The sequence below is a fragment of the Halalkalibacter nanhaiisediminis genome, from assembly GCF_007830185.1.
In the GTDB taxonomy this organism is placed as follows: Bacteria; Bacillota; Bacilli; order Bacillales; family Bacillaceae_D; genus Halalkalibacter; species Halalkalibacter nanhaiisediminis.
In genome coordinates, this window is sequence record NZ_VLKZ01000002.1 from 459447 (window position 1) to 514396 (window position 54950).

Below are 54950 nucleotides of genomic sequence, written 5' to 3' on the forward strand. Positions count from 1 at the left end.
CCATATTGTTTCCATCCGCACAAGCACTTAATAGGGTAAAGGCTATTACTGTTATTAGGAATAGTGATATAGATTTCTTCATAAAATGACACACCTCCATTAAATTCTTAATAAGTATTCATTATATTAGACGTAATCCCTCCTTTAAAGTTTCAGGAGGATATTTCCAATAACTCTAATTGCTTGATTTTCGTCCTCTATATCAAATTTCAATAATTGGATAATTTTATTATTTAGTGTCTGATAAAATAGTTAAATATTTACCTTTAAAATGGAAGAGTCGCTACGAGCGAATGGCTAGTTCTTACTCGACGAGAATCCCATCCGCTATATGATACGACCCAGGCTCGGCCGCACAAGTACCCTATAGTTTAAGTTGAGATCTTTACAATCTTTTTTTTACCCTACTAGATCTCCTTAAATGTGTTGGGGCATTACAAAAAGACGCCTCTTTATTAAAGAAAAGCGCCCGATTGTTGCATACCTACCTCCGAAAAATAACCTCTTTAATAAAGTCATTCTTTCATAAACGAAATTATTTGCTGCACAGTATGTGTCTACTATGCATTAAAGAATGACAATGTTTATTCCACATTACTGCCTCTATTAGTAGAATAACAACAGAGCTGCATCAGCAATTTTATTAAATTCTAGCACCCGTTACTTCAATAAGACATTCGCTAACGAATAAACGCCAATTCTTTATTAGCAAGCGCATCTTTTAACCATTGAGGATGGATTTTCAATAAGTCTTGCGGTAGGTTTTGTTGTTTAAAAAACTTAATTTCTAGCGAATCAGAAGAATGACATCGTAGTTCACCACCAATCATTTCTGCAAGAAAACAAGTTGTTATAAAATGTACTATCTTACCATTTGGATAGGCAAACACCTGTGAATTAGGGTCAGAGTACACACCAATAAGTTTTTTAATTCTTATATTTAAATTAGTTTCCTCTTTTACTTCTCTGATAGCTGCCTCAGAGACTGTTTCCCCTATTTCTACATGTCCTGAAGGAATACCCCAAAGTCCTACATCTGACCTTTTCTGTAACAAAACTTGTTTTTCCTCATTCAAAATAATAACTGCAATCCCAGCTTTTAAGTCATCAATTCTTTTCATACATTAAACCTCCCTTAAAGTAATAAAAAAGGTCCGAAGAGAAAGATGTCAACGCATAACAAATACGCTGAACCTTTCCCCTCGGACCTCAACTCATAATTAATTCTTTAATTTCTATACCAGAAATAGATTAATATAAAAAAGACCTTTCCTCACAATTTCATCTTATTACTACTCTTCCTCCCTGCAACCCGAACCAACCCAAACTCATACTCATTATTGAACTCCACTTCATCTACGCATAACATTCCCTTAACAGAAACATCACTGTCTAACAAATAATTCCCCTTACGACCCTTTACCAAATATATATAGTTTAGAAGCTCATCCAATCCGGTAATGGCATAGTCAACTCTTGAAGTATTCTTAACTTCACCGATTGTTAGATCGATTAATTTATTTGTACCTTTTTCATAGACTTCTATTAGAAAATCAGGCCTTCCTCGACATAGATGGCTAGTTAAATTTCGACCAAATAGATCATGTGCTAGTTTTTTCGTTGATATTAATGATTTATATTTTTGCTGAAGATATGGATGGTTACTATTTTGAATTTCGCTCAAAGGTATAGCAAAATTAACTAAATTTGAACCAGTAGAATCATGATAAAGGTGATAGGTATAGGAATCATCTCCCCATGTTGCAACCTTATTCTGTTGGCCATCCATTAAGTGTAATTGGCTGTTAGTCGTATTCTGTTTAATAATTTGTACGATCCAGTATAACTCAAATAAAACATCTATTTTTTCTGGTGCGATAAAGGTTTCACGAAGTAGGCTTTTAATATCTTCCTCGTGATACTGACCGTTTATGATTTTACGATAAGACATTAATAACCTTGCTGCTTCCCGGTAAAGCCTTTTTCTATTATTTAAGGTTTTCTGAATAACACGATTAGTAACATGCATCTGACTTACTCGTTGCAAATAGATGTTGTTTTTAAATGCTTGTTCTATGTTTACCTTTAATTGTTGCCATTCAGAGAACCATTCTGCTTTTTCAAATCCCTTAATATAGGAGTCTCGAAAAAGAACTCTATAGAGGATGCCGAGCAGTTGTTTAAGAACTATATTTTCTGGAGTACTATAAGTACGAATACTTTCATTAGTTGAAAATATCGTGCTATCTTTATGGTTTCTTACTAGACGCTCTTTAGTTGTTTGCCCCCAATCTATTTGCCCTCTTATCTCTCCAATATTGATTTCATTTTGAGTAACCGTAGTCGTCTTAAAACGTTTTAATAACATCGGTAGATTTTTAACAAAGTCTTTCGTTTCTTCCTTTAAAAGAAAGCGTATCGTTAACAACTGCTCCAGATTTGATATGTTCACGTTTATTTTAGAAAAAAAGGAATTAATTCTTACTTTTCCCGCTTTTAAGTACCCGTGAATAAATCCAGAAATTTCTTCAAGTATTTCCTCTTCTTTTAAACTCATTCCAAACCACCTGCATCAAAGAAATCATACACAAAATCATGCAAAAAACCTTCATTAAAAATAATATCGGTTTGTTCCTCAAGCTGAGTAATAAATTCATTAATTCGATAAACAGGTAGCCCTTCAAACTGAGGTAGGACATACAAAATGATTGCCGAAGTAAAGTCATCATTAAACTGTGTATGCTTGGCTATGTCGGCTACGATTGCAGGACCGATTTTTCGATAGTTATTAATTAACTTCCATATACTCGTTAGTGTCTCAACACTTGGATAAGTCTCCATATTCCAAACGTTTAAATATTGTTGAACTAAGTCATTCGTAATATCCTTTGGTAATCCAACAGGAATAAAGGCAAAGCGACGCATAAATGCATAGCTCATTTCATACAACGAGGCTTTATCTACCGTATTCATCGTTGCAATGATTCTCCAATCATTTGGAATTACATAAGTATAGTCATTGGGTTCAATCTTATTAGCTTCCCCTTGTGGCTTTACGATAATAGACTCCCCACTTTTTGATTCAAATGGCAGCGTTACCTCATCTCCAGTTAATACAGAAAATAGCGAGCCGAATGCCTTATCAATATTGGCACGGTTTATTTCATCAATAATTAACCATTTATTTTCAGATTGGTTCGTCTTCTTATTTTTCACACAGCTCAAGAAGATCCCATCATTAAAGTACAAATTACCATCCTTGTCAGGACGGTATCCACCAATCGTTTCATAGGTTGACCAATTCGACGCTGCCGTTACCATCATTGAGTCCACTCCATACAACTCACAAATCTTACTAGCTAGCTTGGATTTCCCTGTGCCTGGAGGTCCTGTTAAAATAATATGCTTACCGTTTTGAATTGCAGTTATCACTTGATTGAATAGTAACTCAATGTTCTCAAATACCAAATCCACCTGTAAAAGTTTAACATCTTCAAACTTTACACGAGGAATTATATATCCCTCATAAGTAGGTTCTGGTTCGAGATCAGTTAATTTTCTCCCAGCTGACTCATCTTCCTCTCTCCATACCTTTGCAATTTCAGGTGTTTCATAGAAATCTATTTGCTCGTCCGGATAATCCCTTTGAAGCTTATCTCTAATCATCAAAAGCTTTTCATCGGTATCTTTTACGGAAGATTCTGTTACATATTCAGAATAAGCCTTTACAATCTTCCTCTTATGTCCCCAACTAGCAATTCGCTCAAAGTAATCAGGTAAAAGCAAATGTAAAAAGATATGAAGCATTTGCACTCGCTTACCTACTTTTTGGCGTATATCATCCGCAACTCGTTTTAGCAGTTTATAATCATTTATGATCGTTTTACGCTTTTCTAAAGGATACCCTTTTAAATTCTCCACCACTAAGAATAAAAAGGAAATCTCAAAATATTTGCTAGTATTATAGAATGTTCCAGTAGCTCCAAGACCTGTCTTTAGCCCGTTAAACACTTCTAACGAGTGATCTAGTTCAATTCCCTTCCATGATGCTATCATGTCTAGCTTGTCCATTTTGGTTTTAAAGCTAATTGAGCCCTTATACGGGAACATATAGTAGATAAACATAATTTCTATAGCGAGCTTGTACACACTATCAGATTCATTTTCCAACTGCTTTTTAAACTTACTATCGAAACTATCCCCTGATTCATCAGGATTTTCAACAAAAATAGCTCGAAATCTATCCAAATTCGCATTCGTCCATATAGACTCTTCATCCCAAATTAAGGATTTGTTATCTAGTAAACATTCATTCTTCCATTTTTCTGCTGCATCATAGATTGCCTTTCTGTCATTTACTTTGTTTTCATAAAATAATGCCATCTTAACCACCTACTCTGCTTGGTTTTTAGTCAATAATATAGAACGAATATTTTTAAATACATATCAGGATATAATCAGATACAAATGGTTATTTCATCTAGCTCTCTTTATTTACAATATATTTCTCCATACTAATCTTTATCAGCAATAGGAACTATTGTATATCTATTTTTTCATGAAAATTTCTAAAATTGTAATATTTAACTGTTATTATATGTTTATTTAGGATACAAGTAAATGGAGCAGGGTAAAGTCACTGAAATCAACAATCGAGAAAAGTCCCAATAAAGTACATTCAATCGCGACTTTTCTCACTATATAACACATTATTTTGATTAGAAACAATAACTGTATGCTAACATGAAAATAATTTCCTGAAATTCAACAAAAGGTAATATTTAATTACTTTTTCAATTACAAAATGATGTGGATTTGATGTCGTTATGTTCTATCCCCTATTTTGTAGGAAAAGATAAATAAGCCATACTATGATATAGATAATGGAAAAGGATGAGTAAACATGTGTGGTCGATTTACACTGTTTGCATCCAAAGATAGTATACAGAACGAATATGACATCACAAACAAATTCCTCCAATACGAATTGCGATAAACATCTCCCCTTCTCAATACGTACTTGCTGCTATTAAACCAACAATGAACGGCTTATTGATCAGTTACATTGGGGGGTTGTCCCTAGCTGGGCTTCAGACAAAAAGATTGCGTATAATCTTATTAATGCCAGGTTGGAAACCACTCATATTAAACCGTTTTTCAAGCGAGCTTTTGAGTCACGTCGTTGCATTATCCCGAGTTTAGGTTTCTACAAAAGCTTGATGGAAGGAAACAACCGTATTTGATCAGGCCGAGCAATGGACCACTTTTCTCCTTTGCGGCACTTTGGGAGAGATCCGTTTTGAAAGCAATAGTTGGTGGAGATCAGCTCGTGTCTCGCGTGCTGGATATTACAAGTGGAGACAAAACGAACCGCTTCGAGCCAAAAAGGCCAAGATGAATGCACTCTTTCAGGAACACCTTCTTGCAATTCATCGTGCTCATCCATACTACGGGTACCCACGAATAGTTACGGCGCTAAAAGAAGAAGGCATTCACGCCAATCAAAAACGTGTTTTTAAGCAAATGAAGATTCTAGGAATCGCTTCGGTGATTCGGAAGAAACGACGCTATTTTGGACGAAAAGGATCGGTCGTGTTCCCAAATATTCTCCAAACGAGATTTTTCTGCGGATCTCCCCAATCAAAAGTATGTCACCGATATGACGTTTGTACGAGTGGGGACGGTGCTTCTCTACTTGTCAGTGATTCTTGACTTATATAACAATGAGATCGTGGCTTGGAAGATCTCAACACGAAATGACCTTCGTTTAATCATGGAGACGATTGAAGAATGGACATAAAAAAGAGACGTACGAGGAACCACTCTCCATTCGGATCAAGGATTCCAATATACATCTCCAGCATACAACAAACGATTAGAAGGGTTGGGCGTTCAAGGTAGCCACTCTAGCAAAGGAAACTGCCTTGATAACGCGTGCATCGAATCATTCTTTTTTGCATCTCAAAACTGAGAAGTTGTATCTCTATCAGTGTAAAACAGAATAAGAACTTCATCAAGCTCTACAAGAATATGTCTACTTCTATAACTACGAACGATTCCAGAAAAAAGCTCAACCAGCGTGCCCCGATTGAGTATCGAGTCACACTGGCTGCATAATCTTTTTCTAGCTGTCTACTTGACAGGGGTAGGATCAATGTCTAATATGTGCGGTCCTTTTATTATCAGGATTTTTGACTCTTAACCTAAATATAACATTAGTAAATGCCCAATATTCACGGTCCCCATAACCAATGTCAACAATGACGTTAGGTTCACATTATCCAGATAAATCACCACCATCGACTTCAATAAGTTTGTATCCTGAGAACCGTTCATGATTTGGTTGGGGCGGTGTTTCCTCTACTACCGGTTCATCAACAATTGTAGCGATCGTTTCTTCTTTTTCACTATTTTTATTTGTTTTACCGAGAATGTACCTATAGTTTTGAAAGGTATATCCTTTTTGTTTTTAACCCCACTCGATTCTGCTCTCTAGTAATTAATCCTTCTTATAGTAGGTTCACCTTGTTATTTTGCTAGTCCTTGACTCGTAATTGTTTCTGTCATTGCTTCTAATGCTTCATTCTCATCTTGACCTGATGTTGTAATCTTTATCTCAGCACCTTCTGGTATGCCTAGAGACATAACACCCATAATCGATTTAAGATTTACACTTTTTTCGTTATACTCTAATTCAACTGATGACTCAAAATTCCCCGCTTCTTTGACTAAAACGGTTGCTGGGCGCGCATGGATTCCTGTTTTATCAATTACGATAAATGTTTTTTCTTGCATTTAATTCTCTCCTCTATTTTATAAATTTGGACCAATCTTAAACTTGTTATTGTGTTAATGCCTTATATCTCGCAACTACATTCTCTACTGTAAATCCATATTCCTCAAAAAGTTTACTAGCTGGCGCGGAGGCCCCAAAATGATCAATTGTAAGTTTGTCACCATGATCCCCAATGTACTCTCTCCACCCAAGCGAAGCTCCTAATTCAATTGCTAAACGATTGATCAAATGACTTGGGAGAACGCTTCTGCGGTACTCAACTGATTGCTGTTCAAACCGATCCCAACTTGGCATACTTACAACAGAAACAAAAATCTTTTCCTTTTCTAATTCCTTTTGTGCGGCAATGGCTAGAGACACTTCAGAACCAGTTGCTAGAAGCAAACCTGTCGCTTCTTCTTTTGCTTGAGATACTACATAAGCTCCCTTTTTAACACCTTCATATACCGTTTCCTGATCGACGTCTAATGTTGGTAAGTCTTGACGCGTTAACACTAATGCTGTTGGGGTGTCCGTACTTTTAAGGGCTAACCTCCATGCAGCAACCGTTTCTTTCGCATCAGCTGGACGAATAACTGATAAGCCTGGCATAGCACGTAATGAAGCCAATTGTTCAATCGGTTCATGAGTTGGGCCATCTTCTCCAACCGCAACACTATCATGAGTAAATACATACGTTACAGGAAGCTTCATAAGAGCAGCGAGCCTTATAGCAGGTCGCAGGTAGTCAGAAAAGACAAAGAATGTAGCTCCGAAAACTTTCACTCCACCATGTAAGGCCATTCCATTTAAAGCTGATCCCATGGCAAATTCGCGAACACCAAACCAAATATTTCTCGCTGAGTAACTATCAATTCCGTAATTTTGTTCAGATGAAATAAGAGTCTTATTTGAACCAGCTAAGTCAGCTGAACCACCAATTAACTGAGGAATGGCATTAGCTGCTGCATTTAACGTTTTTCCAGATGAAGCTCTTGTCGCTAAACCTTCAGCAGTTGAAAATTCTGGCAAGCTTTCTTCCCACTCTTTAGGAAGAACTCCATTTATAGCTTCCTCAAACATTCTTGCTAACTCTGGATGTGCTGTTTTATATTGTTCAAACAACTGATTCCATTCTGCCTCTTTTTTTGCTCCTTGTTCAGCTAGTTCATTAAAATGATTGGCTACTTCTTCTGGCACGTAAAAATCTTCTTCATAAGTCCAACCATATGCTTCTTTTGTTAGTTTTGTTTCTTTTAGGCCAAGTGGGGCACCATGTGAAGCTGATTTCCCAGATTTGCTTGGTGATCCAAAACCAATGGTCGTCTTAACTTCAATTAGTGTTGGTCGCTCTGTATCTAGTTTTGCTGCTTGAATAGCTTTATGCAACTCATCAAAATCATTTCCGTCTTCGACACGGATTACGTGCCAACCATATGCTTCAAAACGCTTTTCAACACTTTCTGAAAAGGATAAGTGTAAGTCTCCATCTAGTGATATATCATTGGAGTCGTACATGACAACTAAACGTCCTAATTTCAAGTGACCTGCTAAAGAGGCTGCTTCTGCAGAGATCCCTTCCATCAGATCTCCATCCCCACAAATGCTGTAAGTGAAATGATCGACAAGATTGAATTGATCTTTATTATACGTTTCTGCCAAATGACGTTCAGCCATTGCCATTCCAACCGCCATAGCAACACCTTGTCCCAGTGGTCCTGTTGTGGCTTCCACTCCAGGGGTATGACCATATTCAGGATGTCCAGGTGTTTTGCTCTCCCACTGGCGGAAGTTTTTCAAGTCATCAATGGACACATCATACCTAAATAAATGCAAAAGAGTATATAGAAGCATTGAACCATGACCAGCAGATAACACAAAACGATCACGATTAAACCAATTCGGATTGAAAGGATTATGATTCATTTCTTTTGCCCACAACGTATAAGCCATCGGGGCTGCCCCCATCGGCATACCTGGATGACCAGAGTTTGCTTTTTCAATTGCATCTATTGATAGTGTTCGAATCGTATTCACAGCTAATTGAGATACATTTTGATTGACTAAAGTACTCATGAATACCGCCCCTTTATTATTTTATTCATATAGACGATTCTTTTATTTGTTATAAGCAAACAGAGGATTAAACTAGTAGATTAATCCCCCTTGCTATTGCTATCTTCTTTAATTCTCAAAAGAAAAAATAGAACTAGTGTAAACATATGCTTAAATTTTAGAATAGTAGTATCCGCATATTTAATTATCAAAGGTTAATTGGTTCCCGCTTCTTTTTTTCTTTTTCCAGAAAACAATTTATATACAGCAACTGCCACTACTAACGTATTAATGGGAAATTGGTACTGTAAATAAAAATCGCTCAAAAACCTTCCATGTGGACCTAACGCATAATCTACAAATTGCTCTACCATATGATCACCCTATTTTCATATTTTTCTTATTGAAAAGTTTAGCTCACTATAATACAGTTTTAGTATGTGTATCGAGTAAGAAAGAGAATAACTTCTTGGCAGAGGATCATTTTTCTTTTTTACTCGTTTTTTTATTAGTTAAAAATCGCAAACACTTTCCAAATTACCCAGTTAATTAAGTTTCCACCTTGGTCAAGACTAGATACTAGATTTGTACCTTCTGGTAAATTAAATTGACCATTTACTGCCATTTCAGTATGAATAACTGCAATATCCGTTGCCATATATAACGTTAATGCAATTAGAATAGATCCTACAATTACAGAATGAACAATATTTCCTCTTGCAGCTCCAACGATAAAAGCTACGATAAATGGAATGGTTGCTAAATCACCAAATGGTAATACATTGTTTCCTGGTAAAATAACAGCTAATAAAACTGTAATTGGTACTAAGATTAAAGCTGTTGAAATAACAGATGGATGTCCTATAGCTACAGCTGCATCTAACCCAATATAAATATCTTTTTGACCAAATTTTTTCTTTAAAAATTCACGAGCAGATTCAGAAACTGGTGTTAGTCCTTCCATAAGAATCTTAACCATACGTGGCATTAGAACCATTACCCCAGCCATTGCCATCCCAATTTGAATTGTCTCTCCAAACGGATAGCCTGCTAATAAACCTAAACCAATACCTAAGAATAGTCCCATAAAAATGGATTCTCCGAACACTCCGAATCGTCTTTGAATCGAGTCAGGATCAGCGTTCCAATTTTTAATTACTGGTGTTTTTTGTAATAGTTTTACTAATGGAATGCCTAGCGGTGCATAAGATACTGTACTACCCGTTGCAACGGATACGCCAGGTAAATCAAAATAATCTCGTAACATCGGTGCAGTCCAGTCAGCAATTTTCAAACATGCAATTTGGAAAAGAACGGCTGCAATTAAACCTTGAATCATACTGCCTGAAATTGTGTACACGATCGCACCTGTAAACGTAAAATGCCAGAAGTTCCAAATATCAACGTTCATCGTTCTTGTCGTATTCGTTGCTAGCATGATTACGTTCACTAATAATCCTAATGGAATAATGAATGCAGCAATTGGTGAAGCCCATGACATGGATGCAGCGCCTGGCCACCCAACATCAATGACGTTTAACTCAATCCCAAATCGATCAACCATTCCATTAGCTGCAGGTCCTAAATTACTAACTAGTAAATCTACAACAAGGAAAATCCCGACGAAGGCAACTCCAATTGTGATACCTGATCGGAAAGCCTTTCCAATTTTTTGTCCGAATGCTATACCTATTAAGAAGATTGCAACTGGCAAAATAACCGTTGGTCCTAGTGCCAAAAATGATTGTAAAAATTCAACCATACGATCCATAACCGGATTCCCCTTTACTTCCATTTTTTCTCGATTCCTCATTTTAAAGAGAAACTTTCAAACTCAGAACCGAGAATGTTGTTTTACATTTGAAGATTCTTTATCTATTCATCTTCTTTATTATTTTTTTAGTTGCTCTAGAATTTCAGCTTTTGCTTCATCTAGACCAATTCCTGTTAAAAATGCTCTTGCATTGATCACTGGGAATGGATACTCTTTTTGAACAATCGTAGTGCTGATAAGTAAATCAGCTGTATCAACATAACCACCAACTTCAGTGATTTTGATTTGTATTAAATTTGCTGCGATGCCATTTTCTTTACACATCGTTTCAATTGCATCATTTACAACTGTAGAAGTTGCAATTCCAGCTCCACAAGCGATTAAAATTTGTTTCTTTTTCATCTTACTCACCTCCTTTCAATTGAAAGTTTAATAATTGTAATAGAGAATCTTTTATCTTTGTTTTTGATTCCTCATGAGCCAATGAGTTCAAAACTTCATCATCTTGGAAGATTTGCATCAACCTTTGTAACAGCTCTAACTGTGAATGACTTTCATTCATGGCTAGCATAAAGATCAGCTTAACTGGTGTCGTTTCACTATCTTCACCCATAATGACAAAATCAACTGGTTCTTTTAAAATCGCTACACTAATTGCCTTTTCAATAACATGCTCTTTGTCTGTATGAGGAATTGCGACGGAATATCCTTTCGTTGGCAACCCTGTAGCAAAGTTCCGTTCACGTTCTACAATCGCTTCGATGTAACTTTCTTTAACAATTCCTTTTTCAAATAAATTTCCTGCCATTAAGCGTATTGCTTCTTCAGCACTTGTTGCTTCTACATCTTTCAAGATTAAATTTTCATCAAGTAACATTTTGTAAGTCCTCCTAAGTTCTCCTAGCCTTTTATCTAATTCGTTCATATCAATTTAAAATGGAAAGAATGAGTGATAAAAATTGCTTCGATAATCGTCTCGTGATTATTGCCAGTCGTAGATGAAATCAACAATCCTTTTTTGATTATCTAGCAGAGTTTTTATCTCTTTTCTATAAATTAATAGTACCATCGAAAACTGCCAAAATGTATCCGTTTTCATCCCCATTCATTGATTCCCCTTTGTACAACATTGTGATGATCATTTTCTCACTATATCTCTTAAACACCTTTAGAAAAAAGGACGGCCTCAACATTATGCTGCTAAGGCCGTCCTTTCACTTACTAAACTTCCATTGTCATTCCCTCGAAACATACATTTCGTGTAAATATATTCAAACTGCCCGTTTGCCAGTTGCTATGAATCCAATTGACAACTTGACCTGCAAACTTCATAGCCAATATTCGATCAAGAGCTGTGGGATTTTGTCCCATACATATCGCTTCGTCTATTTTTATTACTTTCCAGTCAAAAGCTAAAGTAGGCAGGATCGTATTTGGTAGCTGCTTGGGATCAATACGCTCATCAATAAACAAAAATGAAAACGTCTGACCAATAGAGAAGTCAGTCCTTAACGCTTGTTCAAGTTGGATTTGATGTAACCTATTCCAGTTATAAGGAAGAAAAAATCCTTCAACAGCTAGAGAAAGTTCTTCTAGCATTTCCCGTGGTACTTCCCCGGGGAGTTGAACACCAAATAATCTTGGACTATCATTTTTTAAGGATTGTATCGTATCTCTGACTTTCAGCGTATTTTCAATAATGGCGTTAATAGCAGTATCATGCCCTAAAGAAATGTCCGAACCTTCAATGTCATTATGAATAGAGACAGGTACAAATAAAAAACGAGTCTCCCTTATTTGTTTCGTTATTTCTTTTACAAAGTGATATGAATATTACCAGTACCAATCATAACAACAGCATCAAACCCTGAAAGAACTTGCTGAAATGCTAAGGTATTTCTTGATGGTATTGGCTTCAAAATTGGGTAATGATAGGCATCACACGCTTCTCTTAAGTCTCTTACATGAAACTCATTTTTGAACCGGTCCATTTCTATTCCCATTACATTATAATCTTCGACTTCTGAAATAATAGTATGATCCATTTGATTAAGTCCTGAAGGAGAAACATCTAAATTTAGCAATCCTATTTTCGTCATCTTTTCCTCCTCAACGTAAAATAGTGTTTTCTTCATATTCTACTAATTTATTTACTCGATTAAGATGACGTCCACCTTCGAACTCAGTTAAAAGCCATGCCTTTACAATCTCACTAGCAAGTCCTGGACCGATGACTCGCTCTCCCATCGCTAACACATTTGAATTATTATGAAGCCGAGTAGCTTTTGCACTAAATACATCATGCACAAGAGCACAGCGAATTCCTTTGACTTTGTTAGCTGCGATTGACATCCCAATTCCTGTCCCACAAATTAAAATTCCACGATCGACTTTGCCATCCCTAACCTGTTCTGCAACGGGAATTGCGTAATCAGGGTAATCTACAGACCCATTATAGTCACAGCCTAAGTCAATAAAATCAATATAGAGCTCTTCCATAACCTTTTTTACTTCTTCTTTTAAAACAAGACCACCATGGTCACTGCTAATAGCTACTTTCATGTTTCTCACTCTTTCTAAAGTTAATTATGGCTAACTTTTTCTTTCTTGAGGATTATTGATTTCATCTACTACTTTATTTTATCACTATTGCTTGCACGTTTTGATGCGCTTCCATCCCAGTTAATGTAAGTAGTGTTGTTCGCCCTAGTGATGACAAAAACAATAAAAAAACACTCTACCTCAGTATAGTGTTTTTAATATTATGAATATTAACAAAATTATTAAGACTCAATGATTACTTTTATCTCATTTCCACCCATTACAGCCTCGAAACCTTTACGCCATTCATCTAAAGGAACCACCTTTGTAATCATCTTATCTACATCAATCTTTTGATCTTCTAATAGTTTCAAAGCAAGATGCCAAGAGCTAGGTTTTTGAGAACGTGTTCCAATGTAGTTAATTTCTCGTTGAACAATGGATTCTTGATCTAATGGGTTCATTTTATTAGCAAAGATTCCAACTTGAACGAATGTTCCTTTTTTCTTAACCAATGGTAAACCTTGGTTAAGAGCAGGTACAGCCCCAGAACACTCGAATACTTTGTCGACTCCATATCCACCTGTATGTTTCATAACAACTTCTGTTAGATCTTCTTCTAATACGTCAACAATGACATCTACACCTATGGACTTCGCTAATTCTAACCGTTCTTTATCTTTTGTAATACCTGCTAAAATGACAAACGCTCCTTGGGCTTTCGCTACTTGACATTGCAATAATCCAATTGGTCCTGGTCCGAAAACAAGTACTTTGTCTTCTTCTTCAATAGTTGTTTTCTCTAATCCAGCGTGAACACAACATGCAAGTGGTTCTGCTAGAGCAGCTGCTTTTAGACTAATAGAATCAGCTAAAACATGAACACTCTCTTCTCTTGAAATGACAAACTCAGCCATACTTCCATTAACTTGAGTTCCAATTCCTTTTCGATTTGAACATAGATTATAATCTTTTTCTAGACAATATTCACATTCTCCACAAGTTGTAAAAGTGGTTTCACTTGTCACACGGTCTCCTACTTTTACATTTTGTACATTAGGGCCAACTTCTGTCACAATTCCAGAAAATTCATGTCCTAGTACAACAGGAGTTTTAGAATTTGCATATTCTCCCGTAAACGTATGAATATCTGTTCCACAAATTCCTGTATAGGCTACCTTTATTTTCACTAAATCTCCCTTAACTTCTGGTTCGGTAAGGGTTTCTAATGACATGTTGTCATGACCTGGATTCAACTTCATTACTGCTTTCACTTGTTCTTCACTCCTTGTTTGGGATTATCATTACTTTTCCGTAAGTTTCCTTACGATTGATCATTAAATCGAATGCTTTTTGAGTTTCTTCTAAAGGAAAACGGTGAGAAATCAATTCTTTTAGTTTAATTCGACCTTTTAAAATAAAATCTATGCTTTTTGTCCACTCCTCACCTGGAAATGGAGCAGAATAGCAGTTCCAAAATCCTTTTAACGTCAGTTCTTTTCTGAAGATATTTTCAAAGGCTTGTTCAGAGAGAACAACATTCGAGTAGGCAATTCCCAAATAGCCAATTTCCCCTTTTTTGCGCGTTATTAATAAACATTGTTCTTGTGTAATTTTCGATCCTGCACATTCTAAAGCTACGTCAACACCTAAACCATTTGTATACTCATGAACCTTCTCAATTAAATTGTCTTGTAGAGGATTAATTGTTCTTTCGCAGCCCATAGCCTTTGCTTCCGCTAACTTTTCATCAGAAATGTCGATGGCAATAATTTCTTTCACGCCAGCAATTTTCAACCATTGTATCGCTAACATTCCAATCGTCCCAACTCCAAATACTGCAGCTACATCTCCTAATCTAGGCTGAATATGTAATACCCCGTGTAATGCAACTGCGAGTGGCTCAATCATAGCAGCTTCCTCAAAATCCATGTTCCCAATGGGCAAGACGTTTGTTGCTTTTAAATTGACATACTCCGCAAACCCACCGTACGATTTCGATCCTATCATTCCATGGTCTTCACATAATGAGTACACACCACTTTTGCAATATTCACATGTGTGGCAAGGGAGAAAGGGAATAGCTACTACCCGATCCCCTATCTCAACATTTGCTACATCGCTTCCTTTCTCAACGACATAACCAGAAAATTCATGACCCATGATCGCAGGTAGCGGATACTTCCATTTGCTAACCATCTTGTGTGTGTCTGATCCGCAAATCCCTGCAGCCATTACTTTTATTTTCACTTCATCGTTTTGACACTCGAAACTTTCCATGTCCTGATAAATAAAATGATTTTCAGAATGTAAAACAGCTGCCTTCATAAGCCCTCCTAAAGGTCGTTAATTTTTTAACAATGTAAGAATTTCTTGATCTAACTCTTCCATTCCAATCCCTGTAATGTAAGAAGTAGCAACAATACTTGGGATCCTATATTTTGTTGGAAGAATAGTTGTTGAAATAATTAAACTTGCTCCATCTTGACGGGAGGAGACTTCAGAAATCATACATTGAACAACTTGAGCTCTTACATTATTTTCTTTTAATAGATTTTCTACACGGTTACAAACAATTGTAGATGTTGCGATACCTGCTCCACATGCAACAAGTACTGTTGGTATGTTCATTTCACTCTCTCCTTTTTAAGAAAAACAACTTATTTTATAGAGTTCGCGACAAGATTTACAAGTTCATTTGAGTTAGGAGCATGGAGCATCTCTTCTAACACATCATTCATTTCAGCTAATTTCATTAACTGTAACAAAGCATTTAAGTGTTGATGTTTATCAATGGCTGCGATCACTACGATAAAGTGAACTTTTTCTTGATCTTTAAACGTGAGTCCGTCTTTGATCCTTAATAAGCTCATCCCAACTTTATTGACTCCATCGATAGGGCGGGCGTGTGGAATAGCAATATTTAGTCGCAAAACAATGTTTGGTGTCATTTCTGAATACTGAGTTTTCATGGTTTCCACATAATTTTCCGTGATGTTTCCTCTATCTAATAGCGGCTGAGAAGCTATCGATAATGCATCCTGCCAAATTTCAACCGATTCTTCAAGAATCACCGTTTCCGGAATAATGAAATCCGTTAAGCCATAATCCTTTTTCTGCTTCATTTCACCGGAGAATTGAAAAGAAAAATAATCCTGCAAAGCCTTCTCTAACGCTATCTTATTCTCTATCTTTGCATGTTTATCAATTACGGATAGAAGCTGATCAATTTTCACAACAGATGAGTTCAATCCGAAGATGGCTTGCATAACACGTTGGCGTAGTTGTGTTTTTTCAAAATCACTAATAAATTGGTCTACGATAAATAAGTGTTTCTCTGTTTGCAAAGCAACTGGCGAAAAAACAATATCAAATTCCAACTCTGTTTGTCGTTCAAACTCTCGAATGGAAAAGGCTTCGTAAAAGTAAAACTCTGGAAATAAATCACGCAGTGTATTTTCCATTAATCTTGAAATCGAGACGCCATTTGGACAAACAACAACAGCTCTTTTCTTAAAGGAAATCGTCTCTCCACTATTAATCAGATGTCCACCAATAAAGATCGTGATAAACATAATTTCACTTTCTGGAACAGGACTCCCTATATAGTCTTCAAACGGTCTAATGGAATCTTTCACAATGAAGTGAATCGCCTCAAATTCTTCACTAACCTTATCGAGAATGGAATAATTAGTCGTTAACGAATATTTAATGCGATAATACGCTGGCTTCATGTGCAAAACTAACCTCTCTAACAAAGCCTTTTTTTCTTTAAAAAGAATACATGCTTTTTTCTCAAAAAGTTCTAAACTAGATTTCAGAGATTCCTTTAATTGTGGCAATTCAGTTTCAGTCAAAACTTGTGAACTTAGTACATTTGATGTAAGCAGCTGCAACGTAATAAACAGTCGCTCTTCCTTAGGAATATCTTTTATACCTTGAATTAAGATTTCAGCGGCTTCGAATTCTTTTGTATCCGACAATTCATCGTAATCGATTTGGTATGAGCCAGTAATTAAGTTGCCTTTTTTCATTCTTTTGAGAAGGGCCGCTATAATGTATGGGAGAATCTTAATTCGCTCGTCAATGAACTTTAGATGTAACTTATTTTCCACTTCTTCCATTTGCAATTTTAGTTTCTCAATATCAGCCACTGATATGTTCGCTAGTTTCTGAATGTAGGTTTCGCCTTTATAAATCTCAAAAACTTTTCTCAAAACATCAATAAATAATCTTCTCTTATCCCATTCACTACCACTTACTTCATAACCGTTCATTCTTGAATAAACAATCTCTAATTTGTACTCGCTTACAATAGTGTGAGAAAGTTTCATATCTCTTAAAATCGTATTTTTACTTACTTGTAAGGCACTAGAAAAATGAACAAGTGATAATTCTTCTTCACCACTTAACAACATTAATATAATAAATTCAGCTCGCTCTTTTTCAGAGGGAATATACGTAGCTGAAGAAGAATCATCTCGTTTTTCTGCAAATAAGCCTATTAAAACTGGATTTACAATGAACTTCCCACCGTTTGTACGGGATATAACTGGGTAGTTCTTTCCTTTTAACCAATCATTAATTTTTGTGAAACTGTAGCTAATTTGTCTTCGGGATAATTGAAACTTATTCTCCAAATCCTTATTGGATATATCCGGATTCGCAACGACTTCTTTTAATATTAAGTTGCTTCTTTCATCTAGATACATAAGCTGCTCCCCCTTACTTATTTTTATAATAACAGCAAATGGCCATCATCTGATTACGCTTTCATACACATTTATTGTCTGCCTTTTGTGCAACTTGATGTTTTACTATTTAAAACCCAGTAACTTACCCTAACAAAGCTTGGCTGAACAAACCATAAATAATAAATACAGATTTGGACTTTCATTGTTGCCAATCAAATTACGAGCGATTCCATGATGCAATCTTTGGCTGATTGCCGTAGGCGTAACGGCACTGTCGATCTACCCAATCTAACTCAATTGCTGGGTATGTATCCATAAAAGCACAAGGGCCATAATCAATCGTCAACCCACTAATTGTGATGTTGTCCGGATTCATTTCGCCATGAATAAAATCAACAAGCTACCATTTTGCTATCAAGAAGCTTACGCCCGGGCAGAAGATATGTCGAGAGAATCATTGTCCCCGGATAGCGCACCTACTCCCCTCAATAGTTTTTACTTGTTAACTAAGGATTACCTACCTAAACATCCAAAATACCAATAAACAGCTAGTTATTTTCTTGAATTTTAATAGTTGTATCGTTTCAGTAAAGTCTAACTTTGCCTTTCACCTTCAATCGTTGCATCAACTCCTAACCACTCCCTTTACATCTCCCTCATCCGTTCTCATTTCGTTATATTTTTTGGGAGGAAAAGATGAAAACAATAAAGAATTTGAAAAACGGATTGGACTACATTTGCTGTTAATGCAGGGTTTTTTACTCCCTTTTGCCATTTTTGCACTTATTTACATTAATATGGTTAAAGGATGAGTAACTGAATCCTTCAATTGGTTCGTCACCTTTTTTGGTACTTATCGGCAATTATTATTACTAGGAAATTTTGTGAATGGAATTATATTGGCTTTTTCAATATATGGAAATTGAAGTTAGGAAAAATGGAGAAACATGCGAATGGGTATTTCCGTTGGATTTCTATGATTTTATGTACGCTTCTAGCTAGTGGTGGTGTGTTTTGGGCTGCATCTCTATCTTCTAATTGTTTATTACGTTTCCTAAGTTCCTGCAGCATTAGAACGTGATCTAAAGAAGATTGAAACTGCTGGATTAAAGTTAACTGAACCGTATATAAGATTGGTAGAAAGAGCTTTGAATAAAGTTGGAATTGATATAGGAAAGTTAAAAAGAGACATGCAAAAATGTGGCATTACGCTAATCGAGCATGATACAAGCGCTGAAAAGTGTGGGTATTTGATTGTGTGCCGTGGGTATCAGAGAAAATTAAATCTTTTTCCTCACCTAATGAAGAATAAAGTTGAACGTATTTGAATCAGTACTTACTAAAAACTCAAGAACCGTAATTTCGATTGATTTTATTTTGCGCTTTAGTTTTAATTTAAAATCCACAATTAAATTTTCTAATTCTTTATTCATAGGTAAAAATCTCTTTTTTCTTAATAGTAGCTAAAATGAGACATGTTTCAACAAAGATAGGTGATTATCTGACAAAGAAAAAACCTTTAATTTTACAAAACAATTAAAAATCGGTATAATACTCCCTGTATTTCTAAAAATAGGGGGTTTTATTATAAAAAAAGGATTATTAAGTTTGTTTATGGCTTCTGTTTTAGCTGTAGCGACTGCTTGTGGTGGAACTGATGAAATGACAGAAACACCGGGTGATGTAACTGAAGAAACTACAGAAGAGGTTGAAGAAGTTGTTGAAGATAAAGCTGAGGGAGCTGACGTTGATTCTAGCATAAGTACAATCGATACGTCCATGTATCAATATGCTACTGAGGTTACGGTGACCGATGCTATTGAACTCAATAATTACGTCTCTTTAATGATCTATGTTAATGAAGAAAATGATAATAAAGGACTTCAAGCGCAACATGTATTAAATCAAACTTATGATTTCTTACTTCAGGATGCTATTGAAGGTGCAGATTATGTTGGTATTAATGTTGTACAGGGAAATCAAAAAATCTTAATGTTCGAAGTTGACACAGCAAAATTTCAAGAAGATGATGAAGTCCCTATGGCTGATTTAGTTCTAAGGGCATCAGAAATTGAAATGATTCATGATGAAGTAAGACAGTTTGCTGAAGTAATGGAATGGGAAATGCAATAATTTTTAATTTAACCCCTTCACTAGTTTATTAGTAGTGAGGGGGGTTTTTGTTTTAGCAACACCATCTCCACTTGCTGATATCATCTGCCACTTATGGGTGTTATCAAATAAAAGATTTTGTCAACTATTTTATCCATTTCAGCAAGTTCAGAAGTGATAAGAGGTTGAAACTCTTCCTAAGTTTGGCAACATACAAATGGGTTCAAAATGTCGGAAGAAATGAGATAAAAGCTTATTAATCTCGATTATGCTTCTACTTTCTATCCATTTCCAAGTTGACAAAATCACATAAAATGAAATCAAACACAATATATGGTGTATTTAAAATAAAAGTTAGTACAATATGTTGTTTTACTAGGGTTTCTTGTGTTAATCTTAGTTCAGGAAAGAGAGAGTATTTCCCAATTTAATAGGACAAGTAAGAAAACTATTTTATGGAAGTGTTTTGTCATATGCCTTAATATAGAATCTGGAGGTGATTAGATGGAAGAGTATATTCAACTACTATTACTTTTGTTTGCTGCAGGCTCCTTTCTCATTCTTTTTCTGACTTACGTTCACAAGATAACAAAAAAGTAGCTCATCCTTATCTCCCAAGACAAAGTGAGCTACCGCCAAATGTTTATACAAGTTGGAATGTCCTACCATTTCAACTTGTTATATCTTATCATTGCTTATCATTTTACATCATTAGTATATATTTTACTACATCTTAGTGCAATTAAAAAGCAAAAAGGAGCTTACCTCACTAGTCATCAATAAGACAACTAACAAGATAAACCCCCACCTACTAAATTATTCATCTTTAAAATAATCATAGTCAATAGTCTTTACCACAAAAGTATGGTTAATATCAACTCCAACATTATGATCAATCATCAACTTTGATAGTTCTAAACCATCAATCAAAATAATCTTCTTGGCTTCTAATCGTTCAGCATATTTTCTCGCACCATCAGTAAAGTAAGAGGTTGTAATAAATACCCCCTTCCTTGCTCCCTTTCCATCTAGAGCTCCAGAGAAGCTTTGAACAACATCACGACCAACTGAATTATTAGCTGCATACCTTTTAGCTTGAACATATATATTATCTAAACCTAATTTATCTTCTTTAATTACCCCATCTAAGCCTTCATCGTTTGTTCTTTGAGTAACCTTTCCATCTCCATACCCCATCACTGTTAATAGCTCTACAACTATATCTTCAAATTTCATCCAGTGAACATTTCTTAATTGCTTCAATAAATTATCAGCTAGTTCATTTTTTAATTCATCCAATTTCTCTTTAACAATTGTTAGAGGATCTATTACCTTTTCTAACTCTTCAATTTCCTCTTTAATCTCACCTTTGCTCTCGTTAAGTAATTCAAGACCTTCATTGGTAATTTGATATGTAAGCTTATTAACTTCATCAATGTAATTTTCTTTCTTTAAGCTATACCTTACACTTCGTACTCTAGAAAGAAATATAATATCTGAGTTATTTTCATACTTCATTAGTCTTTGTTCCTCACTTAATTTAAAGGAGTTGACTAATTTTTCTGTAATATCACTAGCTGAATATGCACTTCCATCTCTAAGTAGCTCCAAATAAGGAATCATCATTTCCCCTGTAGAAGGGATAGTATCTTTTATATCTTCATTGTAATCTTTATATCCCCGTGCTACTTTGTGTTTTTCAATTAACTGCAGCTCTTCTTTTTCATTTTTTGGAAGTCCCTCTTTGATTAAAATTTGTTTGATCTCTGGAATTGTTAAACCTGTTTCATTCAATTTCTTAAGGAATGTCATTATTCTTAATGACTCCATAGTGTACATAACTCTATTCCGACTAGATTCAGTGGGTATATATTCTTTGAAATCCTTCACCCATCTTCTACCATTTGCTTCAGACCATCCAACTAACTCCGACATTTTTGTTTTTGTTAATAATTTATCATTCAATACTGAACCCATCCCTTTATTACTTCATTGTCAGTTTTGCTACTCACCATATATCACGAGTGAATCAATAGTGAATTCTATTTGTTTTATTTTAACATAAAATCCCAACCTCACTTTAATAAGTTTTTTATTTTCATAAATAATAAAAAGAAATTAACTGGACGTGATAGACTTTGGTTGATATTCATCAAACTACACGTATATAAGATTAAGTGCTTTTGTTGTTACTCAGTAATAAACACTGAATAACCGTTACTTTTTAATTCAGTAGCTAGTCGTTCTGCATTAGCTTTATTAGCAAATGCTCCGACTTGAACACAATACAATTTATTAGAATTACATAGTTGTGTTTGTGGAGGCGGTGGAGTAGGTTGCGCTTTCTTCTTTAAATTAAAGATTGATACAAGACCATTCTCCATACCTTTAGCACACTTATTCAAAAATGCAGGATCTTTTAACAAACGTGCATCATTAGTATTATCAATAAATAAAAACTCAGGTAAAATAGCTGGCATTTTAGACTCACGTACAACACGAAAGTTAGCTGTCTTTTTACCACGATCACGCACATTTCCTACTGCTTTCATGATTTCACTATGTATCACATTTTGATTATTTCGTATAGCTGCGCTCACATTACCATTGAAAATCAATGTTTCAATACCAGTACCACCACCAGCATTAATATGCACACTAATAAAGTAATCAGCACCCCAAGCATTAGCCATGTCTGTACGTTGTTTTAATGACAATGTACGGTCATCTTCACGACTTAAACGCACTTCAATATTCTCGTATTGCTCTAAATATTTCTTTAAAGCTAAAGCGATTGGTAATGTTAAATCCTTTTCACGTAATCCATTACCAAAAGCACCTGGATCAGTACCGCCATGACCAGGATCTACAAAAACCTTAATCTTTTTCATTATCATTCTCCTTCCCTTTTAATACATCGATAAAATCTCTAATTTTCGTATGAATATAGACATCAATTCTGTCTAGATTTTCTGTATTGCTTAATAGCTCCATGCCTATGTACACTGTGACAACAACACCACCGACAACGTTAGTTCCAAATAAATTAATTTCAATAAGGTATACAAGTCCAATTAAAATCAATAAGCCAACTTTTTTATTGAATCCTGCTATCCCAATAGCACTTCTCCAACGCTTTCCTTCTTTTCTGCTTGCCATTAATCTAGTAATTACATCTGTAATTTGAACAACTACTAATATTGCATAAGGCATTTGTTAACAACGGTGATAAAATTCCCAATATAGACGGTTAAAAATTCCTCAAAATTAGCGGATAATAGTCTCGATACATCAAATTCTTGGAGTGGAGAGACATTAGACATGATAGAGATAGGGGAATTTTTTATAATTAAAGGGTCAATTTATGGTGTACGAGTCGAAGCATTTACTTCGAATGAACTACACTACAATAATTATCAGCACCAAGTTGATAAAATTACTCGTATTTCTCACCTTAAAACTTTAAATCAATGGCATACAGACCATCATTCTGTCAAAATTCCACTAAAAAAAGCCAACGCAATCTAATCTTTTAGGTCAAATACCAAACTCTTGAATTTTTTTGCGTCCGACAATAATCTCGAAACATTTTTAATAAGTCAAGCAACAGATTTTAGTATATTGAAGGAAATTGCGGAAGTTCTGACGCATAAAGTATGTTCTAGCTTTCTTAATTCCTTTAAAGTCTGCATCAAGAATAATTATTCCATTACTTCAACTTCACTTTCCCAGCAGCTGAAATGAGAACATCCAAACATTAAGATAATAGATTGGTATAAGAAAAAACACCGTCAGTATCTCTATAAACAATGCTCTTTCTAAAATCTTCAGCTAAAAAAGGTACTCCAGCAGCTGATTTCAACTTTTGGAATACCTTTTCAAATATGTGTTACATGCTTACTGGTGGTTGCTGCTCTTTTTTACGTTTAACACGATCCCTCCAAGCTGGAATAATGACCGCTAATGCTGTTAACAAAATTAGTGACATCGCTAGTGGGCTTGTTAAGAAAATATTCCACGATCCTCCTGAAATCGTCAATGATTGACGAAGCGCATTTTCCATCATTCCCCCTAAAATAAATGCAAGAATAAATGGGGCTGCTGGGAACGCAAAGATTCTCATGAAGTATCCCAAAATTCCAAAAACAACAAGTAAGTAAAGATCAAACGTACTAAAGCTTACCGCATATACCCCTATTAAACTCGAAATGATTACTAAAGAGATCAATAGCGGACGTGGTATTTTTAATACTTTAACAAAATAAGGGATTAACGGTAAATTTAAAATCAGTAAAAAGACATTTCCTATATACATACTCGCAATAATACCCCAGAATACAGTTGGGTTTTCGGTCATTAATAATGGTCCTGGTTGAACTCCAAGTACGAGGAATGCTCCAAGCATAACAGCGGTAGTCCCCGATCCAGGAATACCGAGACTTAATAACGGTACGAAGGCTCCACTTGTTGCGGCATTATTGGCTGTTTCTGGTCCTGTTAAGCCTTTAATCGAGCCTTTTCCAAACTCTTCTGGATTTTTTGCTAATTTCTTTTCTGAAATATAAGCAACAAATGAAGATATGGTTGCCCCTGCTCCTGGCAGAACTCCGAGTATGAATCCAAGGAAAGATTGCCTTGTCATCGGTCCTTTCATTTCATTAAAATCTTGTTTTGTTAACTTCAAACTACCGATATTATCTAAACCAGACATTTTTTCTTTTCGATTTAAAATTAAGAAACAAACTTCCGCAATCGCAAATACTCCAAGGGCAATAATTAAAAAGTCAATTCCATCAAGTAAATTTACACTACCAAACGTAAATCGACTTGTCCCTGTTTGGGAATCAATACCTATTGTTACAATCATAAATCCAAGTACTGCTGAAATTAGCGCTTTAATGGTTGATCCTTCTGATAAACTAGCAATTGCTGTTAACCCAAGAAGCATTAATGCAAAATACTCAGGTGGTCCAAAAATGATCGCAACACTCGCAAGTATTGGTGCAAACATCATTAATAAAATAACACTGACTGTCCCGCCAACAAATGAAGCAATTGCCGAAATCGCTAACGCTTTTCCTGCCTTCCCTTGTTGAGACATTGGGTATCCATCAAATGAAGCTGCAACCGTTCCTGCTACACCAGGTGCGTTTAATAAAATCGATGAAGTCGAGCCGCCGTACATTGAGCCGTAATAAACACCAGCCATCATTACAAGCGCAATCGTTGAATCCATCCCATACGTTACTGGGATCATAATAGCAATCGCGCTAATTGGTCCAAGCCCTGGGATCATCCCAATGATTGTCCCTATTAGCACACCGAGAAAAACAAATAATATAGCATCCCAACTAAATGCCACTTGAAACCCTTGTGCTATTCCTTCAAACATACCTTTCTACACTCCTTTCCAACCATCTTAAAATGGTAAAATTCCAGCAGGTAAGCGAATGGCCAACCCGTAATTAAATAAACTATAGGCTCCTACCGAAAAAATGCAGGCTGTCAAAATATTTACAACCCACTTCTTGTAACCGAGAAACCTTGAACAAACGATAATGAATGCTATTGTCATGATGACAAACCCAACCACTTCAAGAACGGTAATATAAATGAGAATAAGTGTCATGACTCCTAGTAGCATCCCAGCTTCTTTTCTTTTTATCACCCGTTTCTTTTTTTGTTCTTCTGTATCCACATCTTTACTAAAGAAAAAACAGATCGAAAGAATAAGTAAAACGAACCCTAATAACTTTGGAATTAAATCAGCATCAACAGGAACAAACGTATATTCAGGAAGTCTAAATGCCATAATTAAATACACAAGTGCTATAGTCATTAATACAAGAGAAAGACTTTTATTAACTGACAGCCTCATCAAAACACCTCCCTTAATCTCTTAAAAACCCTAATTCTTTTAATACACCTTCAAGCTCAATTGATTGTTCATCTAAAAATGCTTTAAATTCTGTGCTATTCATAAACCGTTCATCCCAACCGTACATATTTCTAATTTCTGCAAATGCCTCTGATTCAGATGTTGCCTTGAAAATGCTCTCATAGAAAGCCAGCTGTTCTTCTGTCATATCTGGTGGTCCAAAAATGCCACGCCACACAATAAATTCAGTATCAATCCCTTGCTCACGTCCTGTCGGTAATGTTTCTAAAAACTCATCACCTTGCAAGCGCTCAGGCGCGGTAATGCCTAGCACTTTCATTTTTCCAGCACGAGCTTGTTCAGCTGCATCTGATACCCCTGTTGAGACAACATCAATACTACCATTTAGTACAGAAGTCATTGCCCCTCCCTCCTGGTCAGATATATAGCGAATCTTTGTAATATCTACACCAGCAGCATTAGCAAACAAAATGAACTGCATGTGATCCATACTTCCTGGTGATGAATGACCAACAACCGTCACATTCTCTGGCTCTTCTCGCATTTCAGCAAATAACTCATCAAGCGAATCCCAGCGCGCATCAGCACGTACAGCAAATGCACCATAATCTGCAATTAAGTTTGCTATCGGGGTGAAATCCTCGTAGCCATACGGTGACTGACCATTAAGTGCAATGAAATGAATCGGAGGTGAGCTAATGAATAGATTATGTGGGTCATTGCGTTTATGAATATAAGCCCAACCTACTGCTCCCCCTCCACCTGGTTTATTAACGACCCCAAAGCCATGGTTTGCCAAGTTTTCCTCATCAATCGTACGAGCTAGCATTCGTGCAGTTGTATCCCAACCGCCCCCAGCTGCAGAAGGTGCGATGATTTCAATAGAACGATCAGGTTCCCACTCTCCGTTTTCATTCACTGAACCACTTTGAACAGGTGACGAACAACCTGCAAGTAAAATAAGTCCAATCATGATCAAAACTAGTAATCTTTCAGACAATGAAAGCGCCTCCTTTTAAGTTTTAACTAATTTTACTTGCGCTCACTTGTTTTGAAAACGTTTTCAAACTATTGTCTATTAAAACCTTTTTGAAACTTTTGTTCATTTTGTTCACGCAAAAAAGACTTTCAAAAAAAGATTCATACCCCTCTTTTGAAAGCCTTCTATTAGCAAATAACTATTTCGTCAAAACTATTGCCACAATGTTCCACTTCTTTTGTAGTAAGCTTGCCTAGGTATTAGATCAAGATCAGCGAAAGCGATACCACTCTATTCTAATTCGAGAAATACTTCTCCTACAATCCCGCCAAATGTATTCAGCACTCTCTTTTTAGTTTAAGGAACGAATTCAACAATTTCTTCTTGTTGCTCTTCTACCAACACTTGTTCTCCTCCAATGGCTTGTAAAGCAGCACCGATTGTCTGATACCAATCCCCAGTTATGGCGATTTTTTGTCCTTCAATTACAATTTCTTTAGTAGTTGCTGTAATTTGCTTCTCTACTCCTATTGCCTGAGAAAGTTGCCCAACTGCTTGAACCCAGACTCCCGTCAGTATCTTTTTCTCACCATCTGAATCATCACCTAACAAAAACAACTTTAATAAAATAATAGCCTCTGCAATTTTCCCTATCGTTTGAAGCCAAACTGCAGCAGCCACTTGTTTTTCTAAATTTAACTTTAAATCTTCGTTTATTTTTGATTCATTCACAATGTCATTCACTCTCCATTGTTTTTCCAAAGCCAATACATTCACTCCCTTACAAAATGTCTACTTCATTATTTTTATTCAAGTAGAAGGGATATTGATTGTATTTATTTAACTATGGTCGTACTTATCACGAAAATTGGTTTTATGAAAGTACTGTCCATTATGTTCAATAGCGTACTTGTAGAATGTATTTGAGCTATTGTCATTTATTACAATAGGTCTAATAACTTCCCTACTAAAAAAACACCATACTACTCAGGCCTATACAACTTACCGCCCTTATCGTAAAACCGTTCACTATGCGATCAAATGACAAACTACCCGCATCCGAATAAATATCGAAAACAGGTAGTTCAGCTAATTTCATTACGATTAATTCACCTTCTTCGTTCCGTTCCAATGCATTTCTCTCAAGCGAAATTTTTGCAGTTTACCTGTAGCTGTTTTTGGTAATGATTCGACAAACTCAACCACTTTAGGTGCTTTAAAATGGGCCATTTTCGATCTGCAAAAGTCAATAATCTGAGCTTCCGTCACATTTGCACCAGCTTGTAACACGATGATTGCCTTCGGTACCTCACCCCATTTTTCATCAGGAATGGCAATAACCGCAACCTCCATCACATCGGGATGTTTATACAAAATTCCTTCCACCTCTGTAGAAGAAATATTTTCTCCTCCAGAAATAATCAAATCTTTCGCCCGATCCTGTATTTCAATGAACCCGTCTGGATGGGTGACAGCCAAATCCCCAGTATAGAACCATCCGTCCTTGATAGCGGCTGCAGTGGTTTTTGGGTCCTTATAATATCCCTCCATCACAACGTTACCACGAGTAATGATTTCTCCCAATTCCTTCCCATCCCAAGCAACTTCTCTCCCATCTGGATGGACGACTTTTGTTTCTCCATTAAAAGCAAGTTCAATCCCTTGTCTTGCCTTAATCGTGGCTTGTTCATCCGCTGTTTTTAATTCAAACTCTTTTTTCCATTCACAATAAAGAATGAAAGGCGAGGTTTCCGTCAGCCCATAAACATGGATCATTTTTAGTCCAAGGATTTCTTGTGCTTTATGAATGAGAGCTGCCGCTGGAGGCGCACCAGCTGTAGCCATCCGTGGACGTGTCTTGATTTCAATTTCCTTCGCTTTTGGATCATTGACGAGCATATTAACTACTGTCGGAGCCCCGCACAATAAGGTAATCCTTTTACTTTCGAACAATTCGAGTATAAGAGGGGGATCGACCTTTCTCAAGCAGACATGAGTGGCACCAGCAGCAGTAATAGACCAAACACCGCCCCAGCCATTGGCATGAAACAGTGGTAATGTATGAAGATAAACATCATCATGATTGACACCAAGATGATACATAAAATTAGCTGCGTTGAGATAATTTCCGCGGTGGGTTAGCATGACTCCTTTTGGTTTTGATGTCGTACCACTTGTATAATTCAAGGTTAACAATTGATTCTCATCAATTTCGAGCTCTGGTAGGATTGATTTATCCGAAGCACCTTTAAGAAATGTTTCATAATCCACTCCTTTTAAAGAACTCTCTTGTTCTGTTACAGAAACTGTTACAATTTGCTCTAAAGAAAGGTTACCCTCGATTTCCTCAATTGGTCCGCTAAATTCTTCATCAACAATTAACATTTTCGAATCACTATGATTGATGATGTACTCTAAATCTCTGGCTGCTAAACGATAATTTAAAGGAACCATTACAGCTCCAAGTTGACAGATACCATAAAAGCATTCCAACATATAATGTGTGTTGGGCAGCATCACTGCAACATGGTCGCCTTTTCGGATACCTGCTTCATGAAGAGCAACCGAAAGCCGATCTGCGCGTTCTCCAAATTCTTTGTACGTAAACTCTTTCTCTCCATCGATGATAGCTGTCTTTTGTGAATAATATTTGACCGCCCTACGTTTCCAATCAAGAGGGGTTAATGCAGAAATCAAAAGAAACCAGCTCCTTTTACCGGCACTAACATTTCACATATAGATCTGTATCGTGCCATGCATTATTTTGATACAACCTTACATACTTTTAAGGAGACACTACCCTGTGGAAGGAATAAGGTAGCAAACCTTTGACATTATCAATTGATGGCATTCTGTTACGATGATCGATTTTTCATAAGATTACCTTAAGAAAACGCTCACAATAAAATAATAATATAAATGCCAACATATTTAAATTGAAAATTTATAATTTTTAAAATTTAAAGTATGTAAATTCTATCTACAGGTGTTAACTCTATGATTTTTAAAGCAATGGTCTTAATAGTCGTCACCATTTTCTAATGGGCAAATCAAAAAACTATTGACATAGATTTCCTAAAAATGATATTATTAAAATTTTGTTAAAAAACTATATTCATGATATTATTAAAGTAATATTTATGGAGGTGGGCATATGTTTGAAATTGGCAATAACATTATATATCCAATGCATGGTGCAGGTATAATTGTAGGAATTGAAGAAAAAGAAATTCAGGGTGAAGTTCAGAATTATTATGTAATTAAAATAATTACTAATAATATGCAAGTACTTATCCCAATTAATAATATAACAAATTCACATATACGTGCTGTTGCCGATAAGCTCTCCATGGAAGTTGTATTGGACATTTTCCATAACGGAGAAACCGATAAGTCTTTATCTTGGAAACATAGATACAAAATAAACTCCGAAAAAATTAAGTCTGGTAAATTAAAAGAAGGTGCTGAAGTCGTACGTGATTTGATGAGGATCGAAAATGAAAAAAATCTTAATTCTAGCGATAAACAGTTGTTGAATACTGCCCGAAAAATTCTAGTTGGCGAATTAAGGTTAATCAGAGGGATATCTGAAGTGCAAGCAACTGATTTGTTGAAAATCAACAACCCTGTTTAGACAAATCAATCTATAACTCCGATTGTCCTGATCAATACTCCGACTCAAATGCGCAATATACTGCCTCTTTTTTTCAATAAATCTGATTTAGATCTTTCATTTCTATGCTGTCCGCCTTATTATTTAACTTCCATTTGTAAGAGAAATAGACTCCTCTCTCATTGTTCTTATACTCTTAAATTAATCCTTTAAAGCTTATTTTTCAAAGCAATCAAAAAAAAACAGACCCTTTTAAAAGGACCTGTTTTTAAAAAACTATTTTATGCTTTTTCAACGTTTGCAGCTTGAGGTCCACGAGCACCTTGCTCAACGTCAAACGTAACTTTTTGACCTTCATCTAATGATTTGAAACCTTCAGATTGAATAGCAGAGAAATGAACGAATACGTCGTCTCCACTTTCACGTTCGATAAAACCAAAACCTTTTTCTGCGTTAAACCATTTTACTGTACCTTGTTCCATATAAATTGCCTCCTAGTGCGCTAAACACACAATATATTACTATCCTTGCCTAAAGTGATCATCAAGACGAAAAATCAAATTCTTAATCTATCCTTTACACCGAACAAAAATAATTCTTCTTCATTGTAACAGAATATAAGAGTAAATTCAACTTAATACTATGACTTTCTTTTAAGCCTCTTCCTTCTAATTTTAAGAAGGGGCTCGTCTCTTTTAAGTTCGATTCCTAACTGTCCTGTCAGCTAGAATTTTTTTCGATTGAAAGATACAATTTGAATCTGCTAAAATGAGTCTGTTGCCAAGTAAGGAGGTCATTCTATGTACAGAGGAAAAGCTTTTTGTGAAGCAAGTATCTACTTATACTCAAAACCAAACGCACCAAAAGAAGAACTTCAAAAACGAATATACAATATTGAAAATTATCAACGTACTAACGTAAAAGTTACAGCTGTATATATTTTATCTACAGGATTTGATAAACGTCATAATGAACAGTTTACGTCTCTTTCTGTCATGGCTGAAGTTCTTGTTAAGTATAGTCATCAAATAACTCATCTTAATGATTATCGCGTCAATGCATGCAGGGAATTAAGAAAGCATTTTCCGTATGCTGGAGCGATTATGGCGCATTCCATAGATACGTATAACCCCCATCGTTTAGAAGGGTTCATATAAAACCTTGACAAAAATGTAAAAACAAACTAAAAGCGACCTCATATCCTGGATTAATGGATAAAAAGGTCGCTATCTTATTAATTCTTCAAGCATTTACTATTAAATCCCTTCTAATACTTCCCTTATAAAGCCTAACTTTTAAAGCTTACCTTCTAAAGTGTTACTTTTTAAAGCTTAACTTATAATTCAAGTATTTATTTTTATTTTTAGTCCCCGTGTACAAATGTTTCATAGTACACTTCGCTCACCTAAGTCATTGGAATCAGTCCCTTCACTTAGTATAGCTATGTTTCCTTTTTTAGAATCTTGTACTCCAAATCCTATCTCCTTTCTTATTTATTTGTTTTTGTTGCTTGTCTTTATATTAAATTATTATTTATTTATTGTAAATATTCAAAATACTTAATTTTAGAGTGTTTTTCCGATGTTTTCTCTCTTTTTCTTATTTTTTCTACATATATTGAACATTTTCATTTTTTTGTAGTTTTTTAGTCTTTACTAAAAAATAAGAGCCCTTAAATTGAACAAGGGCTCTATTGATCTTCAATCTACTTCTTCCTCAACATCGCTCTCTTCCTCACGAGATAATTGTTGTCCATTTATGCCATTATCTTGTTGAGTATACTCTTGTTTTTGCTGCTCTGTTTCATTTTTTTCTTCTGACTTTTTTTCTTCTTTAGGAACATCTTTGTTGTTTGATGATTCTGCTGGTTGATCGTTCGTTCTTTCTTGCTCTTTTTCAGGCTTAGATTCCTTTGGTTCTTTTGGTTCTTTTGGTTCTTTTTCTTCTTTCTTTTCTTCTTTTGTTTCTTCTTTTGTTTCTTCTTTTGTTTCTTCTTTTGTTTCTTCTTTTGTTTCTTCATTCGTTTCTAATTGATCATCTTTTTCGTTTACCTTATTATCCTCGTCGTCCTTTTTTTCTTGTTTTTCTTTGTTTTCTACATTTACCTTTTCTTCGTCAACTATTGATGAGGCCTCTCTTTCTTTATCCTCTCTTTCTGAATCATCGGTCTGGTTTTGTTGTCTACTAGGCCTCTGTTGTTTCTTCTGCCATTCATCTTTTACTAGGCTATAAGCGTCCTCTATTGATGTTCCTGATACAAACAATTCCGTTACGATATGGTCGCTATCAGTCCAGCTACTCGCCATCTTGCCAGTTCGTGTATCAATGGTTATTTCCTCTACAGAATCAGGCTTTTGGAATGCCGCAGTTTCTCCTTCTTTCGACATTTCCTGCATCACTTCTCTAAAGATATGCTGGGCAATCTGTCTATCTTCACGTGTTTTAATATAGTTATCTTCACTTAACTGTGAATAGCCAGTCCACACTGCAGCAGTATACTTTGTGGTGTATCCAGCAAACCATACGTCAGGTACCCCTTCCGTTATATTCAATTGATCTTTTATTTCTTTTGGAAAGTTCGTTGTCCCTGTTTTCCCAGCAACTTCTATTTGATCAAGCTGAGCATACCTGCCCGTCCCTTCATTTACAACCGTTTGAAGCATATCTGTAATCATATAAGCAGTATAATCATTCATTGCTCGAATGGGATCAGGTTTCAAATTAATCTCTGTTCCATCAGGAAAGACAACTTTTCGAACAGTATGGGGCTCGTGAAAGATCCCACCATTACCAAAGGCAGAATAAGCACCAGCTAATTCAAGTGGAGAAATTCCTTCATGAAAAGAGCCAAGTGCATAAGACTCATAAATTGCGTCATTAAATGATATACCTAAATTGGAAGCAAATTGTGCAGCACGCTCATAACCAACTTCATTAAACGTTTTGACCGCTGGAATATTCCATGAGTTTTTCAAAGCTTCGCGAATGGACATCATACCGTGATATTGATTATTAAAATTGCTAATAACTTGGTCGGTTCCTTTATACGTCATTTCCTCATCTTTAATTTGTTGAAAAGTTGACCATTTTAAATACTCAATTGCTGGGCCATAGCTTAAAATTGGTTTGATTGTTGAGCCTGGTGAACGCTGAATATTTGTTGCATAATTTGTTCGGTTTTCACCAGCATTCTGATTTCTACCTCCACCAATTGCTTTAATTTCTCCCGATTTCGTATCAATCAAGGTTATTCCTGCTTGAAACTCGTCATCTGGGTATGTGATGTATTCATTCGTATTTAGAACCTTTTCAACGTGTTGCTGTGCGTTGGGATCAAGCGTTGTATAAATTTTTAATCCTCCGTTATAGATCATCGAAGGCGTTATTTCATTAATCTCTTCTAATTCTTTAAAAACTTGATCCATAAAAGCAGCAGAAATGGAATGATCGGCTCCTTTTTCGGTTACCATGTCTTTAACTGTAACAGATAAGGCATTGTTGTACTCTTCCTCCGTAATAAATCCATGTTCATACATAAGAGAAAGAACGATATTTCTTCGATTCTCTGCGAGTTCAGGATTTTCGTATGGATTATACCCACTAGGCCTTTGCGGAAGTCCAGCAAGTAAAGCAGCTTCTGCAATTGTTAACTCTTTTACCTCTTTTCCAAAATAGTTATCGGCAGCAGTGACGATACCATAAGCTCCATTACCGAAATAAATTTTATTTAAATAAAGCTCAAGAATTTCATCTTTTGTATACTGTTGCTCAAGTTTAAGTGCAAGATAAACCTCTTGAATTTTGCGCTCAATCGTTTTTTCTGAAGTTAATATAGCATTTTTTACGACTTGTTGAGTAATGGTACTGCCACCTTCAGAACCAAAGCCGTCCGTTATATTGGATACCGCTGCTCCTCCAATTCTCCTTAAATCAACCCCATTATGGGATTCGAAGCGAATGTCTTCAATTGCTATAAATGCATTTCGAACAATTGAAGGTACTTCCTCAATTTCAATCGATTTTCGATGTTCTCCCCCATTAAGGTCAAAAATTTCTTGATTGTTTTGATCATAAACAGTCGATGAGTTCGAAAAATTAAATGTCTCCTCATTCATTTCAGGGGCCTCCTGCATTACACCGTAAATTTGAAACCCTCCAATGGATAAAGCAACAAGTATTAAAATAGAAAACACAAGGATTGTTTTAAAAAACAGACCTTTTCTTTTTCCTTTTTTCTTTTCCTTTTTTTGTTTTTGCCTTGATGGCTTTTTATCTTCCATAATATCCCCCCAAAAAAATACGACAATAAGATTACGTTAACAACTTCCCTTTTTTAAAAAAGTTAAAACTAATTTTCCAAAATAAAAAAACTCTCATTGCGAGAGTTTTTTATTTTTACGAACTAAACAAAACGTTTATTCTGCTTTTTTAAACACTAACGAAACATTGTGACCACCAAACCCTAAAGAATTAGATAAAACAATAGTAACGTCCAATTCCCTTGCAACATTTGGTACGTAATCTAAATTAAGTGCTGGGTCAGGCGTTTCATAATTCATTGTTGGTGGTATGATGCCATTTTTTATAGATAAGAGAGAAAAAATAGCCTCAATCGCTCCAGCTGCTCCGAGGAGATGTCCTGTCATTGATTTCGTAGAACTTACTGATAACGCAGTAGCGTGTATTCCAAATACTTCTTTTATCGCTTTCGTTTCATATAAATCGTTATAATATGTACTTGTGCCGTGGGCATTAATATAATCAACTTGATCTGGCGAGATACCAGCATCATTTAATGCTAATGTCATTGCACGTCCTGCACCTTCTCCGTCAGGCGCTGGTGTAGTAATATGATGCGCATCCCCTGTCGCACCGTATCCAACAAGTTCTCCGTAAATATTTGCACCACGAGCTCGTGCATGCTCTAACTCTTCTAAAATGATAATTCCTGCACCTTCTGCAATGACAAATCCATCTCGATTTTGATCAAATGGACGACTCGCTGTAGCAGGATCTGGATTTGTTGAGAGAGCTGTCATATTTTGAAAACCTGCTATCGTCATGTCCGTAATCGCAGCTTCTGTTCCTCCTGTAATCATCATGTCCTGATCACCATTTTGAATCACACGGAAGGCATCTCCAATTGAATTGGCACCAGAAGCACATGCCGTAACAGAGCAATTATTGATTCCTTTCGCGCCAAGTTCGATGGAAACACGCCCTGCAGCCATATCAGGAATGAGCATCGGAATGATAAATGGACTAACGCGCTTTGGCCCTTTATCTAAAAATCGCTTATGTTGTTCTTCAAATGCATCTAACCCACCAATACCTGATCCAATCCAGACACCGATACGCTCTGGCTCGACATCTTTTCCAATTTGAAGTTCTGCATCCTTCACAGCCATTTTACTTGCAGCAATAGCGAATTGTGTAAACCTCGCCATCCTTCTTGCTTCCTTACTGTCTATGAAATCTTCAGGTATAAACCCCTTTACTTCTCCGGCTACTTTCACGTTAAATTTCTCAGAATCGATTCTTGTGATCGGAGCAATACCAGACACACCATCTTTAATTTTCTCCCACGTCGTCATCGCATCATTCCCTAAAGGTGTAACGGCCCCTATCCCTGTAATGACTACTCTTTTTTTCATATCAATTTTCCTCTCTTCATTCAAATTATTTGCCCCATCTTAAACAAACAGCACCCCATGTTAATCCTCCTCCAAATCCGACCATAACGATCACATCATCGTCCTGTATCTTTCCTTCTTCTAACTCTGTAAACAATGCTAATGGAATCGAAGCAGCTGACGTATTACCATGGATTTTGACTGTTGTTGATACTTTCTCTTTATCCAGACCGAGTCTCTCTCTAGCAGCATCAATAATACGAAGGTTCGCTTGATGTGGAACAAGAAAATCAACATCCTCTTTCTTAAGGCCAGCTTTTTCGACAACACTTAAACTAGATTCAGGCATTTGACGAACAGCAAATTTAAACACTTCTCTACCGCTCATGGAAACGGTATTCGTTTTAGGATCAACTAGTAAATGATTTGCTCCAGCACCGTCAGCACCTAATTCAAAGGATAAAAAACCTCTTCCTTCTTGTACTTCACTAAGTACAACAGCACCAGCACCGTCTCCAAACAAAACACTTGTATTTCGATCTGCCCAATCTATTATCTTTGAAAATTTTTCACTACCAATAATTAATACATTTTTATATGTACCCGTTTCAATAAATTGTTTACCAGTGACTAACGCATAAACAAATCCCGAACAAGCAGCACTCACATCCATAGCGGGTATATGACTAATACCAAGAGCTTCTTGGACCAAACAGGCTACAGATGGAAAGGGATAATCGGGTGTTGCGGTAGCAACTAAAATTAAATCAATATCACGAGCATGTATGGAAGCATCTAATAAAGCATTTTCCGCCGCGATAATTGCCATATTAGACGTATCCATATCACGACTTGCAATTCTACGTTCTTCTATGCCCGTTCTTGTCCGAATCCATTCATCACTTGTATCTATATTTTTTGCTAAATCATCATTTGTCATTATTTCATCTGGAATATAAGTACCTACACCAATGATACCTACACATTTCATGTAACCACCCTAACTTATAAATTTATGACTTGGTCATAATATCTCCTCGTTATATTATAAACGTTTATGATAAAAAACGGCATAAAATATAAAAACAAATAATAATCACAAGAAATGCAGCTCTTTTTAACTTCTTATCACTACAAAATGTTTCAATCGATTACAATGTATTAGAAATTAGAAAAAGACAAGTACTATACTCGTCTTTTTATTATTGACAGCAACCACAATTCAATTTTGCAAATAATAGAACTTAATGCGAAGCTTCAATTGCAAGTATAACCGTAAACGTTGTTCCATGATTTAGCTGACTTTCCACTTTTATTGTACCGCGATGATTTTCGATGATTTTGTAGCTCACCATTAACCCTAGTCCGTTTCCTTCTTTCTTCATCGTAAAAAAAGGTTCACCTAATTTTTTGATTTTATCTGGAGGAATACCAATTCCCTCGTCACGGACTGTAATGTGTACGTCATTCTTTTCTTTATGAATGTTCACATGAATTTTACCACCATTCGGCATTGCTTCCATTCCATTTTTAAATAAATTTAAAAATACTTGCTTCAATTGATTTTCTTCACATTTAACAATTATTTCTTCAACTTCTGGTTGAAATATAAATTGAACGTTTTTTAAGTTAGACTCAGATGAGAGCATGGAAATAATATATTTGATAATTGAAATAATATCTCTCTTAGAAAAGGTGATTGCATGTGGCTTTGCTAATACCATTAATTCATTTACAATAAAATTTATTCTTTCAATCTCATCTAGGACAACATTTTTATACACTTGATTTTCAAATCCGATTTGTGAAAACCCTTTAATCGTTGTTAAAGGATTCCTGATTTCATGTGCTACACCAGCAGCAAGTTCACCGATTGCAGCTAATTTTTCACTTCTTTGTAATACCTCCTCTGCTTCTTTGCGGGAGGTTATATCTTGTTGAATCGTTACATATTGATATGGTTGAAGCTTATCTTCTTTAAAATAAGGAACGATCGTTGTATCAACCCAAAAGGTTGAACCATCCTTTGCTCTTTTTTTAATTTCCCCTCTCCAAACCATGCCTCGTTCAATTTTTTCAAATATTTTCGGGTAAAAATCGGGGGAGTGATAATCCGAGTCGAGGATATCATGATTCTTTCCGATTAATTCCTCACGTCTAAATTTCGTTAATTCACAAAAAGCATCATTGACAAAAGAATAACGAAAATGACGATCTAATATAGCAAGAAACGAGGATTTATCTAATGCATATTTGATGTGAGATAATTCATCAAGCGTCTTTTTAAGTTTCTCTTCGGTCTTCTTATGGTGAGAAACCTCCGTTCTAATCGACGCAAATTGATAAGCTTCACCCTTTTGATTTAAGAAAGGAACAATTGTCGTTTGTACCCAGTAAAAGCTTCCGTCCTTCGCTTTATTACGAATGACACCACTCCATTTTTCACCTTTTGTAATGGTCTGCCATAATTCTTTAAAAAAATTCTCAGAGTGATAATTGGAATTTAACATACGAATATTTCGACCAATCAGTTCTTTCTTTCTATACTTCGTAATCTCGCAAAATTTATTATTAGCAAATGTCATCCTGCCTGAGGTATCCGTAAACACAACCATAGTAGATTCATCTAAAGCAAGCAACGTATCTGTTACCTTTTGCTCGTATTCCGTCACATCCTTCCATGTCAAAATATATCCCTTTAACTCTCCAGCAATAATTAATCGGTTAATGACTAAGTTAGCTGTAAAGCGATTAAAAAGATTTATTGTAGATTCATAAGGAAAAGGACCTTCTTTTAATATTTTCATTTGTTTTTTACCGTTTTCAGGATGAAAGGAGCTTATATTCTTCCCGATTAACTCATCTTTTGAATAAATATTAATAAACTCCCCAATTTTTTTAATGAGACCTTCAGCATAATCATTAATCCATACAATATTATAGTTGGTATCAGTAATAAAAATATTTTCACCAATTGTATTTAAAATGGAAATGGTTTCTTCATTATTGAGAAATGCCAATGTCTTACCCCCTATCTAGTTAACCTCGTTGACTTTATATGTTCTCTAACATACTTAAAGAGAATCCTCTATATAAAACACCATTATTGGTAATATATGATTATTTGTCACAATCTTATCATATATCATTAAGAGATCTTTTTAAACATAATAGATGAAGACCTATACAGAAAGAATGAGTATGATTCTTCTATACGTATCATCAAGCGAAGGTAGTAATAATTCTAGCTACTCATACTCCAAATCGTTCGTTCGGCGAAGGAAAGAACACCATTTTAAAGTCAATGGTGTTCTTTTTTATAAATGATTCATAGAAGCTACGAAGGCCACTATGCAAACTACCTATCGAAAGGTTGTTAGAGCTTATCTCCAAGATTCTTGTTTAATATTGCGGTAGTTTAATCGTGAAAGTAGTTCCCTTGCCCATATCGCTTGTTGTCATTATTTGACCATTCATTGCTCTTATAATACTAAACGATACACTGAGCCCAAGCCCTGTACCTTTTTCTTTTGTAGAATAGAACGGCGTGCCTATCTTTTTGATTTCATCCTCTGATAACCCTACTCCTTGATCAGTAATATCAATGTATATGTATTCATTGTCTTTTGACAAAGAAATGGTTACCGCTTTTTTGTTTAGCGTAGCTTCTATTGCATTTTTAATCATATTAACGAGAACTTGCTGCATTTTTTCAGGGTTGCCGAATGTGTAAAAGTTCTCATCACTTTTTATATGATAGTGCAAATCAACGCCATTCATCAGTGCATAAGATGAAAGAGTTTGGCTAATCAGTGAAGTTTGCTCTTTTACATCTATTTTTTCCATTTTGTCTGCTTGTGGTTTCGCAAGAGTTAAATAATCATTGATGATAGCCTGAGCACGCTCCAATTCAACGGTCATAATCTTCACATGTTCTTTATGCTTTAAAGGAATTTCATCAGATTGATAGAGCAACTGCATAAATCCACTTACAACTGTCATTGGATTACGTATCTCATGAGCAACACTTGCGGCCATCTGTCCAACAATGTATAACTTTTCAGAATTTTGCATTTCTAATTGCAAACGATCATTCTCTCTAAATGTCTCAATCATGTATACGGTAAGCCACGTCAGCAAAAGTTGCATGAAGGTAAAGACGGTGTAAAACAGTAGGTAATGACTTTCTGAAAAACCAAATATAAAATGAATGGAAGACACAATAAGTAATGAATTAATAAATGTAAGCGTGAGAACAGATTTCATTTTATGCTGAAAACTAAACTGAGAATATTTTTTGAAATAAAAAAGGATCATGAGTAAAGTTATAGAATAGGCAATAAACACAACAAACATGCCTATGCCACCTAAAAAAATTCGATAGCCCAACATGATAATAGTTAGAATGATACCTGTGCTAATATTTCCATACAAAAAAGAAATCATCCATGGGACGGTTCTAAGATCCATAATGTATCCTGTCTCAAAGGAAATTGGAAAACTCATACATAATAATATCGATATTCCACAAATGATACCTAGTAAAATGGAATGATACCTTTTCAAACTTGCATTATTCCTTATAAGAGCATAATAAATAAGGATAGGAACCGTAATATAGACAACTTGCAATAGTAATTTAATGAACATCGAGTCCCCCCAGAGCTAGATACCATCTTGCTTCCTCTTTTAGCTCTCCTCGTTTTAATCGTTTTAATTTTATTTCAAACGCATTTTCATTCAAACAAAAAGCATAATTTACTAAACTCCCAAGCGTTAATTCCCCATCATGATTTCTATTTATACATAAAAAAAAGCACCTTCCATACAAAAAGGAGCATCTTGAATTCGAGCTTCAATTGCCAATATGAAAGGAATCTGAGTGAAAATCAAGAATAGGTTTAAACTCTTATTAAAATATAGAACGAACCTTTCATAGTTAACGATAAGAAGTTTTAAAATAAGATAGTCATTAAAAAAAGCAACTGTTATCGTTCTTTTTAAAGAACATAACGTAATAATTTTACACTTTTTTAATAAAATGTCAACAGATTTCAAAAGTTTTCTTTTGAATCATTCATATTTTCATAGTTGGAAAAATTTTCTGTGGATGATTCTAATAAAAATAGTGTTTCAAACATATTTTTATCCTGTTATTTACTCCACCCTGGTTCATACGTATAGATTGTCTCACCACCGTGCTGAGCATTACCACGAAAATCTTTGTTATCTTCTTGTGCAACAATGACTGCTCGAAAATCTAGGAAATCCGTTTTTTTTACTCGGTAAGAATCAATTTCCTTTTTCCGAAGCTGTTGAATAATTGTCTCAATTTCTTCATTTTGCATGATAAATCCCTACCTTTAAATTAGTTCTCATTCGCGGTCTTTTCTATAAATGAGTCAACGTAATCTGATTTTATCATAATCAAAATATAAAAGAGAGGTTTATTATGTACTTTTTACTAAATGATCTAGTGGTTAATAGCTCAAAAAAGACTGACTCAGCAAAATGAATGCCCTCTAGCTCGGGTAATTTCGTTTGCTAAGACAGTCTAGAATGAGAATTATCCTTTTGCTAATGCTTCAGTTACAGGTACAAATGGATAACCTAAGTCCTTTGCTACTGCTTCATAGGTGATAGACCCTGCTGCTGTATTTAATCCTAGCTCTAGCGCTCCATTTTCAGTTAAGGCATTTTTTACACCTTTATTTGCAATTTGGAGTGCATATGGAATCGTTACATTGGTGAGAGCAATGGTTGACGTTCTCGGTACTGCTCCTGGCATATTAGCAACAGCATAATGAACAACTTCATGCTTTATGTACGTTGGATTGTCGTGGGTGGTAATCCGGTCAACAGTTTCCATAATGCCACCCTGATCAATAGCTACGTCGACTACAACAGAACGAGGCTTCATTGCACGGATCATATCTTCAGTCACAAGTTTAGGCGCCTTTGCACCTGGTATTAAAACTGCTCCAATCACCAGATCAGATTCCGCAACTGACTCGGCAATCGTTAATGGGTTTGAGATTAGCGTTTGAATATCTGTGCCGTATAAATCATCAAGCTGTCTCAACCTTTCTGGACTTACATCAATTATTGTCACATCAGCTCCAAGCCCCATCGCAATTTTTGCTGCATTTGTTCCAACAACACCTCCGCCAATAACTGTCACCTTTCCTCGTTTTACACCAGGAACACCTGATAAAAGGATTCCCATTCCCCCATGTGGTTTTTCAAGGAATTGAGCACCTATTTGGGCTGCCATTCGACCAGCTACTTCACTCATCGGTGTTAACAACGGTAAAGTACGTCCAACTTGAACCGTTTCATAGGCAATCGCTGTAACTTCTTTTTCTACAAGGGCTTTTGCAAGTTCTGGTTCAGCTGCTAAGTGTAAATATGTAAACAAAATGAGTCCTTTGCGAAAGTATACATACTCACTCGGAAGGGGCTCTTTCACTTTCATGATCATGTCGACTTTTTCCCAAATGCCAACTGGATCTACTTCAATCTCAGCTCCTGCTTGAATGTATGCCTCATCTTCAAAACCACTGCCAAGCCCTGCATTCTTTTCAATAACGACTTTGTGACCAGCCTGAACAAGTGTCATAACACTTGCTGGTGTCATTGCAACACGATTTTCATTGTTTTTAATTTCTTTTGGCACCCCAATAAACATGTTCATTCCTCCTTCAAATGTGATGAATGACTGCCGGTTTCATTGTTTTCGTTCTTTCAACATATTGAAGTATCGAGATCATTTATACATATTTAGCAAATCATTTCCTTATATTTACTTTACCCCAATTTTAGAGATAGTAAAGAATTTTTGCCGTAAACATGGAAAGAATGGCCAGCATCAGTAAAAAGCTATAAAGTCTTAATTTAGCTACATCATCATCGATTTCCTTACCAGCTTCGATCCCTTCCAAGATCTTTCTAACTTCTTTAGCGGTCAATCCCAAAAAAGCTCCAAGCGCTGCCCAAATGGCTACGACGAGGATGAACCAAGCATTCAACCAATCCGAAGTCATAAGAAAACCACTAATGAGCCCAACAATCAAGGCTCCATGTCCTAACCAAATGATGCGCTTGTAAATCTTAAGAACGAACTGAAATCGTCCTGGCTCATCCAATAAACTTCCTTTAATAAGAAAAGAAAAAGGAATAAGTAGAAAAAAGATAAATGAGACAAGCATATGTAGTCCATAACTAATTAAGTAAGTCATTGATGTATCACCTCTATCATATCTTACCAAACGTTTCCCTGAGATGGAATAACGGTAGACTATTAGCAGCAAAACATTTTTTATGGTAGGATAAGGTGGAAGAAAAGTTGAGGTGAGAAACGATGCCTGCTTGGTTTATGGCTTTTATCGTATTGTGGACAATTTTTTTAATTACAGTCATGTTCATTGGTGGCTATTTTATGTTTCGTAAATTTTTGAAGAGACTACCAAAAGATGATGGTAAATCTATTTTAGATTGGCAAGACTATTATATCGAAAAAACACTTCACCTTTGGAATACGGATCAGCGCCAATTATTAAACGAACTAGTCGAGCCTGTTCCTGAGCTCTTTCGTGATGTCGCTAAAGGAAAAATTGCTGGCAAAATTGGTGAACTTGCCTTAGAGGATCAAATTGATGAATTAACGCAAGACTATATTATTAAAGGTTACATCCTCGCAACACCAAAACGAGATCATAAATTCCTTAAAAAGAAATTACGCGAGAAAAATATTGATATGGCTCCTTATAAAGAATTACTTGAATCATCTTAGTAAAAGAAGCTCATCCTAATCTGTTTAGGACGAGCTTCTTTTATGTTTGGGCTGGAATAATCCACTTTGATTTAGGGTTTTTTTCAAGTTCTTTTTCGATTTTACGATAGTTCAAATACATCGAGATACGCCACGGCAGAATCATTCCATACGCGAGTAAGAAAAACATCCCTGCCAACTCTTCGAAATGAATGGTATCCCCGATAATCACTTTAAAAGCAATCCGCGCCACTAATAAGCCAACTAAAATAAATGCAAATGCTTTAGAACGCTTTAAGTAAATTTGGTTTCTTCTAATTTCAAACTTTGATGTTTTAATTAATAATAGTGAAAATACCATCCCTACAGAAACTGCTTCAATTACCTGTAAGAAAGCAGGTCTAGCTGGCTCATAAAGAAACATCAGAAAACCAGTTGACATAAATAAAGGCGGAAGAATGATTTTCTTTGCTGATGCTGGTTTTTTCGTCGACCTTAATCGAATAATAATAGCAAGTATCGCCATCATGGCAGCTCCAATTGTTGAAATCCAAATGTAAATGTCATTCAAGCAGCTCACCCCTTTCTAAGGTAGCTTCGGCACAGATTGTCTCCTTTTAAAGATACAGCAAAGCGAGGCTCGTTTCAATTGATTTTCAAAAACGAGCTTTTCAGTTATCTCTTAAAAAGGTTATATATCCTATAATATGCCTTATACGTTTACCAAGTACTTTGTCTAAGTAATTCAGATAATTAGAGGATCCCATTTTGTTTTTACGTCAATACTACTCAGAGCCTTGTTGAAGCAAATACATTTTATGATAAAGACCTTCTTGCTTTAGTAATGCCTCATGGTTACCTCGCTCAATGATTTCACCTTTGTGAAGCACGAGAATTTGATCGGCTTCTTTGATCGTTGATAAGCGGTGAGCAATTGCAATTGTTGTTCTTCCTTGCTGCATGCGTTTTAACGCTTCTTGTATCGCTTCCTCTGTTTCGGTATCAACATTAGATGTCGCTTCATCAAGAATTAAAATGGTTGGCTCATCTACAATCGTTCTCGCAAAGGATAATAATTGCCTTTGACCACTTGATAAAGTAGATCCCCTCTCAGTAACTTTAGCTTCATATTGCCCTGGCAGTTTCTCTATAAATTCATTTGCATGAACAAATTCAGCTGCTTTTCTCACTTCTTGATCTGTAATATGGTGACGATATAAACGAATATTGCTAGAAATCGTCCCCGTGTAAAGATGCGGATCTTGCAAAACGAGACCCATTTTTTTACGAAGTTCTTCATTTTGAAAACTTTCAATTGGCATACCATCGATCAATATTTCTCCTCGCTTTATTTCATAAAAGCGCATTAATAGATTAATAATTGAACTTTTCCCACTACCAGTATGTCCGACAAATGCGACAGTCTCCCCTTTCTTTATAGTAAAAGAAATGTTCTTTAAGACATCAGTCTCACCGTCATATGAGAAAGATACATCTTTAAATTCAATATCTCCTTTTAAAATCGTAGGTGATTGCTCTCCATTTTGGATTGGAGCATATTCTTTGTAATCCATCAATTTAAAGACTCTCCCTGCTGATACAATCGCTTGCTGAAATAAAGATAGACGCATCATCATTTGATTTACTGGCTCAAAAAAACGATCTAAATAATTAACAAATGCATAGAGTACACCAATTTCGACTGGACTTACAAATGACGTTGCACCAAAATAGCTTAGTACAAGAATTAAGGCAATCACTTGAATTAAATCGACCATTGGACGGAGTAGTAACCCGTCTAGTTTCATGCTTTTCATTCCAGCTTGAAGATGCTCCTCATTCACCTCGGCAAATTCTTTACGCAATCTTCTTTCTTGACGAAACATTTGAATGATTGCCATCCCTTGAATCGTCTCATTCATTTGTGCATTAAGCTGGCTTAACTTCTCACTCATTACAGCATAATAACGTGAGCTAATTTTCTGGTAAAGTTGCATGAGCATGATAATAATCGGAATAAGAAAAAGACAAAGTATAGCAAGTCTTGCATTTAAATAAAACATCGCAATAAATATACCAATTAAAAACATGATATTTTGAACAAACGTAGCAAGTACGGTGACATATAACTCTTTAATCGACTCAGTATCATTCGTTATCCGAGAAATTAATCCTCCAGCTGGCGTTCGATCAAAGAAAGACAGACCTAATCGCTCCACATTTGCAAATACATCGACTCGTAACTCTTGAATGATTTTCAGTGAAATATGTTGAAACATAAATGCTTGAAAATAGTTCATAAAAACCGCTGCTAGATGAAGCCCAATGTATAGCAGTCCTAGCCAAAGTAACGGTTCATAAGGAAATGTTCTTGGTGTCAAATAATTATCTATAAAGATTTTAACGAGAATTGGGCCTAATAAATCAGCAGCTGTAGCCAGTAGCAAAAGAACAAAAGCACTGGTTAACGACTTCTTATGAGCTTTCGTATAACCAAGCAAACGCCAAAGAACAGCACGCTGCTCATTAGCAGTCAATACTTGATCCTTATGTTGCATCATGCTGTCCCCCTTTTTCAACTAATTCCGCTAGTTGTTGCTGATCATACATTCGTTTGTACCAGCCGTTATTCTCCATAAGGGTAGAATGTGTACCCCGTTCAACAATTCGCCCTTCATCTAAAACGAGAATGAGATCCGCATGCAAAATTGCACTAAGACGATGAACTATAATAATCGTCGTTTTACCTTTACGACTTTTTCTCATTGACGAGAGAATTTTTTCTTCCGTTCTTGCATCCACAGCAGATAATGAGTCATCTAAAATGAGGATCGTTGGATCAGGTAATACAGCACGTGCAATTGAAACACGTTGCCTTTGACCACCTGAAAGTGTTACCCCTCGTTCACCCACGATCGTTTCATATCCATCCGTAAAAGAAATAATATCGTCATGAATACTAGCTAGCTTACAACTATTTATGATCTCACTCATAGACGCTTTTGGCATTGCAAAGGCCACATTATCAGCAATTGTTGCCGAAAACAAAAAATGATTCTGTGGGACATTTCCAAAAGTCGCTTTTAAATCATCTAAACGATAATGATCAATTTGTATTCCACCTATTGTAATCTTACCGTCCATTGCATCATATTCACGCTGTAACAGGCGAATAAGCGTCGATTTCCCACTTCCAGTTTTCCCGACAATACCGAGTGTTTTGCCTTCTTCAAGTGAAAAAGAAATATCTCTAAGCGCATATTCTTTACTACCAGGATAAGCAAATGAGTTAACCTGAACCTCAATAATCCCTTCAACCTTTTTTGCTTCTAATGCTCCTTCATCTGTAATATCTTGCTTTTCTGAAAGGAGGGTACGAATCCGATCATAAGAAGCCCTTCCTCTTTCGACAATATTAAAGAGCCAGCCAAATGCAAGCATAGGCCAAATCAACAAACCAAGGTAAATCGTAAAGCTCGTAAGCTGTCCAATCGTTAATTCCTCAGCAATTACATACCGAGCCCCAAAAACGACAGCCAAAAAATAAGAAATCCCGACAATAAGTGAAATCGTCGGATCAAACAAAGCATCTATTTTCGCAACAGCAACATTTTTCTGCACAACTTCTCTTGATTTTTCTTTGAATCGACTTATTTCATCTTCTTCCTGTCCAAAAGCCTTAGCAACTCTTACCCCAGTCACACTCTCTTGAACATTATCATTTAGATCTGAGAATGCTGACTGTGCTAGATGGAAACGTTTATGTAAGAGAGATCCATAATAACTCGTTAAGAAAGCCATTATTGGCATGGGAATTAAACTAATTAATGTTAATTCCCAGCTGATTGTTGCAGCCATTGTGATAATAACAAATCCACCCATTGTAATGGAGTCTACAAGTGTGAGAACTCCTTGCCCCGCTGTCATTTGCACAGCACGAATATCATTTGTTGCATGAGCCATTAAATCTCCCGTACGATAACGCTGATAAAAATGATGAGACATCTTTGTAAAATGTTCATACAGTTGATTTCGCAAAAGTCGCGCAAGGCGAATGGATGCACCAAAAATCATAATGCGCCACACAAAGCGTAAGCCATATGTTAAAAAACCGACTCCAAGTAACAGAACTAGTGAGAAAATGAGGTTTTCTAATGTTAGTGTCTGATAGACAATATGATCAACAATGACCCCAATAATAAAAGGAGGAACAAGAGTAAATAGAGACACCGCAGCTAGTACTAAAATCCCTAAACCATATGCCGTTTTCTCTTGTTTAAAAAACCACCATAAATCTTTAAAGACTCTCAATTACGTTCATCCCTCCTTGTCATTCACTTACTATCTCTCGCCAAAATAATGATCAATATATGAACGAAGCTGAACTACCGCAGTATGAATATCATCAAATTCAATGACTGTTGCATTTGTTTTATATGTGCTAGCAGCATGCGAGTATTTAGGATCATAATAATGCTCTAAAAGACGAGCAACTATCAGCTTATAGTCTCCCTGTTCAAGCAAATCTTCCAATTCCACTTTCAAATCATGAGAAAGGTACTTCCTTATCAGTTGTAACGCTTCTTTTACTTGTTCTCCATACTTTTGTGGTTGATATGTTTGATAAATATGTTCTACCCTCGACCAAAATGGATGCTCTAGCTCAATACGTCTACCTTTTTCTTTGCCTTCTATAATAAAATCAGGTAAAACGATATGACCAATTCGTTTGCTTTCTGCCTCAATGATCAAGTAAGGAGAATCCTTGAGCTGGTGTAGCCGAGTAACTAGTTCATATTCAAATTGTTTCTGACTCTTAGGCTCCAGCCCAATCTGACCGAACAACGACCCTCTATGTCCAGCAAGCTCCTCCAAATCCAGTACTGGATAGCCTTTTTCTTTTAGAACATGAAGTATTTCCGTCTTTCTTGTGCCTGTATGCCCAGCCACAACAAGATAATCGCGTTCTTTCGTTACTTCTTTAGCCAGGCTCTCTTGAACATTCTTTCTAAATGAGCGAATTCCACCTTCTAGCTGATAACAATCAATTCCAACTAAACCTAGTGTTCCAGTCACCGACTTACTTCGCATGCCACCACGCCAGCAATAAACTACAATTCGTTTATTCGGATTTTCCTCTTTTAATTCTTTCACTTTTTTGAAAAATACAGGTAATTTTGGTGCATAAATAGACAACCCTACCTCTATTGCTTCCTCACGGCTTTTTTGTTTATAAATGGTTCCTATTTTTGCTCGTTCTTCATTTGAGAACAAAGGGATATTAACAGCACCTGGAAGTCGATATTCAGCAAATTCTGCTGGTGAACGAACATCGATTAATATCTCATCTTCATATATTAAATCATCAAGTGAAACCGTCTTCACATCTATGGTTGACATTTATCATTCGCCTCTTTCATTAGTAAGTGTAAAATATAATCAATAAAACAAGCAGAAAAACACCCCAACATGTGAGGTGCTTGTCCATCCAAACTATTTAGATTGCTGTTTCTGCATCGCTTTCATCATTTGGTTAATCTTTTTCTGTGATGGATTTTGTCCCATCTGCATCATCATGACACGGAGCATTTGCTCATTAATTGGTGGGTTCTTCTTCAAGTAAGACATCATTGTCTTACGCGCAATAAAGAAACCGATTGCGATACCAGCGGCAACCGCCAGTGTGTACCCTAGGATATGAATCCACATAAGTCCAACGTCCTCCTTCGTGCTATATAAACCGATCGGGCTAACCCGAATCAACCTTAACCATTATATCGTAATGATCAGCGATTTAAAAGCACCTATGAAAAATAACCCACTTTATACATTTGACTAAACATGATTAGGACTCAAAAAGACATCATGTCTAAATGGTCTTAACCACCCGTAGCGATGCTCTTCCACTGAAATTGCAAAAAAAGTTGGTTCACACTTTCTTAGCACCTCAAAAAACATCGTTTCCACTTCAAAAGACCTTTCTCCTTCTGAGGTTATGTAAAGTGAGTCTGACGCGATCACTAACTCAGACCTAGTATCATAATTACTTAATTCAATCACATGTGTATTTTTTTTATGTTTGTATTCTGCTTTATTTGAAAAAGCCTTTTTAAGCTTTTGTTGCAAAAGTAAAGCAGGAATAGGTTTTGTAATATATTCAATTTGTTTTCGAAGTAATTCTTTTTTCGATCCAGTTGCCCTTTCATATTCAAGAAAGAGATCAAACAGCTTTGTTTCTTGTCCGTAATAATGACGAGCTACACTCTCTTCAAATATATATAGTTCGCAATGCCTCATTATGGACACCCTCTCACACCAATTTACTATAAGTATACGAGAACTCTAGTAAAATGATTGTCTGAAAACGGAAAAGTTTACCACTAGTTTTGTCGAACAAAAAAACTGACTCAAGTGTCTTTTCCACCTACAAGCTATTTCATGCTAGTAGGTGGAAACAAACACATATACTAAGAGTCAGTTTTTTCTTGAATATTTATTATTTTTGTAAGAGTGCTTTGACTTTTGCTACAACATTTGCAGCAGTAAAGCCGTACTCTTCCATCATTTTCTCATAAGGTGCTGAAGCGCCAAATTGATCAATCGCTAAGACATCACCATGGTCACCAACATATTTTGCCCAACCTAGTGATGATCCCATCTCAATACCAAGACGCGCTTTGACATTAGGAGAAATGACCTCATCCTTGTATGCTTGCGATTGCTTCTCGAAGCGATCCCAGCTTGGCATACTGATGACATCTGCAAAAATGCCATCTTTTTCTAAGATTTCTTGCGCCTCTACTGCAAGTGGTACTTCAGATCCAGATGCAAGAAGTAATACATTTGTCTCACCGGAAGATTTAGATGCAATGTATGCACCTTTTTTAACACCTTCATATGCAAGCTCTTGACTCGAATCAAGTGTTTTAAGATTTTGTCTTGTTAACACAAGTGCAGTTGGCGTATCTTTGCTTTCAAGAGCCAATTTCCAAGCAGCAACCGCTTCATTGCTGTCACCAGGACGGATAACAGAAAGACCTGGCATTGCACGAAGAGCTGCCAGCTGTTCTACAGGCTCATGTGTTGGACCATCTTCACCAACAGCAATACTGTCATGTGTAAATACATAAATAACAGGTAGCTTCATCAAAGCAGCTAAACGAATCGCTGGACGTAAGTAATCAGAGAATACGAAGAATGTTGCTCCAAATACTTTTAATCCGCCGTGTAAAGCTATACCATTTATAGCCGAGCCCATAGCAAATTCACGGACCCCAAACCATATATTACGACCTTCGTAGTGATCACGACTAAAATCACCAAGATCCTTCATCATTGTCTTATTTGAAGATGCTAAATCAGCAGATCCACCGAACAATTGCGGTACACTTTTCGCAAATGCATTTAACGCAGTACCAGATGATGAACGAGTAGCCTCACTTGAGCCAGCTTCATATACTGGAGCATTCGCATCCCATCCCTCTGGAAGGTCGCCACGGATCGCTACTTCAAATTGTGTTGCTAATTCTGGATATTTTTCTTTGTATTTAGAAAATTGTTCATTCCAAGCTTGCTCTTTCTTCTCGCCTTCAGCCTTTTGCGCAGCAAAGAACTCACTTACTTCATTCGGCACATGGAAATCTTCCTCAAATACCCATTTATAAGCTGATTTAGTTAGACCTACTTCTTCCTTACCAAGTGGAGCTCCGTGAGAAGCTGATTTTCCTGATTTATTTGGAGAACCGTAGCCAATTGTCGTTTTTACTTCAATTAATGTCGGACGCGCATCTTTCTTCGCCTCTTCAAGTGCATGGTTAATCTCATCTAAATCATTACCATCTTCAACACGAATCACTTGCCAGCCATATGCTTTATAACGATCTTCCACACTTTCTGAGAACGAAATATGCAAATCACCATCAAGTGAAATATCGTTTGAATCATATAACACGATTAATCGACCTAATTTCAAGTGACCTGCAAGTGAAGCTGATTCAGCAGATACACCCTCCATTAAATCACCGTCACCACAAATGGCATATGTATAATGGTCAACGATAGAAAAATCGTCTTTATTATATGTTGCTGCTAGGTGACGCTCTGCCATAGCCATACCAACTGCCATTGCAACACCTTGACCTAGTGGACCAGTTGTCGCTTCAACGCCAGGTGTATGGCCGTATTCAGGATGTCCTGGTGTCTTACTTCCCCATTGACGGAAGTTTTTCAATTCATCTAAAGATAAACCATAACCAGAAAGATGCAGTAAGCTGTATAAAAGCATAGAGCCATGACCAGCTGATAAGACAAAACGGTCACGATTTGCCCACTCTGGATTTGATGGATTGTGATTCATAAATTTCGTCCAAAGACTATAAGCCATTGGTGCAGCCCCCATAGGCATTCCTGGGTGACCTGAGTTCGCCTTTTCGATACTGTCTATTGACAGCGTACGGATCGTATTAATTGCAAGTTCGTCTATTTGTTTCGTCATGCTAAATTCCCTTCCTTCCCACTAAGTGAAACGTTGTTTTCGTTTTTAATCATATACTTTCTTGTATGTTTTCACAAGTTTTCTCGAAAAGATTATCAATACAAAAAGCCCTCATCGAAGGACGAAGACTTTTTAATGGGCACGGTTATTTTTATTCTTTTTACTTTCTTTAAGAGCATCTGGTGTAACATCGTTTCCATTTTCATCAACAACTGTTACAGCATGCAACTGTTGTTTAAAAGATTGACGAAAAGTTTTTATATATTCATTTCGAAGCGATTGTTGCTCGTTCGCTTCAGCTTTTGTAAGGCCTGTTGATTTAGCACGCTTTGATAATTCACTAATTCTAGCTAATTTTTCTTTAGATAGCATATCCTAATCCTCCTCCATGTACCCTAGAACCATACTTTACACGATTATAGGGGACATTTCAAACAAATAGAACTACCAGCAGAGGATCTCTCAATCTACTCTTCCATTTGCTGCTTTTTATACTCTAAGTAGCGACGATTAACTGTTGCTTTTGAGATATTATAGCCGAAACCTCGAAGTGTTGCCGCAATATCATGAAACGTTAACTCCATTTTTCGAAGTCTAACGATTTCTTCAATAGGTACCTCTTTTTTGTGTCGACCTGCCCCGTGACTGTTTTTTAAATTTCGTTCGGGACGATACCCATTTTTAATAGCTGCCTTCATCCCACGCCTAATTTTACTGTTATGTAATTTACGTTGATATTCTTCGACAATAGCAACGATTTCTAACACCATTTCATCAGCTTCAGAAAGAGACACTTCACCTTGATCACGAATCGTCAGCACCTTAACTTGTTGTTTCCTTAGCTGATGCATAAGAGCGATCTTGGCATGTCCTCTCCCTAACCGTGTGTCATCTTGAACAAGAAGAAGATCGATATCCTCTTCATTTAAAATAGAGAGAACATTCAGCATCCCTTCTCTGTCAATCTCATATCCACTCGCTTTTTCGCTAATGATCTCAACCACTTCTAATTCATATTCATTCGCTAACTGCCGTAATTCTTTTTCTTGCCGTTGTAGAGAAGACTCTTGTTCATTCTTCTCCGTACTCACACGGCAATAAATTATAGCTTTTTTCATTATTCACCGCTTCTTTGTTCACTTAGTTGTAAAAGATTATCAGTAGAATAGGCTACGTATTGCTCTTCTAATTCTCCAGCTTCGATCTGTTTGATTTCTGATGGAGCGATTGTAAGTAAGCTTTGAACTATTTTATACTGTTCGTCTTCGTTTGTATCATATGTCGTTGTAATCGGCTCACTCTCAGATATCATAAGGGTAGTGTACATAAAAAGCAACGCTACAACGGCAGCAGTTAAAATAAAAATCTCTTGTCCTGAAAAACGCTTAATCATTTTCATCACCTCGATAAGAATGTTTGTTCGCTTATTATGATAATAAGAACATCCGTTTGTGTCAAGGGTATTTCAGAACTAATGTTTGCATTACATATGTTCGCATGGTACAATTTAGTCAATAAGGAAAGGTAAGTGAGGTGACATGTATGTCAAAGCTATCAAAACGTCAAGTAGAAATACTAGATTTTATTAAAGTCGAGGTAAAGAAAAAAGGATATCCACCGTCTGTTCGAGAAATCGGTGAAGCTGTTGGACTCGCTTCAAGCTCAACCGTTCATGGGCATCTCTCTCGGTTAGAGAAAAAAGGGTTTATTCGCAGAGACCCAACAAAACCTAGAGCAATTGAAGTTTTAGATTTAGAAAGTGAAACGACTCCGAATCCAGATAAGAAGACTACGTACGTGCCAATTATCGGTAAAGTTACTGCTGGGGTACCAATAACTGCAATTGAAAATGTCGAGGACTATTTGCCTCTTCCAGAACATCTTGTGTCAAACGAGCAGACGTATGTACTTGTTATTCAAGGAGAAAGTATGATCGAGGCAGGTATTTTTGACGGTGATATGGTTATTGTTCGCCAACAACAAACGGCTAATAATGGAGATATTATTGTCGCGATGACAGAAGATAACGAAGCGACAGTGAAGCGTTTCTTCCGTGAGAAAGATTACATTCGTCTCCAACCAGAGAACTCAACAATGGATCCGATTTTATTAAAAGATGTTACCGTTCTTGGTAAAGTTGTTGGTGTTTTTAGAACAATTCATTAATCTTTCACGTTACAATCTAGCTTTTTATGATCACCAATAAAACGCCTGGCTTTTGCTTGGCGTTTTTACTTGGCTTTATACTAATAAAACAAATCAAAACCACCAGTGTGAACTGGTGGTTTGTTCTGCGGCTGAAAGCCTCTCTTACCGGCCTTGGCCTTAAAGGCCCACTGAAAGGGTTTCCCGTCTGCACCACATTCACTCACTAATTCTAAAGAATTTCCTTATTTCTTCTTATTTTTCTCACCAGTAAAAGGGTCATGTTCTTCGAATAATGTTAACTGATCACCCATGTAGTCTTCTCTCAGCTGATTCTTAATATATTCTTGTATTTGTTTCTTATTTCTGCCTACTGTATCGACATAGAATCCCCGGCACCAGAACTTCCGGTTCCCATATCGATACTTCAAATTGGCATGTCGATCAAATATCATGAGACTACTT

53 protein-coding genes and 3 pseudogenes (1 of these 56 only partly in view) are annotated in these 54950 nt (G+C 36.2%); 9 read left to right on the forward strand and 47 right to left on the reverse strand.

What is annotated here, in order from left to right; genetic code table 11:
- The 4 genes from IQ10_RS04955 to IQ10_RS04970 all read right to left on the reverse strand — a co-directional run.
- Positions 1-82 carry the 5' end (the start) of a hypothetical protein gene (locus IQ10_RS04955; RefSeq protein WP_144449367.1) on the reverse strand. It extends 389 nt beyond the left edge of the window, so only the first 82 of its 471 coding nucleotides appear in the window; the start codon lies at positions 80-82; the stop codon falls past the left edge of the window.
- A 598-nt stretch (positions 83-680) separates the two neighbouring features.
- Positions 681-1121 (reverse strand): NUDIX domain-containing protein, encoded by a 441-nt coding sequence (locus IQ10_RS04960; RefSeq protein WP_144449368.1) that lies wholly within the window; start codon positions 1119-1121, stop codon positions 681-683.
- Positions 1122-1273: 152 nt separating this feature from the next.
- Positions 1274-2557, reverse strand: coding sequence for a hypothetical protein (locus IQ10_RS04965; RefSeq protein WP_144449369.1), 1284 nt, complete (start codon positions 2555-2557; stop codon positions 1274-1276).
- Entirely contained in the window at positions 2554-4383 is a 1830-nt protein-coding gene (locus IQ10_RS04970) for an AAA family ATPase (RefSeq protein WP_144449370.1), read from the reverse strand. Before IQ10_RS04970 ends, IQ10_RS04965 begins: the two co-directional genes overlap by 4 nt.
- 668 nt (positions 4384-5051) lie before the next feature.
- Between IQ10_RS04970 and IQ10_RS18720 the strand changes: the two genes are divergently transcribed.
- From IQ10_RS18720 to IQ10_RS18725, 3 genes are all read left to right on the forward strand, one after another.
- On the forward strand, positions 5052-5243 hold the full coding sequence (locus tag IQ10_RS18720) for an SOS response-associated peptidase family protein (protein ID WP_144449442.1): 192 nt from the start codon (positions 5052-5054) through the stop codon (positions 5241-5243).
- A 151-nt stretch (positions 5244-5394) separates the two neighbouring features.
- Positions 5395-5712, forward strand: coding sequence for an IS3 family transposase (locus tag IQ10_RS04980; protein WP_144449371.1), 318 nt, complete (start codon positions 5395-5397; stop codon positions 5710-5712).
- Complete coding sequence (locus IQ10_RS18725) at positions 5660-5800, forward strand: hypothetical protein (RefSeq protein WP_367613651.1); 141 nt, start codon at positions 5660-5662, stop codon at positions 5798-5800. The genes IQ10_RS04980 and IQ10_RS18725 overlap by 53 nt, the downstream gene beginning before the upstream one ends.
- Positions 5801-6214: 414 nt before the next feature.
- Here IQ10_RS18725 and IQ10_RS18865 read toward each other — a convergent pair.
- The 15 genes and pseudogenes from IQ10_RS18865 to IQ10_RS05050 form a co-directional block, all read right to left on the reverse strand.
- A pseudogene (locus IQ10_RS18865) lies at positions 6215-6331 on the reverse strand (DNA/RNA non-specific endonuclease); the annotation flags it as partial.
- Positions 6332-6528: 197 nt separating this feature from the next.
- Complete coding sequence (locus IQ10_RS04990; RefSeq protein ID WP_144449372.1) at positions 6529-6795, reverse strand: phosphocarrier protein HPr; 267 nt, start codon at positions 6793-6795, stop codon at positions 6529-6531.
- A 46-nt stretch (positions 6796-6841) separates the two neighbouring features.
- Positions 6842-8851 carry a transketolase gene (tkt, locus tag IQ10_RS04995; RefSeq protein ID WP_144449373.1) on the reverse strand — a complete coding sequence of 670 codons (2010 nt, stop codon included), beginning with the start codon at positions 8849-8851 and terminating at the stop codon, positions 6842-6844.
- Between the two features lie 194 nt (positions 8852-9045).
- Positions 9046-9204 (reverse strand): hypothetical protein, encoded by a 159-nt coding sequence (locus IQ10_RS18140; protein WP_199757378.1) that lies wholly within the window; start codon positions 9202-9204, stop codon positions 9046-9048.
- Positions 9205-9338: 134 nt separating this feature from the next.
- Positions 9339-10601: a galactitol-specific PTS transporter subunit IIC gene (locus IQ10_RS05000; RefSeq protein WP_144449374.1), complete on the reverse strand. Its 1263-nt coding sequence runs from the start codon at positions 10599-10601 to the stop codon at positions 9339-9341.
- Positions 10602-10721: 120 nt separating this feature from the next.
- Entirely contained in the window at positions 10722-11006 is a 285-nt protein-coding gene (locus IQ10_RS05005) for a PTS sugar transporter subunit IIB (protein ID WP_144449375.1), read from the reverse strand.
- 1 nt (position 11007) lies between these two features.
- Entirely contained in the window at positions 11008-11481 is a 474-nt protein-coding gene (locus tag IQ10_RS05010) for a PTS sugar transporter subunit IIA (RefSeq protein ID WP_144449376.1), read from the reverse strand.
- A 344-nt stretch (positions 11482-11825) separates the two neighbouring features.
- Complete coding sequence (locus IQ10_RS18735) at positions 11826-12413, reverse strand: 6-phosphofructokinase (RefSeq protein WP_144449377.1); 588 nt, start codon at positions 12411-12413, stop codon at positions 11826-11828.
- A gap of 5 nt (positions 12414-12418) precedes the next feature.
- The gene (locus IQ10_RS05020) at positions 12419-12703 is read right to left on the reverse strand and encodes a hypothetical protein (RefSeq protein WP_144449378.1); all 285 of its coding nucleotides are present in this window, start codon (positions 12701-12703) and stop codon (positions 12419-12421) included.
- 10 nt (positions 12704-12713) lie between these two features.
- Positions 12714-13166 carry a ribose 5-phosphate isomerase B gene (gene rpiB, locus IQ10_RS05025; RefSeq protein ID WP_144449379.1) on the reverse strand — a complete coding sequence of 151 codons (453 nt, stop codon included), beginning with the start codon at positions 13164-13166 and terminating at the stop codon, positions 12714-12716.
- A 221-nt stretch (positions 13167-13387) separates the two neighbouring features.
- Positions 13388-14419: a zinc-binding dehydrogenase gene (locus IQ10_RS05030; RefSeq protein WP_144449380.1), complete on the reverse strand. Its 1032-nt coding sequence runs from the start codon at positions 14417-14419 to the stop codon at positions 13388-13390.
- Positions 14420-14426: 7 nt separating this feature from the next.
- Positions 14427-15473: a galactitol-1-phosphate 5-dehydrogenase gene (locus tag IQ10_RS05035; RefSeq protein ID WP_144449381.1), complete on the reverse strand. Its 1047-nt coding sequence runs from the start codon at positions 15471-15473 to the stop codon at positions 14427-14429.
- An 18-nt stretch (positions 15474-15491) separates the two neighbouring features.
- Positions 15492-15776, reverse strand: coding sequence for a PTS sugar transporter subunit IIB (locus tag IQ10_RS05040; RefSeq protein ID WP_144449382.1), 285 nt, complete (start codon positions 15774-15776; stop codon positions 15492-15494).
- Positions 15777-15805: 29 nt separating this feature from the next.
- The gene (locus IQ10_RS05045; protein ID WP_144449383.1) at positions 15806-17857 is read right to left on the reverse strand and encodes a BglG family transcription antiterminator; all 2052 of its coding nucleotides are present in this window, start codon (positions 17855-17857) and stop codon (positions 15806-15808) included.
- 208 nt (positions 17858-18065) lie between these two features.
- Positions 18066-18257: pseudogene (locus IQ10_RS05050) on the reverse strand (protein adenylyltransferase SelO family protein); the annotation flags it as partial.
- Positions 18258-18918: 661 nt separating this feature from the next.
- Between IQ10_RS05050 and IQ10_RS18910 the strand changes: the two are divergent.
- Together IQ10_RS18910 and IQ10_RS05060 are read left to right on the forward strand one after the other, a co-directional pair.
- A pseudogene (locus IQ10_RS18910) lies at positions 18919-19167 on the forward strand (YhjD family protein); the annotation flags it as partial.
- Positions 19168-19453: 286 nt separating this feature from the next.
- A complete protein-coding gene (locus IQ10_RS05060) occupies positions 19454-19972 on the forward strand; it encodes a hypothetical protein (protein ID WP_144449385.1) in 519 nt (172 codons plus the stop codon).
- A gap of 795 nt (positions 19973-20767) precedes the next feature.
- Here IQ10_RS05060 and IQ10_RS05065 read toward each other — a convergent pair.
- The 8 genes from IQ10_RS05065 to IQ10_RS05100 form a co-directional block, all read right to left on the reverse strand.
- Positions 20768-21916 carry a restriction endonuclease gene (locus tag IQ10_RS05065; protein ID WP_144449386.1) on the reverse strand — a complete coding sequence of 383 codons (1149 nt, stop codon included), beginning with the start codon at positions 21914-21916 and terminating at the stop codon, positions 20768-20770.
- A gap of 224 nt (positions 21917-22140) precedes the next feature.
- Positions 22141-22842 carry an N-acetylmuramoyl-L-alanine amidase gene (locus IQ10_RS05070; protein ID WP_242009747.1) on the reverse strand — a complete coding sequence of 234 codons (702 nt, stop codon included), beginning with the start codon at positions 22840-22842 and terminating at the stop codon, positions 22141-22143.
- Positions 22829-23164: a phage holin family protein gene (locus IQ10_RS05075; RefSeq protein ID WP_144449388.1), complete on the reverse strand. Its 336-nt coding sequence runs from the start codon at positions 23162-23164 to the stop codon at positions 22829-22831. The genes IQ10_RS05070 and IQ10_RS05075 overlap by 14 nt, the downstream gene beginning before the upstream one ends.
- Before the next feature lie 676 nt (positions 23165-23840).
- Positions 23841-25343, reverse strand: a complete 1503-nt coding sequence (locus IQ10_RS05080; protein ID WP_144449389.1) for a tripartite tricarboxylate transporter permease — start codon at positions 25341-25343, stop codon at positions 23841-23843.
- Between the two features lie 27 nt (positions 25344-25370).
- On the reverse strand, positions 25371-25829 hold the full coding sequence (locus tag IQ10_RS05085) for a tripartite tricarboxylate transporter TctB family protein (protein ID WP_144449390.1): 459 nt from the start codon (positions 25827-25829) through the stop codon (positions 25371-25373).
- Positions 25830-25842: 13 nt separating this feature from the next.
- Complete coding sequence (locus IQ10_RS05090) at positions 25843-26823, reverse strand: tripartite tricarboxylate transporter substrate binding protein (RefSeq protein WP_144449444.1); 981 nt, start codon at positions 26821-26823, stop codon at positions 25843-25845.
- A 363-nt stretch (positions 26824-27186) separates the two neighbouring features.
- Complete coding sequence (locus IQ10_RS05095) at positions 27187-27597, reverse strand: hypothetical protein (protein ID WP_144449391.1); 411 nt, start codon at positions 27595-27597, stop codon at positions 27187-27189.
- A 336-nt stretch (positions 27598-27933) separates the two neighbouring features.
- Positions 27934-29526, reverse strand: coding sequence for a long-chain-fatty-acid--CoA ligase (locus tag IQ10_RS05100; protein WP_144449392.1), 1593 nt, complete (start codon positions 29524-29526; stop codon positions 27934-27936).
- A gap of 457 nt (positions 29527-29983) precedes the next feature.
- On the opposite strand from IQ10_RS05100, the gene IQ10_RS05105 reads away from it, so the two are divergent.
- A complete protein-coding gene (locus IQ10_RS05105; protein WP_144449393.1) occupies positions 29984-30463 on the forward strand; it encodes a CarD family transcriptional regulator in 480 nt (159 codons plus the stop codon).
- 260 nt (positions 30464-30723) lie between these two features.
- Here IQ10_RS05105 and IQ10_RS05110 read toward each other — a convergent pair whose 3' ends face one another.
- Complete coding sequence (locus IQ10_RS05110; protein WP_144449394.1) at positions 30724-30924, reverse strand: cold-shock protein; 201 nt, start codon at positions 30922-30924, stop codon at positions 30724-30726.
- A 318-nt stretch (positions 30925-31242) separates the two neighbouring features.
- On the opposite strand from IQ10_RS05110, the gene IQ10_RS05115 reads away from it, so the two are divergent.
- Positions 31243-31599, forward strand: coding sequence for a hypothetical protein (locus IQ10_RS05115; protein WP_144449395.1), 357 nt, complete (start codon positions 31243-31245; stop codon positions 31597-31599).
- A gap of 543 nt (positions 31600-32142) precedes the next feature.
- On the opposite strand, the gene IQ10_RS05120 is transcribed toward IQ10_RS05115, so the two are convergent.
- The 8 genes from IQ10_RS05120 to IQ10_RS05155 form a co-directional block, all read right to left on the reverse strand.
- Entirely contained in the window at positions 32143-34722 is a 2580-nt protein-coding gene (locus IQ10_RS05120) for a transglycosylase domain-containing protein (protein ID WP_144449396.1), read from the reverse strand.
- Positions 34723-34857: 135 nt separating this feature from the next.
- Positions 34858-36096 carry a beta-ketoacyl-ACP synthase II gene (fabF, locus tag IQ10_RS05125; RefSeq protein WP_199757380.1) on the reverse strand — a complete coding sequence of 413 codons (1239 nt, stop codon included), beginning with the start codon at positions 36094-36096 and terminating at the stop codon, positions 34858-34860.
- Positions 36097-36121: 25 nt separating this feature from the next.
- Entirely contained in the window at positions 36122-37066 is a 945-nt protein-coding gene (locus IQ10_RS05130; RefSeq protein WP_144449397.1) for a beta-ketoacyl-ACP synthase III, read from the reverse strand.
- 253 nt (positions 37067-37319) lie between these two features.
- On the reverse strand, positions 37320-39095 hold the full coding sequence (locus IQ10_RS05135) for a PAS domain-containing sensor histidine kinase (RefSeq protein ID WP_144449398.1): 1776 nt from the start codon (positions 39093-39095) through the stop codon (positions 37320-37322).
- A 382-nt stretch (positions 39096-39477) separates the two neighbouring features.
- Positions 39478-40725 carry an ATP-binding protein gene (locus IQ10_RS05140; RefSeq protein ID WP_144449399.1) on the reverse strand — a complete coding sequence of 416 codons (1248 nt, stop codon included), beginning with the start codon at positions 40723-40725 and terminating at the stop codon, positions 39478-39480.
- A gap of 503 nt (positions 40726-41228) precedes the next feature.
- Positions 41229-41423, reverse strand: coding sequence for a protein YkzS (ykzS, locus tag IQ10_RS05145; protein ID WP_144449400.1), 195 nt, complete (start codon positions 41421-41423; stop codon positions 41229-41231).
- Between the two features lie 218 nt (positions 41424-41641).
- On the reverse strand, positions 41642-42763 hold the full coding sequence (gene ald / locus IQ10_RS05150; RefSeq protein ID WP_144449401.1) for an alanine dehydrogenase: 1122 nt from the start codon (positions 42761-42763) through the stop codon (positions 41642-41644).
- A 130-nt stretch (positions 42764-42893) separates the two neighbouring features.
- Positions 42894-43313, reverse strand: a complete 420-nt coding sequence (locus tag IQ10_RS05155; protein WP_144449402.1) for a hypothetical protein — start codon at positions 43311-43313, stop codon at positions 42894-42896.
- Positions 43314-43435: 122 nt separating this feature from the next.
- On the opposite strand from IQ10_RS05155, the gene IQ10_RS05160 reads away from it, so the two are divergent.
- Complete coding sequence (locus IQ10_RS05160; RefSeq protein WP_144449403.1) at positions 43436-43867, forward strand: DUF2621 domain-containing protein; 432 nt, start codon at positions 43436-43438, stop codon at positions 43865-43867.
- A gap of 40 nt (positions 43868-43907) precedes the next feature.
- Here the strand turns inward: IQ10_RS05160 and IQ10_RS05165 are convergent, their stop codons facing one another.
- The 10 genes from IQ10_RS05165 to IQ10_RS05210 all read right to left on the reverse strand — a co-directional run bounded on the left by IQ10_RS05165 (position 43908) and on the right by IQ10_RS05210 (position 53733).
- Positions 43908-44417 carry a CcdC family protein gene (locus tag IQ10_RS05165; protein ID WP_144449404.1) on the reverse strand — a complete coding sequence of 170 codons (510 nt, stop codon included), beginning with the start codon at positions 44415-44417 and terminating at the stop codon, positions 43908-43910.
- Positions 44418-44631: 214 nt separating this feature from the next.
- Positions 44632-46404 (reverse strand): ABC transporter ATP-binding protein, encoded by a 1773-nt coding sequence (locus tag IQ10_RS05170; protein WP_144449446.1) that lies wholly within the window; start codon positions 46402-46404, stop codon positions 44632-44634.
- Positions 46394-48157 (reverse strand): ABC transporter transmembrane domain-containing protein, encoded by a 1764-nt coding sequence (locus IQ10_RS05175; RefSeq protein ID WP_144449405.1) that lies wholly within the window; start codon positions 48155-48157, stop codon positions 46394-46396. Before IQ10_RS05175 ends, IQ10_RS05170 begins: the two co-directional genes overlap by 11 nt.
- 30 nt (positions 48158-48187) lie before the next feature.
- Positions 48188-49246 (reverse strand): tRNA 2-selenouridine(34) synthase MnmH, encoded by a 1059-nt coding sequence (mnmH, locus tag IQ10_RS05180; protein WP_144449406.1) that lies wholly within the window; start codon positions 49244-49246, stop codon positions 48188-48190.
- Between the two features lie 93 nt (positions 49247-49339).
- Complete coding sequence (locus IQ10_RS05185; protein WP_144449407.1) at positions 49340-49555, reverse strand: YneF family protein; 216 nt, start codon at positions 49553-49555, stop codon at positions 49340-49342.
- A 126-nt stretch (positions 49556-49681) separates the two neighbouring features.
- A complete protein-coding gene (gene sirA / locus IQ10_RS05190) occupies positions 49682-50143 on the reverse strand; it encodes a sporulation inhibitor of replication protein SirA (RefSeq protein WP_144449408.1) in 462 nt (153 codons plus the stop codon).
- Between the two features lie 199 nt (positions 50144-50342).
- Positions 50343-52340 carry a transketolase gene (tkt, locus tag IQ10_RS05195; RefSeq protein WP_144449409.1) on the reverse strand — a complete coding sequence of 666 codons (1998 nt, stop codon included), beginning with the start codon at positions 52338-52340 and terminating at the stop codon, positions 50343-50345.
- Between the two features lie 132 nt (positions 52341-52472).
- A complete protein-coding gene (locus IQ10_RS05200; protein ID WP_144449410.1) occupies positions 52473-52712 on the reverse strand; it encodes a DUF896 domain-containing protein in 240 nt (79 codons plus the stop codon).
- 95 nt (positions 52713-52807) lie between these two features.
- A complete protein-coding gene (locus IQ10_RS05205; RefSeq protein WP_144449411.1) occupies positions 52808-53458 on the reverse strand; it encodes a YneB family resolvase-like protein in 651 nt (216 codons plus the stop codon).
- Positions 53458-53733, reverse strand: a complete 276-nt coding sequence (locus IQ10_RS05210) for a hypothetical protein (protein ID WP_144449412.1) — start codon at positions 53731-53733, stop codon at positions 53458-53460. Before IQ10_RS05210 ends, IQ10_RS05205 begins: the two co-directional genes overlap by 1 nt.
- A gap of 149 nt (positions 53734-53882) precedes the next feature.
- Here IQ10_RS05210 and lexA point away from each other — a divergent pair, with 149 nt between their 5' ends.
- On the forward strand, positions 53883-54506 hold the full coding sequence (gene lexA / locus IQ10_RS05215) for a transcriptional repressor LexA (RefSeq protein ID WP_144449413.1): 624 nt from the start codon (positions 53883-53885) through the stop codon (positions 54504-54506).
- A gap of 224 nt (positions 54507-54730) precedes the next feature.
- Here lexA and IQ10_RS05220 read toward each other — a convergent pair.
- Positions 54731-54950, reverse strand: a 220-nt coding sequence (locus IQ10_RS05220; protein WP_199757381.1) for a transposase, incomplete at its 5' end; no start/stop codon positions are given.

Coding starts and splice junctions, on each gene's coding strand:
- ald (WP_144449401.1), bottom strand. CDS start 42,763: ATGTTTATTGGGGTGCCAAAAGAAATTAAAAACAATGAAAATCGTGTT.
- IQ10_RS04980 (WP_144449371.1), top strand. CDS start 5,395: ATGAATGCACTCTTTCAGGAACACCTTCTTGCAATTCATCGTGCTCAT.
- rpiB (WP_144449379.1), bottom strand. CDS start 13,166: ATGAAAGTAGCTATTAGCAGTGACCATGGTGGTCTTGTTTTAAAAGAA.
- IQ10_RS05020 (WP_144449378.1), bottom strand. CDS start 12,703: ATGACGAAAATAGGATTGCTAAATTTAGATGTTTCTCCTTCAGGACTT.
- IQ10_RS05060 (WP_144449385.1), top strand. CDS start 19,454: ATGGCTTCTGTTTTAGCTGTAGCGACTGCTTGTGGTGGAACTGATGAA.
- IQ10_RS05005 (WP_144449375.1), bottom strand. CDS start 11,006: ATGAAAAAGAAACAAATTTTAATCGCTTGTGGAGCTGGAATTGCAACT.
- IQ10_RS18140 (WP_199757378.1), bottom strand. CDS start 9,204: ATGGTAGAGCAATTTGTAGATTATGCGTTAGGTCCACATGGAAGGTTT.
- IQ10_RS05210 (WP_144449412.1), bottom strand. CDS start 53,733: ATGATTAAGCGTTTTTCAGGACAAGAGATTTTTATTTTAACTGCTGCC.
- IQ10_RS05140 (WP_144449399.1), bottom strand. CDS start 40,725: ATGTTCATTAAATTACTATTGCAAGTTGTCTATATTACGGTTCCTATC.
- IQ10_RS05070 (WP_242009747.1), bottom strand. CDS start 22,842: ATGAAAAAGATTAAGGTTTTTGTAGATCCTGGTCATGGCGGTACTGAT.
- tkt (WP_144449409.1), bottom strand. CDS start 52,340: ATGACGAAACAAATAGACGAACTTGCAATTAATACGATCCGTACGCTG.
- IQ10_RS04965 (WP_144449369.1), bottom strand. CDS start 2,557: ATGAGTTTAAAAGAAGAGGAAATACTTGAAGAAATTTCTGGATTTATT.
- IQ10_RS05075 (WP_144449388.1), bottom strand. CDS start 23,164: ATGCCTTATGCAATATTAGTAGTTGTTCAAATTACAGATGTAATTACT.
- IQ10_RS05160 (WP_144449403.1), top strand. CDS start 43,436: ATGCCTGCTTGGTTTATGGCTTTTATCGTATTGTGGACAATTTTTTTA.
- mnmH (WP_144449406.1), bottom strand. CDS start 49,246: ATGTCAACCATAGATGTGAAGACGGTTTCACTTGATGATTTAATATAT.
- IQ10_RS05000 (WP_144449374.1), bottom strand. CDS start 10,601: ATGGATCGTATGGTTGAATTTTTACAATCATTTTTGGCACTAGGACCA.
- IQ10_RS05035 (WP_144449381.1), bottom strand. CDS start 15,473: ATGAAGGCAGCTGTTTTACATTCTGAAAATCATTTTATTTATCAGGAC.
- IQ10_RS05110 (WP_144449394.1), bottom strand. CDS start 30,924: ATGGAACAAGGTACAGTAAAATGGTTTAACGCAGAAAAAGGTTTTGGT.
- ykzS (WP_144449400.1), bottom strand. CDS start 41,423: ATGCAAAATGAAGAAATTGAGACAATTATTCAACAGCTTCGGAAAAAG.
- IQ10_RS05045 (WP_144449383.1), bottom strand. CDS start 17,857: ATGTATCTAGATGAAAGAAGCAACTTAATATTAAAAGAAGTCGTTGCG.
- fabF (WP_199757380.1), bottom strand. CDS start 36,096: ATGAAAAAAAGAGTAGTCATTACAGGGATAGGGGCCGTTACACCTTTA.
- IQ10_RS05155 (WP_144449402.1), bottom strand. CDS start 43,313: ATGACTTACTTAATTAGTTATGGACTACATATGCTTGTCTCATTTATC.
- IQ10_RS05170 (WP_144449446.1), bottom strand. CDS start 46,404: ATGCAACATAAGGATCAAGTATTGACTGCTAATGAGCAGCGTGCTGTT.
- lexA (WP_144449413.1), top strand. CDS start 53,883: ATGTCAAAGCTATCAAAACGTCAAGTAGAAATACTAGATTTTATTAAA.
- IQ10_RS18725 (WP_367613651.1), top strand. CDS start 5,660: ATGACGTTTGTACGAGTGGGGACGGTGCTTCTCTACTTGTCAGTGATT.
- IQ10_RS05115 (WP_144449395.1), top strand. CDS start 31,243: ATGTACAGAGGAAAAGCTTTTTGTGAAGCAAGTATCTACTTATACTCA.
- IQ10_RS05085 (WP_144449390.1), bottom strand. CDS start 25,829: ATGAGGCTGTCAGTTAATAAAAGTCTTTCTCTTGTATTAATGACTATA.
- IQ10_RS05130 (WP_144449397.1), bottom strand. CDS start 37,066: ATGAAATGTGTAGGTATCATTGGTGTAGGTACTTATATTCCAGATGAA.
- IQ10_RS05205 (WP_144449411.1), bottom strand. CDS start 53,458: ATGAAAAAAGCTATAATTTATTGCCGTGTGAGTACGGAGAAGAATGAA.
- tkt (WP_144449373.1), bottom strand. CDS start 8,851: ATGAGTACTTTAGTCAATCAAAATGTATCTCAATTAGCTGTGAATACG.
- IQ10_RS05185 (WP_144449407.1), bottom strand. CDS start 49,555: ATGTGGATTCATATCCTAGGGTACACACTGGCGGTTGCCGCTGGTATC.
- IQ10_RS05120 (WP_144449396.1), bottom strand. CDS start 34,722: ATGGAAGATAAAAAGCCATCAAGGCAAAAACAAAAAAAGGAAAAGAAA.
- IQ10_RS04970 (WP_144449370.1), bottom strand. CDS start 4,383: ATGGCATTATTTTATGAAAACAAAGTAAATGACAGAAAGGCAATCTAT.
- IQ10_RS05010 (WP_144449376.1), bottom strand. CDS start 11,481: ATGTTACTTGATGAAAATTTAATCTTGAAAGATGTAGAAGCAACAAGT.
- sirA (WP_144449408.1), bottom strand. CDS start 50,143: ATGAGGCATTGCGAACTATATATATTTGAAGAGAGTGTAGCTCGTCAT.
- IQ10_RS05200 (WP_144449410.1), bottom strand. CDS start 52,712: ATGCTATCTAAAGAAAAATTAGCTAGAATTAGTGAATTATCAAAGCGT.
- IQ10_RS05040 (WP_144449382.1), bottom strand. CDS start 15,776: ATGAACATACCAACAGTACTTGTTGCATGTGGAGCAGGTATCGCAACA.
- IQ10_RS05105 (WP_144449393.1), top strand. CDS start 29,984: ATGTTTGAAATTGGCAATAACATTATATATCCAATGCATGGTGCAGGT.
- IQ10_RS04990 (WP_144449372.1), bottom strand. CDS start 6,795: ATGCAAGAAAAAACATTTATCGTAATTGATAAAACAGGAATCCATGCG.
- IQ10_RS05080 (WP_144449389.1), bottom strand. CDS start 25,343: ATGTTTGAAGGAATAGCACAAGGGTTTCAAGTGGCATTTAGTTGGGAT.
- IQ10_RS04960 (WP_144449368.1), bottom strand. CDS start 1,121: ATGAAAAGAATTGATGACTTAAAAGCTGGGATTGCAGTTATTATTTTG.
- IQ10_RS05090 (WP_144449444.1), bottom strand. CDS start 26,823: ATGATTGGACTTATTTTACTTGCAGGTTGTTCGTCACCTGTTCAAAGT.